Origin of the sequence: Niallia sp. MER 6, from assembly GCF_023714395.1 — a bacterium.
Taxonomy (GTDB): Bacteria; Bacillota; Bacilli; order Bacillales; family Cytobacillaceae; genus Niallia.
The window spans coordinates 286,724-344,394 of the sequence record NZ_JAMAUK010000002.1; the positions used below are offsets into that span (position 1 = coordinate 286,724).

Here is a 57,671-nt window from a genome sequence, read left to right on the forward strand (position 1 = left end):
CATACCATTATATGTCAGTTCTGCATTAACTCCTCGAGAACCGAATCCAGCAGTTGTAGCATCCTGATTATTTGCACTTGTCTTTAGTATATCACTAAAGAAACTTTGTCCCGCTGCTCCATCGTCAGAAAGAACAATCTCCTGGCCCCCAGCCACTTCACCAGAGTTTTTAGCTGTAAAAGCTATTTTTTGAGATTGAGCATCATAAAAGGCTGTTACGCCTGAATCTTTGTTTATCTTTGCAATGATACTGTCCAGCGTATCATCTGCAGTTATTTTTAATTCATATGGTTCTGATTGCAAGACTCCATCTTTATTAATAGCACTTATTTTTATCGTCTGCTCTGCGGTAATGTTTAGCTTGGCACTTGAATCAGTAATGCCTGTTTTAGTCGTACTGAACATAGTTGCAGATGTAGCTAATTTATTTACTTGGATAGATCCAGTAAAATCTACAGTAGAATTGACATTTTTAATAGAAACAGCATTCGGATCAGAGGTATTTACTGTCTTTTTTATATAAGAAGCTTGTTTACCAACTCCGTTGAATATTAACTGATCCAACTCTAATAACGCTGAGTTCATAGTACGATAATCATCTCGTTGCCACTCAGTATATGTTTTCTTTTGATTAATTTTATCTAAAGGTATCCTTTCTGCTGTCATTAATTGCTCTACTAGAGAGTCAATATCCATTCCACTTGCAAGTCCGCCTATTCTTGTTACCACTATTATCCACCTCTATTTAAGCTTTTTTGTCTACCATTAAACCAACAAATTCTGTCATTGCAGCATACATATCTAAAAACTTCTTACTAGGTATTTCACGTACAACTTCTTGTGTACTGTCATCCACAATTGTTACATAATATTCATTAAGCTTCTCATGCAATTCGAATTTAACTGAGGTATGTGAAGGATTAAGAAACTCATTCATAGCTTGGACAGTTTTGGCTATCTCTTCTTTTGAAATTTGTACTTCCATTGAATTTTCCTTGTTTGAGTTTCCCTTTAATAATTCACTTCCCTCCACTTTTTCATTTACGTTGGATACATTATTAATTGGCTGGGAAAAAATTTTTTCAATCATAAATAATCCCCTTTGCACATAGTATTATGTATTTTATATCGACATGTTTCCTGAGATTTGAAGTAAGATTATCTAAGGAATATAAATAGAAGTCATAAAATATACTTAATTATAATTACAAAACATATATATTTTTAGTGAATATACTCTTTTCATTAAAGAATTTACCTACACTTTTTACTGTATTAAATAAAAAAAGACCCTAGCAAACTAGAGTCCTCTTAGTAGAATTTAAAATCATAAAAATTTTAAAAACTCTTTATGGTGAAATTGGGCTTAAGACAATTTCGACTGTACTTTTTGTAACAATATACTTATTATTCATTCATGATTCCTTATAACTAAGCTTGTATTAAATCATCTTCAAAACTTTACAGCCTCAATTTATAACTTAGACCATTTCCTCTAGTTGTTTAACTGTTTCTAAATTCCTTTACATTGGTATGAGTTTTTTATTTTTCAATAAAATTGTATAAGCACCTATGTTATCTAAAGAATTTTCCTCTAAGAATTTATATATCTTTCTCAAGTATCCTTTATTATGACCTACATTTCTAGAAAAAGATTGAATAAATGAAACAATTTCATTATCATTTAAATTTCCATTTTGATATGCTTTAATGCCAACAAGATGTAATCTAATAAGTGCATAATGTAGTATAAGATAACCAAATTCCCTCATATAATTCCCATCAGGATTTAGTGGGAACATTGTATTAAAGGCTTGGTTTACAAGGTAGTTTTCAAATATATATTCAAACTCTTCTTCAGTTTCTAAGAATGACTCTAGAGTCACTATATAGTTTTGTATATTTTTTTCCTCTTCCTCTAAAGACGAATACTTTATTCCAGTTAAAAATTCATTATAATACTTTTCAAATTTAGGATGGTTGATGCCTTCATTTTGCCTTGCCTCGGCAATTAATTGTAAAATCTTAAATTGCATTTCTATTTTTACAGGAACCTGGCTAAATAAATCCGAAACATTACTATTTTTTAAAGTATTTCTAAACGTGGAGATTAGATTAGTTAATTCCATTTCATTTTGGAAATTACCTGTTTGTAACTTTTGAATAAATATTCCTACATATAATAAACGTTCCCATAATCGTAATTTACGCTCCTGAAGAACTTCAATTATAAGATATCGGATATCCCAAAAATTATGTTCTAAACTATTAGTTTTGTAAGCTTTTCTTTGCAGTTCACCTTGGTATATTTTATATGGTACATCCCCAATAAAACTTTCAAATTCAATTCCTTTTTTATTTAATAATGCTAATCTAGCCACTTCTGGGCATGATATTGTCCCAGATCTTTCAAGGGTATCATCTAGTTTATTAATAATTCTCGGATATACAGAACATGTATTGCAAAGAAAACTTTCACCAAGTTTTTGTTGTATTCCGCATAATCTATTTTCTGTTAAAAAGTTACACTGATTATTTTCATCTAACTTCATTTGTGCATAAAGATTCTCATTTGTTTTTGATGTATCTTTTACTCTTGTTATACCTTCTTTTAATTTAGTCTGAAATTCTCGATCTGCGACATTTTTATATTTTTTGTATGATTTTTTATCAATTGCAATTGTCCAGTTAGCACAGCATGTGTCTTCACATTCTGATCCTATACATTTGAATGCATTCAAATAAACCGGTTGAAATAATTTCCCCTTCATATATAGCTCCCTATATAAAAAGAAGGAGCTTATAAATAAGATCCTTCTTTTTTAGTTTATTAACGTAGTAATTGAAGTACGCCTTGTGGTTGTTGGTTAGCTTGCGCCAACATTGCTTGTGCAGCTTGAGAAAGAATAGAATTCTTCGTTTGATTCATCATTTCTTTTGCCATATCAACATCTCTAATACGTGATTCAGCTGCTGTTAAGTTTTCAGATGAAGTATTCAAGTTATTGATTGTGTGCTCTAGACGGTTTTGTTTTGCACCAAGTTGAGAACGCTCATCTGATACTAGCTTAATTGCATCATCGATTGTGCTAATTGCTGTTGAAGCTGTTGCTGCATCAGTTGAAATGTCTACTGCATCTATACCTAGTGCACTAGCTTGCATATCTGCGAATGTTACATCAAGTTTTTGATTTTCATTTGCTCCAATTTGGAAAGTGAATTTCCCAGTTGTTCCACCAGTTGTATCTAATAGGTTTTGTGAGTTAAATTGAGTTGTTGTAGCAATACGGTCTACTTCCTCGATCAGATCAGCGACCTCTTTTTGAAGTTGTGCTCTGTCTTCTCCAGTATTTGTATCGTTACCTGCTTGTACTGCTAGCTCACGCATACGTTGAAGGATATCATGTGTTTCATTTAGAGCTCCTTCACCTGTTTGAATCATAGAGATTGCATCTTGTGAGTTTTTAGAAGCCATATCCAAGCCACGGATTTGTCCACGCATTTTTTCAGAGATTGCTAGACCTGCTGCATCATCACCAGCACGGTTAATGCGAAGACCTGAAGATAGTTTTTCCATTGATTTAGATTGTGCATTTGTTGCACTGTTCAATTGACGGTGTGTATTTAAAGCTGCGATATTGTGGTTAATTCTCATGTTATTTTTCCTCCTTGAATTTAGGTGTTCACATCCATGTGAACATGTTTGTAAGTTTATCTTTGATTGGGAGGAGGTCGGCCGCCCTCTCCCTCTCTACTTTATATATCGTCTTTTAAGCTGAATGTTTAATACTTTTTAACGAAATCCTTTTTATTCCAATAAAGAAAAATACACTAATTTAATTAACTTATTACTCAACGAAACTTAAAAATTATATACTTATTTTATAAACACTATTTAAAATATAATTACATTAACGAAGGCTATCCAATCAATTGTAAATAGATATAAACAAAGTAAGAATTCCTAGGCCGTTGAGATTTTCAGCTGTTATCTTCTTCATAACATTTTCATAAAAGAAGTACTATAAAAAATTAGAAGTAAACTTCTGAGGAAAAATAAAACCCTATTCAAAAATTTTGAATAGGGTTCTTAGACTTCTCTGCGCTATTAACGTAGTAATTGAAGTACGCCTTGTGGTTGTTGGTTAGCTTGCGCCAACATTGCTTGTGCAGCTTGAGAAAGAATAGAATTCTTCGTTTGATTCATCATTTCTTTTGCCATATCAACATCTCTAATACGTGATTCAGCTGCTGTTAAGTTTTCAGATGAAGTATTCAAGTTATTGATTGTGTGCTCTAGACGGTTTTGTTTTGCACCAAGTTGAGAACGCTCATCTGATACTAGCTTAATTGCATCATCGATTGTGCTAATTGCTGTTGAAGCTGTTGCTGCATCAGTTGAAATGTCTACTGCATCTATACCTAGTGCACTAGCTTGCATATCTGCGAATGTTACATCAAGTTTTTGATTTTCATTTGCTCCAATTTGGAAAGTGAATTTCCCAGTTGTTCCACCAGTTGTATCTAATAGGTTTTGTGAGTTAAATTGAGTTGTTGTAGCAATACGGTCTACTTCCTCGATCAGATCAGCGACCTCTTTTTGAAGTTGTGCTCTGTCTTCTCCAGTATTTGTATCGTTACCTGCTTGTACTGCTAGCTCACGCATACGTTGAAGGATATCATGTGTTTCATTTAGAGCTCCTTCACCTGTTTGAATCATAGAGATTGCATCTTGTGAGTTTTTAGAAGCCATATCCAAGCCACGGATTTGTCCACGCATTTTTTCAGAGATTGCTAGACCTGCTGCATCATCACCAGCACGGTTAATGCGAAGACCTGAAGATAGTTTTTCCATTGATTTAGATTGTGCATTTGTTGCACTGTTCAATTGACGGTGTGTATTTAAAGCTGCGATATTGTGGTTAATTCTCATGTTATTTTTCCTCCTTGAATTTAGGTGTTCACATCCATGTGAACATGTTTGTAAGTTTATCTTTGATTGGGAGGAGGTCGGCCGCCCCTCTCCCTCTCTACTTTATATATCGTCTAAACGCTTATATGTTTAACAGTTTTTTTATTTTTTTTCTATATTTTTTAATAGTGGGAGAAGACTAGCTATATCGGCGGTCGCTTGCTTATTTTCTGCTAGGATTGCTTCGTACACTTCTTTTCTAAGTACTTGTATTTCCTTTGGAGCGCTTATCCCGATTTTTACTTGGTCACCTTTGATTGCTACAATTGTTATTTCAATATTATCACCAATCTTAATTACTTCTCCTTGTTTTCTCGACAAAACAAGCATGCTATCATCCCTTTTCCTTTGAGTTTGGATTTGCTAGAAAAATTGGGTGCCTGATACTATAATTTTGATCATTTAATATTACTTGCATTGCTTTATGGTTTTTGTTGTTAATAATTATCGGAGCTTGGAGATTTGCTGTTGTTTTGTCAAACGGTTCCTGTACGGTCAGAATACTATAGACCATCACATCTTGCTGATTACTAATTTCTAGAGCATCCACAACATAATCTTCTAGGATAAAGTCATAACTTTTATTAAAGTCAAATGGATTTTTGATTACAAAAGCCAATTCTGGGGTGTTGATAGACTGAAGTGCTCCAAAACCACCATCATCCGTTAATGATAGGATTACAAACTTTGTTTCTTCGGGAAAACCAGGTATTCCCTTATCAAAATAGAGAATGTCTTCCTTATTGAGTTGAAATACACCATGATACTTTGTCTGTATATTCATTTTATCCACCCTTTATATAGATTGTTCGTAGTTTGTTCCAACAAATTTTAAATTTTCAAAGTCTATTTTTAAGCTATTATATTGCTTTAATTTAACCTCAACCTGTGCAGGATTATAATTAATAATTGGTTTATTTTGGTTGCTTTCTATTATAGGTTTATTCCTCTTCCAATTTATGTCCACTTTTCCTGGTGTATAATCAATTTCAACACTTCCAGCCGAAGGTATCCATCCAATTCCAAACTTTTTCTCTGGACCTTCGCTATTTCTTTTTGCTTGTGCCGGAATTGGATTGCCCTTGTTTTCAATTCTCATTAATTCATCGCCATCACTTACGCGACGAGCTATCCCTTCTAACACAGCACTTTTTCCAAGCTGGGCTGCTTCTTCAATTCTTTTTCTCGCACTTTTTAAGTCTACATCTTCCCGCGCCTTTATTTGATCAATTGATAAATTTGAAGGAGTTCTTTCGATAGTTAATTCCGCTTTTGGCTGTTCAATGGATAACTCAGCTTTTGGCTGCTGAATTTCAAAAGAACCTTTTGAAGTATTTATTTCTATCATTGCATTTGTAGACTGCAATCTAATTTGGGGAAACATTGTGTTCTACCTCCTTTTTGCAAAAAAAGTCTGGTTCAGTCTTCATTATTATCCAATGAAGTATTGAAACCAGACCTCTTTATCTTAACGTAAAAAATCCATTAAACTCGTTTGCATTATTCTTGCCCCAACACTCAGTGCTGCACGATGGACACTTTCTTGGACGGTCAAATCTGTAATTGCTTTTTCCATATCAACATCTTCATTTTCAGACAATATTTTTGTAGCAACGACTGATTGTTGATCCAATCTTGATTCCACCATTTCAAGACGATTATAACGAGCTCCAAGTTCTGCTCTTTCTCCATTTAAAGAATCTAGGGAAGTATCGAGTCTACCAAGTAAAGAGTCAAGTTCACTAGAATCTCCATTTTCCAAGCTTGTTTGAATACTTTGAACTACATCAAACATTTCCTGACTAAAAACAGTGCCTGGATTAATATTAGCTCTTAGTGAAACTCCTCTTGATACTTCTACACTATAATTATTGATAGCAGGATCCATAATGTTTTCTGCAACAGTTGGTGGATTATCACTTGTCACTGGTGGATTGGATACATCTGTACCATGGAAGATATATTTGCCATTCACCTGAGTGTTTGCGATATTCACTAAATCCTGTTTAAGCTGTTCTATTTCTTTTGCAATCGATTTTCTATCATCTTCTGTATTTGTGTCATTTTTCGCCTGAAGAGTCAGCTCTCTAATACGTTGCAACCCATCATTTGCTTGCTCAATTCCAGCTTCAGAATTATCCATCCACACATATGCTTCTGATAAATTCCGCTGATATTGTTCCACTTCTGTTACACCAGAACGGTAATACATCCCCTTCATTGCAACTACTGGATCATCTGAGGGTTTCGTAATTTTTTTACCTGTACTAATTTGATCCTGGTATTTTTGCATCTTTTCATAACCGTTGGAGATATGACGTAATGAATTTCCAGATAACATTGATTGTGTAATTCTCATTTATTATTCACCTATCTTCCTCCGACACCCATGCCAATAATTTTTTCTAACATTTCATCTTGAACAGTAATCATTCGAGCAGCAGCATTATATGCTTGCTGGAATTGAATCATATTTGTCATTTCCTCATCAAGGGAAACGGAGCTTACGGATAGTCTTTTATTTTCAACTGCTTGCTGTAAAGTAGTTGAATTAGCTAGCATCCGATTTGCTTCTTGTGCATCAATTGCCATAGCACCAATAACACTTTCAAAATAATTTCTAAAATTAGACGACTCTTGATTATCGCCATAATCGTAGTTTTGGTTAATGATATCAGCAAGTTTCAATGCAACAGAGGCATCCCCTAGCGCACCTGCTGAAGGATTGCTGCCATCTGCTGTGGCAATATTATCTAAGCTGTTCGTAATATCCTGAGAAATAGTAATTCTTCCTGCAAATCCAGTTCTATCTGTAATAGCACTACCTTCCGAATCAGCAAAGAAATCAATTTCTTGGTTTTCTTTATTTTTAATTTCATTTGGACCCATTCCATCACTGTGAACCTTGTTAAATTCAGTCGCAAATGTATAAGCTAAGTTATCAAGTTCTGTCATCATATCAGAATATAATCCTTTAACATTACCATCTGAAGTTTCATAGCCATAAGATTCTACTAAACTTTTTAATTTCCCATTAGAAGTAAAATTATTAAAGTTAATATCTGTATCTCCTACTGTTATAGAAGAAACAGAATCATCTTTACCTCCGTAGTTCACTGTCACATTGTTATAACCTGTCGCTGTAACTAAATCAGCTTGTTTAGCACCTGTTTTATCAACTAAGGAAATGGTTGCACGGCCTTCTGAAATGGCACTTGCATTACCACCGGCTTTTTCGTACTTAACCTCTACAGTAACAAGACTTGAAAGTTGGTCAATCAGCCTATCTCTTTCATCATAGAGGTCATTTGGTAAGTAACCATGTGGTTCTACACTGGCAATTTGATCATTTATCCCAGAAATCTGGCTCAAGATGGAGTTAATTTCTTTCTCCGCAACTCCAACTTCTGTTTTCATATTGTTTTTTTCAGCTGTTAAGGTATCGCTAAGATAATTAAATGTCTCAGCTACAGCAATTCCTCTTTGGCGGACAACTGAACGAGCACCAGTATTTTGAGGATCAACTGCCAAATCTTGCAAGGACTTCCAGAACTGATCCATTGTAGAAGCTAAGCCCGAATCAGTTGGTTCATTCATAACTTGCTCAAGCTTTGATAGTGCATTTGACTTTGACTCCCAGTAGCCCAATTGACTTGACTGGCTTCTATATTGGTCATCAAGAAAGCTTTCTCTAACTCGCTGAACTGAACCTGCTTGTACACCTGTACCCATCTGTCCTGGTATCTGTGGACGGTTCATGCCTGCTGCTGGGTACGGTGTTTCTTGTTCAAAATTCACTCGTTGGCGTGTATATCCTAGCGTATTTGCATTCGCAATGTTATGACCAGTTGTATATAATGCGCTTTGCTGCGTATTTAGTGCTCTACGTGCCGTTTCTAACCCCATAAAAGTGGAAGCCATATTTATATCTCCTTTTTCTAAACTTCAGAATTAAAAAGTCTCGGACTATTTTTAACGGATGGTTTTTTACCAGGCTGTGAATAATTATATTGTTTTCCTGTTGGGCGAATCATGCTAAGTGATACATTCAATAACTGCATGGACTGATAAATCAATTGCTGATTTAGATAATTTACCTCCTTAAGCTTCACTAGCTTTTCTTCTAGTTTCTGTCTTAGGTCAGTAAGGTTACTCTGTTCATTTGGGTTATATAGTGGAAGGATATCCTGAAGCTTCGGCTCCGGAATATCCGGCACTATTCTTTCAATCACTTCAATTCTGTTAGCATCTAACTTATCAATAGCATTTAAGAGTATCTGTTCTTCCTTCATGATTTCTTTGAGTGATACCATGTCTCCCTTTTTTAATACCTCTGTTTTTCTTAGAGCCAGCTCCAGTAGATCATTGTGCAATTTATCTAAGCCTTCTAATGATTGTATTAATAAGTTTTGATCCATGGAATCCCTCCTCCTAAGTATTAGTTAGCTTGATTATTCTTCGTATAGAAATTGACAATGCTGTTTGCAATATCCTCTGAACGAACTTCATATGTGCCATTTTGAATTTGTTTTTTTAACGCTTCAATTTTTTCAGTTCTTGCTTGTGACACTTGAGTCACTTGCTGAAGTTCTTTAGCAGCAGAGGAGATTTCAATTTTGTCTGTCCCCTTAACTGCTTCTGTTTTTACTTGATCTATTTTACTTACTTGTTTTTTATATGGATTAATTCCTTGTGTTCCGTAATTATTAATTTTCATGTTTATTCCTCGCTTTCTTTTTTTCCGTACAGAAAAGCTCTACCTCTAGTATCGGATGATTAGCGTTTTATTTAAACATTTCCTTCGCTTTTTCTTAAAATGCGCCAAAAAGACTAATTTAAAACAGGAACACCAAGAGTATTTTCCTATATTGATGAATAAGTCGTGAGGATTGGTCTAGGAGATTCTACAGAGAAGGTAACGAAGTATGCATCTGGGCTGTCACGTACAGCCCAAGAGCTAAGGTTTATCTATTATTTACCAGTAAAGTAAGTGGCTGATTTTGCCTGTTTTTTTCGTTCCTCTTCTGCTTCCATGCTTTTAATATCTCCTTGCAAGTTCGACAGACAGCTCGTGCAAAGCTTTCCTTCTCTGATTTGTGTGCCGCATTTTGCACATGGATAACCTAAGTTAGGAAATTGGGACAGCTTAATGCGTCCTTTTTTAATCCATTTATATATTAACGATTTTTCGACTCCTGTATTTGCCACAACTTGTTCCATCGGTGCTGTTCTGTTTTGCTTTTTGCGAATGAATTGATACACTTTTTCATAATCCGCTTCTTCTTGCTTATAGCACTTAGGGCAAATATCCCTAAGATTATTTACTACATAAATGTCCCCACATTTAGGGCAGTTCGCTAATTCAGCCATTTTCTCTTTTCCTCCCATAGTAATTGTCATCTCGCAACAGTGAACGAAATGACAGTATTGGCTCCTGCATTTTTCAACACTTTAGCCGCCTGCCTTACCGTTGCACCTGTAGTATATATATCGTCAACGAGCAGCACATGTTGAGCATGGCAGCCCTCAATATTTGCCGCAGAAAACACAGCAGTATTTTCCAATCTTTCCTGTCTGCTGATTTTCGACTGTTTATCACCATGAACGCGAGATAATAGCTGCTTGTAGCCTAAATGAGTATATGCAAGAATTGCCTCTGATTGATTAAAGCCTCGCTCATACAGTCTTTCCTCACTTAACGGTATAGGTGATACCACTCTTCCTCTTGCAGTTTTTTTGGGAAAGTATGCAGCGAACGCTCTTGCTACTTTATGATCTCCTCTGTATTTAAAAAGGGCAATGATTTCTTTTAAAAAGTCATTATACACAAAAATAGAGGTATTGCCATCCAGCACTCCTTTCCATTGAGGATCTTGTTCCCACTTATAGCAATCAAGACACAAGCTGCCCCTTATATATTCTGAATCAATGCGAGAGAAAGGCCGACTGCAAATAGAACACCGACTTCCTGTAATGAACTCTAATTTACTTTTGCATTCTTCACAAAGCAATTCGCTTTTTTGCTCAGCAAATAAACTAGTCCAGTTTAAGACAGGTCTTAGGGAAGTTAAACAAAATGTACAATGCACTTTATTCCTCCTCACCTAAGCAGAAGCATGCCTGTTTGGGCAGCTTCCTTATTACTGTTTTCGATTTGATTCTTTGCCTCGACCATACTCCATGTTTTCCCATGATGAAAAAACACCACATCTCCGTCTGGATGCTCGCTGCTTCTTCCAGCTCTCCCGGCAATTTGAATAAGAGCACTATCAGTGAACACATCATTTTCTGCACCTAATACAGCAACATCTATATTTGGAAAAGTAACACCTCTTTCCAATATAGTCGTAGTAATCAGCAGATTTATTTCCTTGTTTCGCATTTTTTTCACCTTGTCTATTCTGTGCGGATCGGCAGCAAAAACTGATTCCACCTTGCTGTCCAACTGTCCCAAAATAGTCTTTGCTTTTTCTAATTGCGCTATCTTCGGCAAAAATAAGAGAACTTGTTTGCCTTTGCTTAGCCGCTCCTTTAACCATACAAGCAGCCTTTGGGGCAGCTTGCCTTGATTTAGGAGCTTTTCCCAATTGCCGCACCATATAAAGCGAGGAACAGGCAATGGGTGTCTGTGATAACGTGCCGGGATTTTTACATACGCTATCTTTTTATGTTTGCATTTACGCTGCCAGCTTTTATTAGGAGTTGCTGTTAAATACACCAATGTTGATTTACTTTTTCTCGCTTTATTTATGGCATGCTGCAATGTTTCATCAGCAGAGTATGGAAATGCGTCCATTTCATCAAGAATAATGAGGTCAAAAGCTTGCTCAAAGCGATATAACTGATGCGTTGTGCTGATAAACAGTGAGCTGTGCTTCAGCTTGTTGCCGCTGTCACCATACAAAGGGATTACGTTGATTGTTGGAAAGGCTCGCTGCAGCCTCGGTGTCAGTTCAAGGACGACATCTGTTCTTGGAGTGGCAATACACACTCTTTTTTGTGTGCTGAGGGCTTTTTCTATTCCTTTAAATAAAACTTCCGTTTTCCCTGCACCACAAACTGCCCACACAAGAATTTCACTGTTTCGTTCGACAGCTTCCACTATTTTGCTGGAGGCATGCTGCTGTCCTGGAGAAAGGCTACCCTGCCATTCTAATGTGCAAGGAGTTATAACGGTTGCTGGACCTGTCCAGCTAATCAGCGGGCTACATTCAGATATTCTGCCCATCATCACACAATTGCGGCAATAAGCACAGGCCCTCTTGCACCGGGCACATTGGTAGGAAGCAAAAAACTCTTGGCGCTTATTTCCGCATCGTGCGCAAATGAGCTTATTGCTATTTCTTCTAATGCCAGGATGATAGGCACAATAGCCTTTCAGGTAGTGTTCTTGGATTTCTTCTAATGAAATGGAAATTTCCTCAAAAAGCAGTTTTTTACCTTCTAAGGTTGCTTGGAGATTTTTACTGTAGCAAAAATTAGTGTCTAGTGGATGAGGAGTTTGGAGAGGAAGGTCTGTAATACGCATTAAATCAGGCCGAGGAGCGAGGACAGGAATGAGCTCGTTCTGTGTGGAAATGCTAAAAAGCATTATGTGCGCCTCCTTATTCATTTTATTTTACTTATTCATTATTCTTTATGCATGCTTTAATTCCTCCTAACAAAATAAAAATCCTGTCTCTATTAATAGACAGGATCTTGAACGTTTTATAGTTTTTTCATCCAGCCAAGGCCCATGGACCCTTCGCCAAGATGAGTGCCGATAACTGCACCGAAGTAGCTGATGGAAAACTCAATATTAGGGTATGTTTCTGAAAGCTCCCTTTTCCATTCAATCGCTTCCTCTTCTCGGTTTGCATGGATGATGACTGCCTGGTACTCTTCGCCATTAGTTGCTTCTGCAAGAAGATCGACAATGCGCTTCATCGCTTTTTTTCTTGTGCGAATCTTTTCGAAAGGAACAATGACCTTGTCTTCGAAATGCAATAGCGGTTTTACTTGAAGCAGGCTGCCAATCAATGCTTGTGCACTGGACAAGCGTCCGCCGCGCTGCAAATGAGCTAAATCATCCACCATGAAATAAGCATGGCTTGTCTTTTTAAGCTCTTCAAGTATAGGAATAATTTCTGTAGCAGTTTTGCCAGCCTTGGAAAGCTTGGCAGCTTCTATTGCATAGAAACCTTGAACCATGCAGCTGATTTCTGTATCAAATGCAAAAACATTGATGTTATCAACCATAGTGCCAGCAGTTATTGCACCTTGGTAAGTCCCGCTGATGCCGCTTGATAGATGGATGCTGATTACTTCATCGTAATCATGTGAAAGGCGCTCAAATAGTTCAGCAAACTTCCCAATCGACGGCTGAGAGGTAGTCGGAAGCGGTTTTGTTTTTACTTCTTCGTAAAATTGACCAGCCTCCAAATCTACCTCTTCTTCGTAAATTTCATTTCCGAACACAACCGTTAACGGAATCATATGTATATCATATTTGTCTTTTACTTCTTTTGTTATATAAGCAGTACTATCTGTTACAATAGCTGTTTTCATTTTTGTGTAATACCTTCCTTATCTATACAATTGTATGATGTATATTTTAACTAAAAAATAAAATATTTGCATCAAATATAGGCTAATTTTATTATTGTAGACAAAAAAGGTAGTTTATAGCAGACGTTTATCATATATAGAAAGACATTATGTCAGTATTTCAATTCTCTGCGATTCAATTCTTCAAAAAGTATGGCGATAAATTCGACTTCCAAATCAAGTGAGATTGCCAGGCGATATGCTTTTACCAGCTCAGCATTTGAAAGAATATTTACTCCGCTCATCTCAAGCACTCCTATCCCTTTATTTATGAACATTCTGCACTATCTAACCGCTGTTGCACATAGGGATTTTATCCTAATTCCGTCGACTTTTTTACAAAAATATGAATTTTTCTGCTTCTTTGGACAAAAATCGACATTTTCGCAAAAAAAAAAGCTTCCCAATAGAGGGAAACTCTTTTAGCGCACTTCTACCCAGCCGTTTTTGATCGCTACGACAACTGCTTGTGTCCGGTCGTTTACGTTCATTTTTTGCAGGATATTGCTGACATGGTTTTTTACCGTTTTTTCACTGATAAATAATGCTTCACCTATACCTCTGTTGCTCTTACCGTCTGCAAGAAGCTGCAATACTTCACACTCACGGCGTGTTAACAGATGTAGCGGTCTTCTTATTTCAACTGTTTGAACATAATGCTCTCCGCCGCCTGACTCTTCCATTGCCAATCTGCGGTATTCATTTACAAGGTTATGCGTAACTTTCGGATGCAAGTATGACCCGCCGTCCGCCACTACTTTAACTGCTTCTACAAGTGCATCTGCATCCATCTCTTTTAATAGATAGCCGCTTGCTCCTGTTTTTAGTGCATGTGTTACATAGTTTTCATCATCATGAATGGAAAGGATAATGACTTTTGTTTCTGGAAACTTCTCCAAAAGCTGTCTTGTCGCTTCCACACCATTTGTTGTCGGCATGTTAATATCCATGATTGTTACATCAGGCTGATATTCTTCTACAAGCTGGATCGCTTGTGAACCGTCATCGCCTTCTGCGACAACTTCAAAGCTTGATTCGAAATCCAAGATACGTTTAACACCTTCCCTGAACAATTGATGATCATCTATAATAACTATTTTCGTTGTAGCCAATTGCTTCGCCTCCCCTATTCTCACACTATCAATTTAAGTAGTTTTTATTGGAACATTAATCATAACAAGTGTTCCTGATCCAATTTTAGAGTCAATTGATAATTCCCCTTCAAGCAGCTCTACTCTCTCTCTCATCCCAATTAACCCAAAGGATTCTTGCTTTTTAACCGTCTTATCAAACCCTTTGCCGTCATCCTTGATGACTACGATTACTTGATCGCGTCTCATCTCTATTTTTACAAGGATTGTCTTTGCTTCTGCATGCTTCAACGCATTCTGAACGGATTCTTGAATAAGCCGGAACAATGCTACTTCATATTTGCCTGGCAGCCTTATTTCCTTGCCTATTGTTGAAAAGCTGATACTAGCTGTTTGATAATACTCTTCTGTTGTCTTTAAATATTTTTTTAATGTAGGAACAAGACCTAAATCATCCAAAGCCATCGGGCGAAGGTCATAGATGATTCGTCTCACTTCATACAGAGCACTGCGGACCATCAGCTTAAGATTTTTAATCTCTTCAAATGCTTCTTGTGCACCATGTTCCTTATATATTCTTTCAATTAGATCAGAGCGCATCATAACGTTTGCCATCATTTGAGCGGGACCGTCATGAATTTCCCTTGAAAGCCGCTTTCGCTCCTCTTCCTGGGCTCCGATTATTTTTAGGCCAAAGTCCTGCTTTTGTTTTGCATCCTCAAGGACTTCCCCTACCTGCTTCAAATCACTGATTAAGTATTTCATTACAACGGTAATTTGGGTGACAAGATGATCGGCCCTTTCAATTGTCTCGTCAAGCCCAATGAGCCTTCTCTCAATATCGTCGCGCCTTTCACGATATTGTTTTTCCAGATGTCTGTTCATGCTGAGGTCCATTTGCAGGCTGTGCGCCTTTTCATACGCCTCACGCACTTCAAGCTCGGAGTACTCATTGAAATGCTTGCTTACTTCTGACAAGCGTTTCCTTGCAAAGCGGGATTGCGCCTCGAGCTTATCTCCTTCTTCAATTGTTTGCAGGACTAGATTTCTTATTTCTTTTAGCTCTTCTGTCAGCTTCTCATAATCCTTTCGACACTGTTCTCCAATGCGAAATATTTCATCCTTGCTGGAGCTGACAGTCTCAACCATTTTTTCTAATATGAAATCTAGTGTTTTCGTATCAAATTTCCTTATTATCATATTATATAATTCCTCCAAAAAGGCTGAAAACCCTTCCTGTATCAAATCTTATTTTAGCGTGAAAGTAGAAAATATGTATAATTTCATGGTTAAATATTATAAAATCGTTATTTCGACATATATATTACCCAATAAGAGTGATACTAATTACCTATTTAAGAAAATTTTAAGGATTTTATTTTATCATATACAAATGTCCTTTGCCCTATTCTGCCATCTTGCGTCAATACAGCCAATCCGTGGCAGTTCTGTATTTACGTTTAAATCACGTTAAATCCGCTTTTTTTGCAAGGGACTTTTTGGGCATGGAGTTTTACTTATTATAACATGGAGATATCGGACTAATATTAAAATTCTGTTACAAACACATCAACAATTGAAGAATGAAGAATGTCGAATTATAATGAAATAAGGCTATAAAATATTATATTCTTATTCGTTCGTTATAACAAACATTTTATGAGTTTTTTATTAGAAAGGAGCGATTTGAATGCTTCCTTGCTACCATACTGTAAAAGGCTATGGAGAACATGAGATCATCATACAGAAATCGCGCTTCATCGCACATGTCTGCAGAGCTACTAGTGAAGAAGAAGCACAAGCGTTTATTATAGATATTAAAAAAAAGCATAAAGATGCAACCCATAACTGTTCAGCTTATTTAATCGGTGAAAATGACCAAATTCAAAAGGCAAATGACGATGGAGAGCCAAGCGGTACAGCCGGAGTCCCGATTTTAGAAGTGCTGAAAAAAAGGAAGCTGAAAGATACAGCAGTTGTCGTAACACGCTACTTTGGGGGAATTAAGCTTGGTGCCGGCGGTCTTATCCGTGCATACGGAAAATCAGCCTCTGAAGGCATCACAGCAACTGGTGTTGTAGAGAGAAAATTAATGACAGTAATAGGTGTTACTATCGACTATACTTTCCTCGGAAAAATAGAAAATGAATTAAGATCCTCCCCTTATCAATTGAAGGAAATCCACTATTTAGAGGCAGTAGAGATTGATGTGTATGTTGAAACAGAAAATATTGAATCATACAAGGATTGGATGACAGAATTAACGAATGGCCAGGGCATACTAACAGAAAAAGAAGCTGTCTATCTCGAATCCCTCATATGAATATTTTCCCTTTTCTTATTAATTTATTCCTTAATAAGAAATAAAACACTAGTTATTAATATGAGATGAGATAGTAAGATAAGAATAATGGCTATAAATAGTTTCTAAAATCAACACTTTAAAGGAGAAACCAATGGCATCAAATAGAGAATCTTATGTAAACCATAATAAAAAGAAGCGAAAGAGAAAGAAAATCCTAACCTTCATTCTAGTACCATTACTGGTGATTGCCGCAAGTGGCATTGGCTATGGCGCATTCCTCTATACAAAGGCAAAATCAGTGGTAGAAGACTCCTACCAGCCGATTGACAGAGAATCTTCTCTCCGTGATGCGGCAGTAGACCCTGATATAGATGATATATCGATTCTGTTTATCGGTGTCGATGACAGTGAAAAACGTTCGTCATCATCTGGAACGACGAGATCCCGTTCAGATGCATTAATGCTTGCAACATTGAATGAAAAAGAAAAATCAGTCAAGCTATTGAGCATTCCCCGTGATTCCTATGTTTATATCCCTGAAAGAGGCTATAACGACAAAATCACACATGCCCATTACTTTGGCGGTGTAACATCGACCATTGAAACAGTAGAGAACTTATTGGATGTACCTGTAGATTATTACGCAAAAATGAACTTTGATGCTTTCATGGATGTTGTTGAAGCACTTGGCGGCATTGAAGTTGACGTTCCTGTAACATTTACAGAGCAAAACTCGAAAGACCAAAAAGGTGAAAATGCTATTCATTTAGAAAAAGGCTTACAGACTCTTAATGGTGAAGAAGCGTTAGCACTAGCTAGAACACGAAAAATCGACAATGACATTGAACGCGGGAAACGCCAGCAATTGATTATGAAGGCAATTATGGATAAAGCTGTTTCCGCTCAAGCTATTACAAAGTATTCCAAGCTAATGGAGGCTGTCGGCGATAACATGACAACAGACCTTTCATTCAGCAATATTCAGTCCCTTCTGGCATATGCGACAGCTGAAAACGGCCTGCAAGTGGAAAGCTTGACTTTAACTGGCTCTGACGGCAACGTAGATGGTGCTTATGTGTACCAGTTAGACCCAACAGCATTGGAAGAAACGAAAGCAATCCTGCAGGAGCATCTAGGAATTAAAGATGACATAAACAGCAGTGATGACACAACAATGGATACTACTGGTTCTTCTGATACTTCTACAGACAGCACTACTGGAACGACGGATTCGACATATAATGAATCCACAACAGATACAACGACAACTAATTAAATGTCATAAAAAGGACGATGGGACAAGCCTCCCATCGTCTTTTTTATTGTTTTCCCTATAAAATGGCTAGTTTTTGTAAATACTATTGATGCCATAAAAACTATCACGAACGAGGGAGACATGATGATTAAATCAATTTGGTCATTAATTAACTATGCTCTCGAAAGGCCGCTGTGGTCGGAACATGATTCATTGCTAATGGATGATGAAGAAGATTATATGCTGGTCCTTGAGACCGTTACAGATGATGATCTGTAAAAGGTAAATACAACAAAAGTTTACCTTATGAACTGCATTTCCAATTGTTAGACACTGTCTAACAATTGGAGGTGTGGTTTTTTTATGTCTAAATATACAAGTGATATAAAATTAAATATTATCCACGGCTATAACCCGAAAGTAATCTCTCAAAATGAATATACAAAACAAATTGGTATTGCCAGAGCACGGTTCCAATAGTGGTTAAAATTATATGAATTACATGGAGAAGAAGGTCCATAAACACCTGTACAAACTGTTCTGTAAGTTTTTAAACTAGAAGTACTAAACTATATGGTTCGTTCTGGTGCGTCACTAATGGATACTGCAGCTCTCTTTAAAATCTCTAGTTATACAATGGTATATAATTGGCAGAGAAAAATGTAGGTTGACGGTATAGAAGCCCTTAAACTGAAAGAAAAGGGGGGTCCATCCGTGAAAAAGAAATCATTAAATAAACCAAAACAAACACCAGCTAAAGGATCAGTAGAGGCACCTGAGGCATGTATTACAACTAGTAATGGAAAATGAGTATTTAAATAAGTTGAATGCCTTATTACAAAACAAGAAAAAATCACCAAAAAAAGACAAAGCACTAGTAATCTACAATTTAGGTATATAAACTCGGTGAAGGAACTCGTAAAGCTCGCTAATATTCCACGTAGCACATATTATGATTTAGTAAAAAATCAATCGACCAAATCCAGATAGTGACTTGAAAGCGGAGGTAAAGACCATCTATGAGGAACATGAAGGTCTTTACGGTTATCGTCGTATACGTGATGGGCTAACGAATCGTTGGCAAAAAGTGAATCATTAAAAGGTTCAACGTATCATGAAAGAACTTGGTTTAGAATGTTTAGTACGGATAAAAATATATAAATCTTATAAAGGTATTGTAGGGAAAATTGCAGCGAACCATTTATATCGTCAATTAACAGCCGATGCACCGAATCAGGAGTGGGTACGGATATTACGAAGTTTAAATTATATGGCGAGAAGCTCTATTTATCACCTGTACTAGATTTATTTAAGGGAGAAGTATTACTTATACAATCGGCTTTAGACCAACCTATTCACTTGTTTCGGAGATGTTAGAGAAAGCACTTGAACGTTTACCAGAAGAGCATATACTACTGATGCATTCAGATAAAGACTGGCATTATCAGATGAAACAATATAGTCACACCCTTCAAAAAAAAAGAATTAAACAAAACAAATTATATCTCGTAAAGGAAACTGTTACAATAATTCAGTGATTAAGAATTTCTTCGGAATTATGAAACAAGAAATTCCTTAACTATAAGGAATTTGAAAATGTAGAATAGCTTAAACCAGAACTTGAAAAATATATGGAATATTATATTACCAGATGGATGAAGGCAAAAAGAAAATGAGTACGGTACAATACCGAACTCATTTTTGAAAAAGCTGCCTGATGAAATAACCTTGTATAACTTTTAGGAATCTATTCTAACGATCTTTATCAGCTGCATATCGTATATCATTAATGAATTTAAGGATAGGTTTATAATTCTTTCCGACAAGACCTATCTTTTCGACAAATAACTCTATAATCAGCAGAACTGTCGCAATAAGGAGAATAGCTCCCCATACCTTCGCCTGTGAGAAGATGACGGCAACCAATCCGAAGAATGTTGCCATTGCATAGATAACGATAACCGTTTGTCTATGTGTAAAACCGATATTAAGCAGACAATGATGCAGGTGGGATTTATCAGGTGCGGATAAAGGCTGCTTGTTAATAAGCCTGCGAATGATGGCAAAAAATGTATCTGAAATCGGCACACCTAAGATAATCACTGGAATGACGAAAGAAATCAATGTAACGTTCTTAAAGCCAAGTAAGGACATAACAGCGATAATATAGCCGAGGAATAATGCACCTGTATCACCCATAAAGATTTTTGCCGGATAAAAATTAAAGAACAAAAAACCTAATGTACTTGCAAGCACAATCGACGAAATTGCAATAACATAGCCGTTGCCCATAATCATCGCCATCCCTGTGATAGTGAACAAGGCGATGGAGGAAACACCTGCAGCTAGTCCATCCAAACCATCAATTAAATTAATCGCATTCGTAATTCCAACAATCCAAAGGATAGTAATTGGTATATCGAGCAAACCAAACTCAATTTGGCCTCCGAACGGCAGGTTGATAAATTCAACCTGCACACCGCCCCACACAACAACAACTACCGCTGCCAATGTTTGTGTTAGAAATTTAATCTTGGCAGACAGATTATAAATATCATCTAATATTCCTGTGATGATAATGATAGTGCTCCCGATTAAAACTGGAAAATGATAGTCCTTATTCGGATTAATGATTAAAGCTCCGATAATAAAGCTGATATATATGGCTAAACCGCCCATTCGGGGCATAATTTTTTGATGAACTTTACGTTGTTCTGGTTTATCAACTGCTCCTAATTTAAATGCCAGCTTTTTCACTAAAGGAGTAAGTATGATGGATCCAAAAAAACATGTGACAAGCATTATATAAATCATAAGATCCTCCCCGATGCCCAGATAAGAATCTTTTATGGCATCCGTCTTTTCCCTGTATATAACACAACAATCATTATAGCATATTCTCTTTTAACTTAAACTTAAATTTTTCGTCCATTTTACAATAATAATACAATATTTAAATATTTTTTGGTACTTTAATTTACTTATCTATAGTATAGACGAACTTTCCAAAAAAAAGTTTCAAACAATATTTTTTAAATTACTTTTTTCTTATGATTGTCCTTTTTGAAGTATATATGTAAATTATCGTAAATAGTTACATTTGGATGCTGGGAAATTTTCATATATCGTTTTACTACAACTACTAAAAAAGACATAAATTATAAACTTAGAATTACCGCCTTCTTAACATATACAAACAAACATGAGTTATTTAAGTTACAAAACTGATTAAAAAAGAAGGCTATGTTAATGGTTAGGGTTGACTTTTCGTGAGGTGTTTTTTGTTTGTGAAATGTTACAAGTAAACTAATGTGGCAGGTTTTTCGAATAATAAAATACAAAATTATACATATTTAGAATCTTTTTTAGCAATTAAACGTATAAAATAAAAACACTGAATATGGGGTGATGGAATGATGAAATTGATGTTTATGCATGCAACAATAAGCATTCCTATTTGTTTATATTTTGAAAAGGGAGCTACAGGTATTTTACTTTCGTTATTCTTTATCCTTCTTGCAGCATTTTTTAGCAAACCAAGATTTAATAAAAAGGGGCATTGAACAATGAGTGATTTTGAGTATGTTATAATGTAATTAAAAGGAAATAAAGGTGGTTATATTTATGTTAACAGCAATAGTAGTAACTGTTTCAATTTTATCTTTAGCTTGGATTGTCGGCAAGAATCAAAAATTAAATAAAAATTGAGTGTTTAATAAGCCACATAGTATTGGCAACAATATCTAGGAAGAGTTTATCCAAGTAGGATTAACTCTTTTTTGTTTAAGTACTAATAGGGGTATAAATCTAAGGAGGATTAATACGTTTTTGTTTTTGCTTCAGCACTAACGTGGTAGCATTCCTGTAATAAATGAACTGATTGTAAACTAATGTACTTAAACAATAGGGGCCATTTGTATTTTAAATCAACCTTTACCTTTATCATAGCCAAAAAGAAAAAGGGGGGATTAGTCTGTATGATACAGACTAATCCCCCCTTAAATAGTTATAAAAAACATTAAAGATAACACTTATTCCTTAATGATATCAATCCATTGTTTTTCAAAGTTTTTATAACTGAAACGTTCTTTCACTTCCAATGATTTTCCTGCAAGAATGTTCCGATGTTCCTGGTCTTTAAAGATCTTAATAATCCTTTGTGCAAGCTTACGCTGTTTGCCTCGAGGTACTACATACCCATCGATTCCATCCCGGATAATGTCTTTTGGTCCATACTTACAATCGTATGAGACAACAGGTGTTCCAGCGGCCATACTTTCTGTAATAATCATCCCAAAACCTTCATAATCTGAAGTAAGAATAGAGCATGCTGCCTTCTTATATGTAAGGGTTGGATTAGAAGTAAATGCCTTCAATTTAACATTTTCCTTCAGACCAAGTGATTCAATTAAGCCTTCTAATTTAGTTTTTTGTGGTCCGAAACCATATATATGCAATTTTGCATCTGGAATTTTTCTGACAACATACTTGAATGATTTAATTGCTTCATCCAATCTTTTTTGTGTTTCAAATCTTGCTAAACAAACCGCCAAATGGGGGTCGTATGTAACCTGGCTTTCTTCCTCTTTTGCTTCAGGTACAGCATGAGGAATTACACGATAAGACGGCAAATCACCGTATGCAGCACTAACATCACTTTTTTGATCATGAGTAAGGAATACTACACGATCAAATTTTGCTATGCCTTTAAAGAAAGTAGCCCATGTTTTTTTAATTTCTGCTTTATTGTTATAAGGCATTGCAAAGTGATTATTATGAAGAACAGCGACCTTTTTTATGCCTTTTGTCTTCAAATCTAATACTAATCCATCTGAGAACCGTGAATCAGAAAACACTACAGGGTTAGTTATTGTTAAAAGCTTATCATCCACCCACTTAGTGTACAATTTATACAGACTGCTGTATTCTTTATATTGTTCTCCGTAAAGAAGGGTTCTGCCTTCTTTTTTAGTTTTCTCATCCATCCACACGGATACATAAGATTCTCCATTTCTTGCAAAATAACTTTTAAGTCTCGGAATGTTTGAATTTAAATCCATAAACTGGGAACAAACTAAAAAACCTTCTTTGTCATACTCATCTCTTTGTGTCCTGTTTCGAGCTTCATTCATATAATCAACAAAAAGCAGCTTGCCGTCACTATCAAACCTCTTATACTTTACGTATTTGCCATTTTTATAATAGCGATATGACGGTAGTTCTTGATCCTTATCAATAAACTCATAAAATCCTTCTTCTTTTACTTCACTGGATTCAGGACCAACCTTTAATTCTCCTTCTACATTAGAAGTAGCATCATCAAAAAAGTTTAGAACCTTTACACGTTGGTCCAGCTTACCAGAATTATATAATTCCTCGATAATTTCTTTATAATCAGCCTGAAATGCCAAGGTTAAGAAAATAACTTCTTCAAAATGCTTAATGAGTGTATTTGCTCTTGTCAATACTGCCTTAGTTAGTCCCCCTCTAACTACGTTCAACGATTTAAATACGAATACAGGTGTTTGTTTATTCATAATAACCTTCTCCAATTCACAAATATTTTATCTTTTAGAATGTAAAAGAATAAGTTAATTGTGGTTCTAATATTTTGTCTAAAAAACATCTACTTAAGCATATTCCAGATTGCCCTGGTCTTTAAAGCCCTGTTCCCGAAATGCCTTTTTTTGTTCTGGAGTCATTTTTTTATATTCGGCTAAGAATTCCTCATAAGCAGGAATTACTTCCTTAATATCACCCATCATTCTAAGCTGCCCATTTTCAAGCCATACACCTTTCTGGCAAAACTGTTTCATTTGACCAATTGAGTGGCTGACAAAAAACATCGTTTTTCCTCGTTGTTTAAATTCATCCATTTTAGCCAGACATTTTTCGGCGAATGCTTTATCTCCAACTGATAAAGCTTCATCTATAATTAAAACATCTGGGTTCGTATTTACTGAGATTCCAAATCCTAATCTCGATTTCATCCCACTAGAATATGATTTTACAGGTTGATCGATAAACTTTCCAAGTTCAGCAAACTCGATAATTTCAGGTTCTAATTCCTTAATTTCTTGCTTAGTAAAGCCCAACATTAAGCACTTTAATTCAATGTTTTCCCTGCCAGTCAGCTGATTGTTTAAACCTGCTGCTACCGCTATTAATGAGGCTTGGCCATCTATGATTACTTCTCCAGATGTTTCAGGAACAATACCTGCTATTATATTTGATAAAGTGGATTTGCCAGAGCCATTAACCCCAACAAATCCGATGACATCCCCATGGTCAGCCTCAAAACTAACATTTCTTAGTGCATAAAAAGGCTCACCGTAATTTTTGGGAAGGAACATATCCATCAGTTTTTCTTTATTGCTGCTGTATAGTTTATATCTTTTGCTTAAGTTTTTTACTACAACAGATTTATTCATGTAATCACACCCATTATAAGAAATCTATAAAATGCTTGCGGAACCTTACATGCAAATAGGACCCAAGTAACAGCAGGATTATTAAAACTACCCAAAAATAAAATGTTAGCCCAGCATGTTCGACAAGGAACCACCCTTCACCTAAAAGGGAATAACGGAATCCTTCTATTAGATAATAAAAAGGATTAAGCTTCATGATAAAATTAAAAGTCTCTCCAAAGTTCCTTAACGGCCATAAAATTGGTGTAATGAAAAGCAGCACTCTCATCAATGATTGAATCAACATTTGAAAATCTCTTACAATAGTTGATATTGTAGATGTAACTAATGATAACGCAAATAAAAATAGAATTGTTGCCACCAAAAAGTAAGGAATTTGAAGATAGTAGATACTAATTGGTATCCCCATAAATTGAAATAATATGATTGTTACAAGCATAAGCATTAACTGCGGTAAAAGCTTGGATAATATGACGTATGATGGAATCACACTTAACGGAAAATTCATCCGGGATACCATCCTCAATCTAGAATATATTGATTTGGAACCATGCGTAATTGACGGATATATGAAAAACCATATTGTTATTCCGGCAAGCATCCATGGAAAGAAATCATATTTTCCCCCTCCCGGAATCTGTACTTGGTCCCTTTCCTGAACAAAACCGAAAAGGAACCAATAAATAGAAATTTGGATTGCAGGGTTTAACAGCTCCCACAGGCTTCCTAAGTAGTTATTATAGTTAGCGCTTTTCAGTTCATATGCAGCCAACCTAGTAATTAGATGGAAATTATCATATTGCTCTTTTAACACTTTAAACATCGAAACCATATTACCTAACCCTTCTCTCATACGCCGTAAATTGGAACTGACTGGGCTTATCTAGTGCCACTAGCAGTACAAACTACTTGAGGAACACTTCTTCAACCACTCTCTTAGAAGCATCGCCATCCTCCAAATAACAAAACGTGTTGTAAAACTCTTCAAATTTTTCGTTAAGAGGTTCTTTTTCCGCTAATTTAATATAGTGAATCACTTCATCGGTAGTTTTAGCCAGCGGACCAGGCGCTTTTTTCTCAAAGTCAAAATAAAATCCTCTCAGCTTGTCCCGATATGTTTCAATATCGTATACGTAAAAAATCATCGGTCTTTTTAAGTTTCCGTAATCAAAGAAAACGGAAGAATAATCAGTTATCAATAAATCAGAAATAAGGTACAATTCCCTAATATCCTCATAGTTTGAGAAATCATATGCAAAACCTACATATGGCGTAAGGTCGAAATTCTCTGCCACTAAATAGTGCATCCTTAACACGACAATATAATCATCCCCAAGTTCTTCTCTTAATTGGTCTAGATCCAGTTCTAAGTCGAATTTATATTTTCCTTTTCCATAGAACTGATCATCTCTCCATGTCGGTGCATACAGGACGATTTTTTTATCAAGCGGTAAAGCGAATCTCTCTTTTAAAGCAAGTATATTTTCTTCTCTGTTATCATTAATTAAAGCATCATTACGAGGATATCCTGATTCAATCATCTTGCGGTCAAATTCAAATGCTCTGGCGAAAATTTCACTGGAATAAGCATTTGGTGAAACAAGATAATCCCAGTTGCTAGATTCCTTAAGAAAGTTTCTTTTATACTTTTCTTTATTAGTGCCAGGCATATGAACTTCTTCCATATCTGCAGCAAGTCGTTTAAGTGGTGTGCCGTGCCATGTTTGCAAGTAGGTTGTATTTTTAGGCTTTGGAATCCAGAGCGGCAAACGGCTGTTACTTACCCAATATTGAGATCGAGACATTCGAAACAGCCATTTAACAGAGAATCTTGGCACTATATTCAATCCACGATCTTCAAAGTTCTGTATAAATCTTTTATCAACACTCCAGTACAGCTTGAATTCTGGATGATTTTGTTTTAAGTATTCGTATATAGCCCTTGGACTGTCACTATACTGCTTACCTAAGAAGCTTTCAAAAATAACAGTTTTTTTCTGAGCCGGCAGCATGCCTAGTAAAGCAAATGCTAATTTAAAGAGTTTCTTTGCTTTGCTGCTTCTTTTTATGCGCACCAGGTTTCCCTTTACTTTTGCTTTAAACTCTTGTTTAGCATTATAGTCAGCTACTTTTACAGACAGAAAATTCTTTTTTGCAGTAGATTTCAACAATACCCGTTTCTTTCCATATATTGACGCAAGTTTGGTTCTCTGTCTTTTATATTTAGGATTAAAGGTCACAAACTTGAGTCGAGGACTTAAGACCTTAACCTTTTCCCCATTTTCCTCAAAAGTAAGCTCTAAGTAAAATCGGTAATAAATAGCTTCCACATTAGTTAAATACTGGTTTAAATCTATTTCCCCTTCGAAACCTATTGTTTCGTAATTATGTGTGCTTCCACCATACATTTCTTGCAAATCATTTCTATGTTTATTTGCAAGCGGAACGGTGTACAACTCTTCATTGACATTATTTGTGATAATCAACCTTTTTTCGATAGGCTCAGTCCGGATATTTTGCGCAGGCATAAACCCATAACCGCTAATATGTACAAGACTGCCACTTGTCAAATGTGCTTCTTCTATATTGGCAATTATCCGTTTTACAACTGTTTTAAAAGAAACATTTCCCTTATTAGTTGTATAGGCATAAAACATTGTCCCAATATCATCATATAAAAAGTAGTTAAGCTCTAAGGCTGCTTTATTGCTTTTTATTCGATATTTTTTTTCAGATAGGGTCTCTTCATCCTCTACTAGCAAATACAGGTCCCATGTTCCTTCTTCACTTATTACCTGCTTGTTCTCTGTTAAGCTAATAGTCGACTCATAAATTCCAGTTTCTTCATTTATCTCAACAGTATGTACAGCACTTGCTGTCAGAACTTCTGAGCCTCTTTTTATAAGACCCAGCCTAAACTGTTTTTCCTCTAACAATTCATGATTAAAACAAAACTTTATATATAGTTTATCGTTATCAATAACAACCTTGTTTGCCTGCTTATGGACAAATCCCGATTCACTCATTCAATGATACTCCTCTCAAACATTCAGTACATAATAACGGTACTTTACAATCTATCAAACATTATATAGGTTACGTGTTTGGATTTCAAACTTAATTAAAATACTAGAGGTAATTCGTATTTAGAACTCGTCCTTTACAACAAGGTTAGAGTTTAAGCATATTTACAAACTTCCTTATGATTAAAAAGTGAAAATCCAGCACAATAAACTTTGAGCTGGATTTTACTAAGTTTTTTATTTGTATCTTGGTATTTCAAGGTACATGCGATAAGAATCAAGCATGTCATATAGGGATTTCATCCTGCTGACCTGTTTGCTTGCCCAACCGATATCTGTAGCGTATTGATGGGTACCAGGTTTGCTAGTGTTCCATCTCATTTTATAAAGAGTATCCTGTTTGTATGTTGAGTTGTTGATATAGTTTTTGCCTATGAACTCTGCTCCTCCGATAATTGCTTTTTCTGGGGTGGTCCAACCTTTCTTATACGCATGTTCAGATCCACTCTTAAGCGCAGATGAGTCATATGCTCCAATTCCATACATATTGTAAACTGTTTTTGGTGTCACTGCTTTTCCGTCAACATTAGATACCTTTACTCCTGTCGCTAGTTTTGATGTACCATTTCCAGTTTCTAATAATGCATGGGATATTAAGTATATCTCATTGACACCATATTTCTTGCCTGCTTCAACAAAGGATTCAGCTTTTCCAGTCAATATTCCTTTACCCTTCAGAATTTTATCATTCACTTCTTTTTCACTTATGCTTGCACTCGTTGACAACAGCAAGAATTGCAGTTTTTGCTTGTCATCTTTTATAAAATTATTTGGATCTAAATAATATTTGACATCTGATGGACCAGCGTTTACCCATGTGTGGTAGGCCAACTTGTACCTTGCTGGCATCTCAGATGTTGCCGCAGCTATCTCGTCATAATATTTATAGAAATCTACCTCATACCAATACTTGCCACTGCTGTCTTTTGCTTTTTTTGAAAGTATAGTGACCTTGTCACCTTTGGAGAATGTCCCAATCACCCAGTCATTGACACTAGTTCCTCCTCGTACATTCGTTTTATTATTAGCAATCAGCCCGTAATTACTATAACTGCTTATATAAGAAAAGTAATCTTCCCTTATGTACGCCTTATATTTTTTGTCTGTTTGTGCCTTTAAACTTACTTGCTTGTTTACTGTATCATTTAAAGAGTAAGGCAAATAATTATACGTCGTGAAGACCGCCTTTGATTTTTTCATCTCGAATTTAATGGAAGCATTTCCTGTATTTTCATAATACTTTAAGACAAAAGTATGATTTCCTTTAGGCAGATAATGGCCTATAACTTCTCTTTTGCCTCCTGAACTGCTTTTCCATGAATCTATCACTTTTTCACCATCAATCTCTAACACAACACCATCATCTGCAGTTACAGTGAAATTATAGTTGGTGTTTTCAGAGATATTAATAGTCTTTTTATAAATGGCTGAGAATTTATCCGTTCCTAATGCTTGATCAGGTGTGCCCTTTTTCCAGTTAAAGTTAATATCTGTAATTTTATTAAGTGAATTTTCCCCGCCGATTATAACTGGTTTTTCCTTGTCGGTAAGGGCAGCAGTAGGATTTTCATTTGCACCAATAATTCTTGGATAATATTCAGCATACCAACCTGAACTATCCACTAAACTCCCATCTTTATATGGAACAAGTGAAAATTGGAACTTAGCCGTGCTTTTGTTATCATAATACCTCACTTCAATCCAATGGATATTTCCGTTTTTAGTATTAGGAATTGAAACCTTAGTTGCCTTTTCTCTATAACTTCCATTTTGCCATTGGTCAATCACTAATTGCCCATCTATATAGACCCTGACACCATCATCTGATAGTCCGCGAATCACATACTCTCCTGCATCCAATCTTTTAGCAGTGATATACCTTGCTGAGAATCCATCTTTATTAACACCTGAGGCGGGAGCATTCTTCCCGAAATCCTGAGTTAATGTCATGCTGTTTGAATTATTAACAGCTTTAGCTGTAACAGGGACACCTGAAAGATTTTTATTATTATAATAGTAGGCAATCCAATTTCCTAATGGCTGTACATCTGCAAATACATAAGCATTGCTGCTGTTATCATAGTAATCTGCCTGAATAATGTGCTGGTTTGCATTTAAGTTTGTGATTAATCCTTTATCATAAGAGCCGCTGGAATTCTTCCAACGATTTATAATTGTATTTCCATCAACCTTTACACGAATACCGTCATCTGCGTATGTTGAAACAAAATAATCCTTATTGCCCGCAATTTTCTTCAAGAAAGAAGCGGAGAATCCGTTTGCCGGAATCCCTGCCATTGGGGCATTTTTCTTCCAAACATTTTGAACGGTACTTGTTGTTCCTTTAACTTTTCCACTGCCAGATACGTTCTTATTTGGATAGAAGATATTCAGCCAGCTGTTTGTCGTTAATGATTGGCTTAATGATTTTATATCAAAGTTCAGTTTTGATTTGCCGCCTTTCTCCAAATACTGAACCTTAATCCAATGTACATCCTTTTCAGATGCATCAGAGACATTATTAAGATCACTAATATTGAATTTAACTGTATCCTTTGAAGAATTGCCGCTTCCCCATCTATCCAATACTAACTTATCATCAATATAAACCCTTATTCCATCATCTGCAATGGAATTAATCATATATTCCCCTGCAGTCAATTTCATTGCAGTGATAAATTGAGCAGAATAATTATTCTTTGGAACACCTGAAATTGGGGCATTATATCCTACATCAAAACTAAATGCACCATTTTGGTTACCTTTAATTATCTGCTTGTTTACCGGATATCCCTTTAAATTATTATTAGCATAATAGTAGCCAATCCACTGGCCGAAAGGCAGCGCATCAGCACTTACAAATGCCTTGCCTGATTTTTCAAGGTAATTAACTTGCAATATATTTTCTGCAGACTGCAGACCAGTAACCACCGCTTTACTTTCCTTCCCTGACGAAGAGGACCAGCGGTTAAACAAGGACTGTCCATTCACTGATGCACTAATGCCATCATCCGCAATTGTGTGTACAAAGTAATTCCCTTTTTCTAAAAGCTTATAGTAGGAAGCTGAGAAGTTATTGCTGTTCGTCTTAGCATTTGGTGCTGCAGTTCCCCAATTATAGAAGATATTGTTTATTTTTGTTGAGCTGCTGTTTCCACCAAATATATTCCCAGTTCCAGTTAAATTAGTACTGTTATAATAAGCACTCAACCAGTTACCTGTTGAAAGCTCTCCCTTAAATGGTTTAATAGAAAAGTCTAAGTAGCTCTTTCCCGTTTTTTCAACATATTCAATTCGGAAACTGTGAACACGTCCTTGAGCACCGTCTGAGATATTGACAAGAATTTTATCTTCTCCTATTTTTGTCTTATTCAAGACTTTCTTGTCATCTATGTAAAGTTCAGCACCATCATCTGAACCCATACTAATAATGTATTGTCCAGCTGGAAGGTCTTTATAGGTAAATAGCTTTATAGAGAAGTTATCTTTCCCAATATTTTTTGCATTAGGCTTGTTAGTGCCATAATTAAAGGACAGGTCTTTACCTCCCGTTGGAGAAAAAATGAATGCATCCTCCGGGCTACCTTTCCGTTCTTTATTATTATAAAAATAGCCAATCCAGGTATTAAAAGGTATCGCATCGGCAAAAAGAACAGCGTTGCCTCCACCTTCATAATACTCTGTTCTAGCAAGATGTGTTCCACTTTGCAAGTTTGTTATTACTTTTGATAGATATTGTCCTGATGATTGATTCCAGTTGTCAATATACAGATTATTATCAAGATACATCCTGATTCCATCATCTGCATAAGCGTGGAGAAAGTAATTTCGATTGTTATTTGATACTGTTATATTTTTTTCAAACTTCGCAGAAAAATCGTTAACCCCTATTCCATTCACTGGGCTGGTCTTTTTCCAATTGAAACGCAGGTTAGCAGTATTGGAAACAATCGGATTACCAGCCATTGTCTTATTATTATAAAAATTCCCCGACCAATCGGTTCCCTCTGCCTCCTTCTGCTCAGGATTTATTAATAATAATCCTAAGACCAAAAACAAAAATAAAGGAAGAAACCTTTTTCTAAAAAATACACTTTCTATCGTCATACACCTCTTTTTATTAGTTTCATATAATTACATTATCTATGATAATTCGACATTTGTTAAGACCTTTAGAGGCGAAACAATAGGTATAATTTCTTATTTTCATAGAATAAATACACTTTTGGTAATTTTTACACTATATAGTTAAAACTTTTTATGGATACCATTAAGCAAAATCAGTTAATAGTTTAAGCCTATAAACAATGAGTGTTACCAGCAAAATTTACAATCTCATATATTTAAAAGGAACCAGCACTGTTATTATAGTGCTGGCATCTTTATCATTTATAGATCGGAACTTCAAAATACATCTCGTAGGAATCAAGCAAATCATATAATAATTTCATTCTATTTACTTGTTTGCTTGCCCAGCCTACATCTGTAGCATATTGGTGAACTCCTGGATTGTCGGAATTCCATCTCATCTTATAGAGCGTGTCTTGTTTGTATGTGGCATTATTTATATAATTTTTGCCGATAAACTCTGCTCCGCCGACGATTGCTTTTTCCGGCGTTGTCCAGCCTTGTTTGTAAGCATATTCTGATCCGCTCTTAGTCGGTGAATCATCGTATGCTGCGATTCCATACATATTATAAACAGTTTTTGGTGTTACTGCTTTGCCGTCCACGCTCGAAACGGTTACGCCTGTAGCAAGCTCAGAGGTTCCGTTTCCTGTTTCAAGCATAGCATGAGAAATCAAATATATTTCATTGATTCCATACTGCTTGCCAGCATCTATGAAGGAACTCGCCTTTCCGACGAAAATTCCTTTGCCATTCAGAATTTTTTCGTTTACTTCGGTCTCATTTAAGTTCGCACTTTCAGACAGCTTCAGGAATTGAAGCTTCTGCTTTTCATCATTCATAAAGTTCTCTGGATTTAAATAGTATTTAATGTCCACAGGGCCTGCGTTGACCCATGTGTGATAGGACACCCTATATTGTGCAGGCACATCAGATGTGGCTGCAGCAGTTTCATCATAATATTTATAGAAATCTACTTCATACCAGTCCATCCCGGAATCGTCCGCTACCTTTGACAAAATAGTCACTTTATCACCAGTTGTAAATTTGCCGATTACCCAATCAGTCAGGCTTGGACCTCCTCGGACATTCCAGCTGCCGCTTGTAATAAGTCCGTAATTACTATAGCTGCTAATATAAGAGAACGCATCTTCTCTCATATATGCTTTATACTTTTTATCTGTTTGAGCATATTTGCTCGCCTGAATTGTAACCGCATCATCTAATGAATAAGATAAATAGTCATATGCTGTAAATACAGCTTTTGCTTTCTTCATTTCAAACTTCACTGAGGCATTTCCAGTGTTCTCGTAATATTTAAGAACAAATTTATGCTCACCCTTTGCAAGGCTGTAGCCCGAAACTTCCCGCTTGCCAGCACTGCTTTGCCATGAATCTATTACTTTTTCACCATCTATCTCTAAGATGACACCATCATCAGCAAGGATTGTGAAATTATATAAACCGTCTTCTTCAATATAAATATTTTTCCTGTAAACAGCCGAAAACTTATCTGCACTCAAGCCGGATGGCGATCCTGAACCCCAGTCAAAGTAAACATCTGTTACCTTTGCAATTGAATCCTTGCCCCCGACAATGACTGGTTTTACACTGTCTGTCAATGTATAGACAGGAATCTCATCCTCACCGATAATCTTCGGATAATACTCTGCATACCAGCCAGAATCATGAACTAAATTATCTTCTGAGTACGGCACAAAGGATAGCTGGAATTTCGCAGCACTCTTATTGTCGTAATACCGCACCTCAATCCAGTGGATATTGCCGTCCTTCGTATCGGCAATCTTAACTTTTGTAGCCTTCTCACGGTAAGATCCGTTACTCCACTGATCAATGACTAATTGACCATCAACAAAAATCTGAACCCCATCATCAGACAGCCCGCGGATGATATATTCTCCTGCTTCGATTCGTTTTGCTGTCACATACTTTGCTGAGAAGCCATCTGCTTTCACTGTTGATGCAGGTGCATTTATTCCAAAATCTTGGGTAAGTGCTAAACTGTTGCTGTTATTTACAACCTTTGAATTCACCGGAGCTCCTGCCAATGTCATATTATTATAATAGTACGCAATCCAGTTGCCTAATGGCTGTACATCTGCAAAAGCATAGGCACTGCTGCCATTATCATAGTAATCTGTCTGGATTAGATGATCGCCAGAGCTTAAACCTGTGATCAATCCGTTATTATACACGCCGCCTGAATTTTTCCAGCGGTCGATAATAGCTTGATTGTCTACTTTGACACGAATGCCGTCATCTGCAAACGTTGAAACAAAATAATCCTGATTTCCTGTGATTTTTTTCAGGAAGGATGCAGAAAAACCATCTGCGGGAATTCCAGCAAGTGGCGCACTCTTATTCCATTTATATTGAATAAGCTTGACCGTTTGCTTTGCATTCTTTCCGCCGACAACTATACCATTTCCAGATAGACTCTTTGTTGGATAAAATATATTCAGCCAATCACTTGAAGTAACAGTTTGCTCCAATGGTTTGATATCAAAGCTTAGCTTTGACTTCCCGCTTTTCTCCAAGTATTGAACTTTAATCCAATGAACATCCCTTTTAGCGGCATCTGATACTTCCAGATCACTAATGCTGATTTTCATTGCATTTTCTGCTGAGCTGCTGCCCCACTTGTCTAACACCAGCTTATCATCTACATAAACACGGATTCCGTCATCTGCCATTGCACGAATAACATAATCTCCTGCTGACAGCTTCATCGCAGTAATGAACTGTGCTGTATAATTGTCAGCTGGAACGCCGGATGCAGGACTTCCAGTGCCAACATCAAAGCTGAAAGCACCATTTCCGTCTCCCTTTATACTTTTCTTGTTCGCAGGCACTCCTTTTAATCCAGTGTTTGCATAATAATAACCAAGCCACTGTCCAAACGGAAGGGCATCTGCACTCACAAAAGCATTGCTTGTTTTTTCCAAATAATTAATTTGCAAAACATTATTAGATGATTGCAGATTTGTTATTGCTGCTTTATTCTCTTTACCTGAAGATGAAGTCCAGCGATTGAATAAAGACTGTCCATTGACTGCTGCACTAATGCCATCGTCTGCAATTGTATGAACAAAGTAATTACCTGCATTCAGCAGCTTATAATAAGAAGCAGAAAAATTATCTTTACTAGTTTTCGAGTTTGGAGCATTAGTTTTCCAGTTGAAAAACACATTGCTGATTCCTCCATACACATTTCCTGTTCCAGCTGCAGTTGTTCCGTTAAAATAGGCACCTAACCACGAGTTGGCAGTTAACTCTTCCTTAACAGGTTTAATGGAGAAATCTAAATAGCTTTTGCCCGTTTTTTCCACATATTCAATTCTGATTGCATGCGCGCTTCCTTGGGCAGAATCAGCCACATTAATTAGGATTTTTTCTTCTCCCGGACTTTTCTTTTCAAGGATTTTTTTATTATCTATAAAAACTTGGATTTCATCATCAGATTTTGTGCTGATCACATACTGCCCTGCGGCAAGGTTTTTATAGGTGTACAGCTTCATCGAAAAATTATTTGCACCAATATTTTTTGCACCTGGTGCATTATAGCCATAATTAAATGCGAGGTCTGACTCTGAAGATGTGAAATGAAAGGCATCTTCAGGTGCACCTTTTTTAGTTGTATTATTGTAGAAATAGCCGACCCAACTGTCAAAAGGCAGCACATCAGCAAACAGGATAGACTTTCCTCCTGCCTCCACATACTCTGCAGTTACATTATGGGCTCCTGCTGTCATATTTTTCATAGGTGTAGAAAAGGTTTGGCCAGAGGTGCTCCAACCATCTATATATAATTTATTATCCAGATACATCCTGACACCATCATCAGCAAATGCTTGCAGAAAATAATCCTTCTGACTATCTTGGACATTAATGGTCTGTGTAAATGATGCGGAAAAATTATTCGTCCCAACACCAGTCATCGGCTTATCATAGCCCCAGTTCAGATGAAGATTTTGAAACTGTGCAGCTATGCCTTCTCCTGACAGGCTGGAATTATTATAGAAATTCCCTGACCAGGCTGCTTCTGCTGCCTTTTTTTGTTCAGGGCAAATAAACCAAAGACCAACAATAGAAAAAAACAACAAAACATAAGTCTTCTTGCCTAGTAACTTTTCTATAATCATACACCTCATCATTTTAGTAGTTTTATATACTTATATTATCTATGAAAAGAGGGTGTATGTTAATAGCATCTAGTATGAAAATCACAGGTAAATAATCCTAATACTGGCAATAAAAAAAAGAGGGTTTTCACCCTCTTTTATAAAGCTTCTTATTTATTGTTTACAGGCTCATCCTGCAATTTTTCAACTAAGTCTTTTAAGTACACTTCCAACTTGTCTTTAATATCATCACGTTTTAAAGCAAGCTCGATTGTTGTCTGAATGAAACCTAACTGCTCACCGACATCATAACGATTTCCTTCAAATTCGTAAGCGAACACTCGTTGGATTTGGTTAAGCTTTTCGATCGCATCTGTCAGCTGGATTTCTCCGCCTGCACCTACTTCTTGCTCTTCAAGGAATCGAAAAATTTCCGGAGTGAAAATATAGCGGCCAATAATCGCTAAATTAGATGGAGCAGTACCTTGCTTTGGCTTCTCTACGAACTTTTTCACTTGGTGTCTTCTTCCAGAGTCGTCAATCGGATCAACAATACCATATCGGTGTGTCTCTGAATCAGGAACAACTTGAACACCGATTACGGATGATAATGTTTGGTCATATTGGGACATAAGCTGACCTAAACATGGATATTCACTATCGACAATATCATCGCCTAACAAGACTGCAAATGGTTCATCACCGATGAAGTTTCTCGCACACCATACAGCATGACCTAAACCTTTCGGCTCTTTTTGACGAATATAGTGAATATCAACATTAGATGATTCTTTCACTTTTTTAAGAAGGTCGAACTTCTCTTTCGCAACTAGGTTTTCTTCTAATTCCCAAGCGTTATCAAAATGGTCCTCAATCGCTCTTTTCCCTTTTCCAGTAACAATGATGATGTCTTCAATTCCAGAAGCAATTGCTTCTTCAACAATATATTGGATAGTCGGTTTGTCTACGATTGGTAGCATTTCCTTTGGCATCGCTTTTGTAGCTGGTAAAAATCTAGTTCCAAGACCTGCAGCTGGTATTATCGCTTTTCTTACTTTAGACATTTATTTACCTCCAAATTATTCCTATCTTACCTCTATTTTATATGCAATACTATTTATTGTCCACCGATTACAGCAGGGCAAAAGTTTCTATTTTGTTTCAATTATTAATTAGTATACAGAAAAATGTTTGTTCTGATACATATGTACAAATACATCTGATTGGAGTACTTCTATGTTACTAGGCATAATTGCTGATTCAGAAACGAATATTAATATAATAATTTGTTGAAATTTGTATTCAAACCCGCGTATTTCTGCTATCTTAAAAGTAGTTTTATCAATATTTGTCAAGATATGGAGGTATAGCCAATATGAGGTCGGAAAAACCTAAAAAGAAGAAACGAAAGTGGCTGCGAATCACTGGCATTATACTGCTGATCCTTTTAATAGGTATCGGTGCTTATGTATATACGGTTTATAATTCCCTATCAAATGCCGTGAACTCAATGCACGAGCCTGTTGACAGGGAAACAACAAAACGAACAGAAACGTTAAGTTTAGAGCAGCAGGAGCCTTTTTCAGTATTGATGCTCGGCGTCGATGAACGCGACGGAGACAGCGGTAGATCAGATACGATGATTGTCATGACCGTTAATCCAGAGAAGAAATCTGTAAAAATGCTCAGCATCCCTCGCGATACACGGACAGAAATTGTCGGACACGGAACAACAGATAAAATCAATCACGCTTATGCATTTGGCGGTGTTGCCATGTCTATGGATACTGTTGAGAACTTCCTGGACATCCCAATTGATTATTATATGCAAATCAATATGGAAGGTTTTAAAGATATTGTAGATTCTGTTGGCGGAGTTACTGTTAATAACGACCTTGATTTCACGTATGAGGGTGTTCATTTCCCTGAAGGACAGGTTACCCTTGACGGTGAAAAAGCACTTAAATTCTCTCGTATGCGTTATGAAGACCCTCGCGGAGACTTCGGACGCCAGCTGAGACAGCGCATGATCATCCAAGCAGTGTTGAAGGAAGGGGCAAGTTTAAACTCGCTTACTAACTTCGATGATATCTTTGCTGCGTTAAGCAAAAACATTAAGACAAACCTTACATTTGATGAAATGGTAGATATCCAAAAGAATTATAAACAAGCTGCCGGCAACATCGAGCAATTAACGATTAATGGCACAGGCCAGACAATTGACGGCGTTTGGTATTTAATTGTGGATGATGCAGAAAAAACTAACATCCAGACGGAACTAAAAGACCATTTAAAAGTAAATTAACCTTAGAAGGAGATAAGCATATGCTGCTTATCTCCTTCCCTTTGCCTTTATGACACTGTTTGACAGAAAATATGTTTAGATGACATTTTTTTCAGCAATTTTTCAATTTTATGAAAGCAGCTGGCGATTAATATAGAAATACTTGTCATAATGGGGGAAAGGTTTTAAAATAAGGTAATTGGGAAACAATAAATCATAAATTTAAGGTAATTATGAGAAAACGCTTGGACAAAAATCCATGCACATTGACTAACACTGCTAAATAAAATAACAGAATGACTAGCCGTTATTATAAGAAGCACAAGGAACTTCACATTTAGGAGGATACAAATGAAAAAAGTAATCACTTATGGCACCTTCGATTTATTGCACTGGGGTCATATTAATATTTTGAAAAGAGCAAAAGAACTTGGGGATCATTTAACAGTTGCCCTGTCCAGCGATGAATTTAATGCAATTAAAGATAAAAAAGCATACCATAGCTATGAAAACAGAAAAATGATTTTGGAAGCAATCCGTTATGTGGATGAAGTTATCCCTGAACATGATTGGGATCAAAAGGTTAGAGACGTTGTTGACCATAACATCGATGTATTCGTAATGGGTGATGACTGGGAAGGGAAATTCGACTTCTTGAAAGATTATTGCGAAGTTGTTTACCTGCCTAGAACTGTCGGTATCTCTACTTCTAAAATCAAGAAGGACCTATTCAAGGTAAAGTAATATGGTAAGGGAATTTGCGATTTCCTTGTATTTAACGCTATTTTCTTTGTTGTTTCGGATTAGCAGCCTATTCCCGCAACAAAAGAAAATAGTTTTTTGTGTGTCTTTCCCTGAAAACAGCATGCATATATATGAAGAACTTAAGAAAACTGCTGACGACAAACGCTGTATTTTTCTGGCAGCAACAGCACAAACGAAAGAAATGCTCGAGGAAAAACAAATTGGTCAAGTGCTTGAATTTACACCACGAAAGCCTAAAGCCTTTTTGGCAGGAATTCGGCATCTTGCGACAGCAAAAGTAGTTATTCTTGATAATTATTTCGGCTTCCTCTCAAGCATTACATTCAAGCCAAATGTTAAGGTGCTTCAAATTTGGCATGCTGCCGGTGCCATCAAAACCTTCGGATTGAAGGATTCGAGTATTCAAAATCGGACAAGCAAAGCTAATCAGCGATTTAAGGATGTATACAGCCAGTTTCAATATGTAATTACCGGCTCACATGAGATGGATCATATTTTTCATGAAGCATTCTCAATTCAAGAACGGCAAATAATGCATACCGGAATACCTCGCACAGATATCTTTTTTGACGAAACACGCAAAAAGGAAACAATAACAAAAATATATAGCGAGTACCCTCAGTTTGAAAATAAAAGAATTCTATTATATGCTCCAACCTTCAGAGGCGAAAATAACGGCATTACAAATTCAAACCTCGACATAAAGCAATTGAAAAACAGGCTTGGTGAGGACACTGTCATCTTAATTAGACTTCACCCATCTATTAAAGAAAAGGCACACTTGCCTGAAATGGATGCTGCTGTCTATGATGTTTCAGAATATCCTTATATTAATGAACTGCTTCTCATTACCGACCTGCTCATTACGGATTACTCTTCTATCCCATTCGAGTACTCTTTCTTGAGAAGACCAATGATATTCTTCCCATATGATCTCGAAGAATATGCAAAGGACAGAGGTTTTTGGACAGACTATAACAAACTCGTACCAGGTCCTGTCGCCTATACGACAGCAGAGCTCGCAGACATCCTGACAAAAAATGAGTATGACTTAAATCGCATAGATACATTCCATAAACGCTGGAACGAATATTCCACAGGACAGTCCAGCGAAAAAGTCGCTGCATTAATAATAGAATGGCTAAACGACTGAAGCTGTCTTCAGTCGTTTTTTTCTATATATAGTAGAAAATATTAATTGGAGCTATCAAAAATTAACATCCTCCTTCTAAACGCCCCCCTGAAAATGTCTACAGCAAAAACCGACTAAAGCGCCCTTTAGTCGGTTTTTTGACGAAATAATGCAGAACATGCTGGAATAAGGAAATTCCCCGAAATTTCTCGGGAAATAAAATGTCAGCATTTGTTGATATTTTTGTTGTTTCTTATTTGTCCGAATGCGGTATAAGTAGTATATGAAAACAAACTTCCAATAGGAAAGGATGATACTAAATGAAAATAAAAGCAGGAAGCTGGAGACTATTAACTACTCAGGACAAGCAGTTCATCTTGCACACATTAAGTATTCTTTCTAAATTTAAGGGCGGAAAATAAAAAGGGCGAAAGCTGTCACTTTTCATAAATTTCGATTGGCAGCCCATCTGGATCTGCAAAAAATGTAAATTTTTTATCTGTAAATTCATCTACACGAATATCTTCTACTTCAATAGATTGACTTTGTAAATAGGAAACTGTTTCAGCAATGTCATCCACTTCAAATGCGATATGACGCAAGCCTGCTGCTTCCGGAAAACTCGGCCTTTTCTTCGGATTGGGAAAAGAGAATAGCTCTAGCTGATAAACATCGTTAACCATAAGGTCGAGTTTATATGAATTACGCTCTTCCCGAAAGACTTCTCTAATTGGTTTGAATTTTAAAATATCCACATAAAATGATTTAGAAATTTGATAATCACTGCAAATAATTGCTATATGATGCACTTTGTTGACTTTCATATTATCGCTCCTTTTTCCATATGTTTCATTCTGTAAAAAAAGCGAAGAAATGCAAGCTGCATTCCTCCGCCAAAGCAAACATCATGCTTTTTTATGCCAGTCCCAAGCACTTTCGGTAATAGTCTCTAAGCCTCTTTCTGCCTTCCAGCCAAGATCTTCATAGATTTTGCTTGATGAGGCAATGAGTCTTGCAGGGTCTCCTGCTCGTCTTTCAGCCAAAACAACATTAGCTTGTTTGCCTGTCACCTTTTCACATGTTTCAATGACTTCTTTAACGGAATAGCCAACACCATTTCCCAGATTATATGTTTCCGCCTGTTTGCTGCCATCTAAAAGAGCCTCCACTGCTTTAATATGGGCAGCTGCTAAATCTGTTACATGGATATAGTCACGGATACATGTGCCATCTTCTGTCGGATAATCTGTTCCAAAAACAGAAATAGACTCTCTTTGTCCTAATAAATGCTGCAGGATAATCGGAATCAAATGTGTTTCCGGATCATGCTGTTCACCGATAGCTCCTGACTCATGGGCACCTGCTGCATTAAAGTAGCGAAGAACCACATAGTTCAATCCGTATGCTGCATGAAAATCAGCTAAGATTTGTTCTACCATCAGCTTTGATTTTCCATAAGGATTGATTGGGGATGTTTTAGAGCTTTCTAAAATAATTTCATCTTCTGGAATACCGTATGTAGCTGCTGTTGATGAAAAAATGAAATTTTTAACATTATATTTAAGCATTGTCTTCAACAATGTTAAAGTATTGGCAACATTATTTTCATAGTATTTATATGGGTCTTGCACCGATTCGCCGACTAAGCTGAACGCAGCAAAATGCATAACTGCTTTAATTGGATATTTAGAAAAAATCGGCTCCAAATCTTCTTCTTTTCCTAAATCTCCTTTAATGAATACTGCTCTTTCATCCACAGATTCCTGATGGCCTGTCGCCAGGTTATCGAGTACGATGACTTCTTCCTTTTCAACTAGTTCCTTTACTAGATGACTGCCGATATAGCCGGCTCCGCCTACTACTAGAATCATATTAAATCTCCTTTATATACATAATTTTTCTCACAATCTATTAATACCCGTATATTGTCATTTTATCACATGACTATTTAGAAAAAAATTTTCATTGGCAAATTTTCCTTATTTCATACTTTGTACAGGTGTGAATTTCCCTAGAAAAAAAGGAAGGATGTCATCATCCCCCCTTTTTCGTCAGCCAGCTGCCGGCATTTTTCTTTTTCTGTTTTTTAAAACATAATAAAAAAATTCCACATGACCGACTAAGTTACGCTTCCATAATCTCTTCGGCTCTTTCAGCATTCGATAAAGCCATTCAAGACGCAGCTTGCGAAAAAAAGCCGGGGCTCTTGTAACATTGCCTGACGAAAAGTCTAAAAATGCCCCGACTGCAAATGCCAGCGTGCAATTTAACCTTTCCCTGTTTTCAGCAATCCATTTTTCCTGTATAGGCATTCCTAATCCTACTAGAAGGATGTCTGTTTGCTTGTCATTAATATCCGCAATAACATCAGCTACACTGCCGGAATCAAAATAGCCGTGCTGTTCTCCAACAAAGTTCAAATGAGGGAACTGCTGCTGTAATCTATGCAGAGCCGCCTCAGCAACACCAGGCTTTGCTCCGAGTAAATATACATTATATTGTCTATCTTTATGACTTTTAAGCTTATTAAACAAAGCCGGAATAAAGTCTGTGCCGTTCAAGTTCTCCTTAAAAGAAAAGCCAAACATTTTAGCGCCAATTTCGATCCCGATTCCGTCATTCAGCAAAAATTCACTGCTGTTAAGAAGGTTTAAGTATTCGTTATCCTTCTGGGCTAAGTTATAACAATGATCGTTCAGGAAAAATACATTTGCTTTATCATATGCCTCTAATTTATCTGTCATTGCGGCAATCGCTTCATTTGTATGAAGAACATTCACCTCAATGTTTCCCATCCACTTCTTGTCCATCTCGTAATGTCTCCTGCCTTGCATAGTGTAGCTTCATTATATAAAAATTTAAGGCATGTTACAATTATCCCCATGGTTCTTTGCTGAAACTAGTCATTTTGTTGGATTTTGTCGAAACTTTACCTCACTAAAAACTTTTAATATGTGAATAAAAAGTGATAAAATATACATGTGTTTTTAAAAGACTTTTCAAACTAGCAATATGCTTGAACTTAAGACAGCAACAAAACAAATTATCCAAGATAAAGGCAAACCATCTGAAAAGATGGGACGCAAAGCTACAGATCTAAGGCAGCTCATACTGCTATGATGGCTGGGTCACCTTATGAGAATATAAGGAGGTTTTATTACGGTGTTAAATTTGTTACCAGTAAAAGAACTAGAAACGATAGATCCAGCAGAGCTAGATAGCGAGTGGGTTGAATTGGTGCTTGAAGCCAAACGCTTAGGACTTACTAGCAAACAAGTAAGTGCTTTTCTTTCCAATCAAAAACCAGATTTAAAATAGTATACACTACTTTTCTGAACAATCTTTTAAAAACACCTCTTATGGATATGCAACATGCATGGCACAGTTTATGTACATAAAGACAAACATTCCATAGAATGAAATGTTTGCCGTAAAGAACGTTATCTGTGCTTCTTATCCATATTGCTCCACATTTGCCTTATTACCCTTCGTTTTCTCTATCCTGTCATGTAAAAACTTATAAACCTCATCTTTAATTTCTTCATTCTGAAGTGCAAAATCAATGGTCGTTTTTACAAAGCCAAGCTTTTCACCGACATCATATCTGTCTCCTTCAAAATCATAAGCAAAGACGCGCTGTATTTGATTCAGCTGCTGAATAGCGTCAGTCAACTGAATTTCTCCGCCTGCACCTGTTTTTTGGTTCTCTAAAAACATAAAAATTTCCGGTGTCAGGATATATCTGCCTAAAATCGCCAAATTCGATGGCGCAGTCCCTTTTTCCGGCTTCTCAACGAAATTCTTCACTTGATATCTTCTGCCTGCTTTCTCTCCAGGATCAACAATGCCATATCGGTCTGTTTCTTCTTCTGGAACTTGCTGAACTCCAATGATGGAGGACTGAGTTTCCTCAAATTGATTAATCAGCTGCTTTAAGCATGGAACATCACTCTGCACAATGTCGTCTCCAAGGAGCACGGCAAAAGGTTCATCCCCAATGAAATTCCTTGCACACCAAACTGCATGCCCCAACCCTTTAGGCTCCTTTTGACGGATATAATGGATATCAGCCAAATTAGAGGCAAAGCGGACTTTATTCAGCAAATCATCTTTGCCTTTTGCTTCAAGATTCCATTCCAAATCATTGGCACTGTCAAAATGATCCTCGATTGATCTTTTTCCTTTACCAGTGACAATAATAATGTCCTCAATTCCAGAAGCGACCGCTTCCTCTACTATGTACTGGATCGTCGGCTTGTCTACGATAGGAAGCATTTCCTTTGGCATTGCTTTTGTAGCAGGCAAAAATCTAGTTCCAAGTCCTGCTGCTGGTATGATAGCCTTCCTAATTTTCTTCATGGTGTATTCCCTCCTAATTATTATAGGATTCTTTTCCCTTGTTTCTATCAGGATAAACTATCATTTCTACTATTAGATATAGGGATTCTTCCGGTGGCTTTTTCTGCTTTGTTCACTTAAGCCTTGGGAGATTAAATAGAACGAAAATAGAAATAGCATAAAAGCTAGTAAAGGATAGATAAGAATCCACTGTGTATAAGATAGAAACGCACGAGACTGCCCAATCAGCCCAGACCATTCATTTGTCATAGAGATATAAGTAGAGAAATCAGGCTGAAACACAGTTCCACCAAAAAACAAATTAAATATCGCCAACTGTCCCATTAAATGCAGCACCTGAATGGTTTCATTCAAATACAGAATGATAAAATCCCCTTTTAAAATAGGCAGGATATGTTTTTTTAAAATATGGCTTTTGTTCCCGCCAAGTGTGACGGAAGCCATAATAAAAAGATTTTCTTTTATTTCGGCTGTTTTTGAATAAACAACATTATACACACCTGGCACCCCAAGTGCTACCATTAGCACTCCTTGTATCATAATAAGAGAGAATGTTGACAGACTTGGGTTTATATTGATTCCGAGCATAATGAAATAAATGAGGATAACAGGCGGAATACTTGTTAATAGTGTTATTCGTCCATGCTTGCTTCTTTTTCTTCCGTTTGCAGCCAATCCGCCAAATACACCAGCAATTCCTCCTGCAAAAAGCCGGACTGCAGCAACAATTAACACCGTAAACACTGTATATTTAGCACCATGAAGAATAAGGGATAATATATCCTTCCCCCATTTATCTGTTCCAAATAAATATTGCTCTGATGGTTCTAATGGCGGAGCAACAAATTCTTTGCCATTATCTGTCTCCATGTATCCTACCTTCACCTTATAATCAGCAGGATATGGAGCAATATAAGAACCGAACAAACCAATCAGCACAAACACTGCTAATAGGAACAGACCTGTGACAAGCTTTACATTCCATTTCTTAGTCATACTTCAAGATCCTTTCCATAAAAATAATAAGCATGTACAGCAGGAAAAAAACTGCTCCATATAACAAGAACAAAGCTACCAGGCAAAATATGACCAAATTATACTGATAGCCAAAATAAGCTTGTGTCTGAAAGAACAAGGCCGTTATTCCGTTCAGATTAAAGATATATTCTACAATGAATAAATTGCTGATCATAATTGCCAAAATTTTATGCAAATCTGCTTTTAAATAAGGGGTCACATTCGCTGTAACATGGTACAAGTAAATATCCTTTTTCTTAACCCCTTTAGCAATCGCTGTAAGAATATAATCCTGTGTCAGCACATCCTTTGTTTTTTCATTTAACGCTTTAACGGCATACAACAGCGGAATAATAATCAAAGTGATAATTGGCAGCAGAACTGCTGTATCATTCGAATCAAAGGAAGCCACTTTAGCAAGCTTAATGCCAAAGTTTTTATATACAATGGTTACGAACAGCTGCAGCAGCAATATAAGGATAAAATCAGGCAATATACCTAGCAGGCTGATTACCTTGCCAAAAAAGCGTTCGTTCACCTTCCAAAACCATATTCCGAGCAGAAAAGTCAGTGCAAGCACACTGATACCGGCAATTATTAAATAATAAAAAGAATCGGCAAAACTGTCCCCGATAACAGTAAAGATAAAAACAGACCGATCTCCTTGGGTAAAATAATAGGAATCTCCGCTAAACAATCCTATGAAAAAAACTTTTATGATGGCAAAAACTCCAGAAACATTAAATACAATTTCTCCACTGTTCCCACTGAACAAAACAAGAGGAAATGCAGCAAGCACAAGCAAGAAAATGAGGCTGAGCAATTGGGCAAAGGTTGCCTTCCATATTCTCATAAAATTCCTCCCGTTCTGTTAATTACTATTTTTATATATAATTCGATTCACTAAATACCAACCATACTAATCTACCATATAATTCTAGTGCTTATCAATAAAGATTTTTACAATTTAGAATAAACGAACAGATTTACTTTAGCATTATATCTGTATAACAGAAAAGAGCGTCTCTTTTTGGACGCTCTTTAAATTTGGGGTTGGTATGGGGATTTGATTGATTCTCTTTAAGAAGGTTTTTGTTTAAAACGACCTTTAAACGGGAGGGAGAAATCTACTTCTTTTTTGGGAATATATGCTTTTTAGAGTGTAGGCAAGGAGCGTTGTGTTTTGGAGAATTCCTCTTGTATTACATATTCTAATTGGCGAATCCGAACATTTTGCTGTTCCATTTTTTTTAGTGTTTTAGCTTGCATGGAAATTAAAGCGGACAGCAAGTCGGACATATTTTCACTGCTGTTCATCCATTTGCCACCTCCTTTTTCGCTTCATTGTCTTGGCATCATGTTGGAATGAGCTGCTCTTGATTTTTCGGTTCCAAAAACCGAACATATTCTGCAACCACTTCCGTCACATAAACTCTTTTTCCTTCTTCATTTTCATAGTTTCTCGTCTGGATTCTCCCGATTAAGGCTATCATAAAGCCTTTGCGGCAGTAATGGACGATATTTTCTGCTGCTTTGTTCCAGAAAATGCACGGAATGAAATCTGCTTCGTACTCACCTGCTTGATTGCGATAGTTTCGCTGAACTGCAAGCAAAATATTAGTGACAGAAGTACCTCCTTGTGTTAGCTTCAGTTCAGGATCACGGGTCAATCTCCCTACTAATGTGACCTGATTTATCAATGGATCACCCCTTTCTTCCTAGCAAGCTTATCATACTAAAAGAGGAGAATATTGAAAAATCAGTAAGCCTAATAGGAATAGAAGTTAGCAGTTAGAAAACTCATGTTTCCTTTTAGAAAAATTAACATTATCAAAGGTTTTTATGGGCAAATTTTATCTTTCGGTAATTTATATAAAAAAACGGATAAAGCATAAATGCTTTATCCGCTTCTTCTATTATTGTTCGTAAGATGCGATTACTGCTTGGACTTTATCCATAACGCCAGCTTTCAGCTGAGCCAGCTTCCCTTGGCTTTCTTCAAGAGAAGAGCTGGTAACACTGAAATAGAATTTAGCTTTTGGTTCCGTTCCTGATGGACGCAGGCAGAACCATGAGCCGTCTTCTAAATAGTATTTAATAACATTGGATTTTGGAAGATCGATTAGGATTTCCTTCACATTCTCCGTACGTTTGCTTGTCTGATAATCTTCGATTGCAACAACTTGCAGCCCGCTCACTTCAGAAATAGGATCTTGACGGAATGTATCCATAATGTAAGAGATTTGCTCCGCGCCATCTTTTCCTTTAAGAGTTAGAGATTCAAGTCCTTCTTGGTAGAAGCCGTATTTTTCAAAGATTGCAAGCAAGCCTTCAAACAATGTCATGCCTTTTGCTTTGTAATACGCCGCAACTTCTGCCGCAAAGATTGCTGACTGCACAGCATCTTTATCGCGTACGAAATCACCAATCAAGTAACCATAGCTTTCCTCATATCCAAATAGGAAAGTATGCTGATTAGTTTGTTCAAATTCTTTGATTTTTTCTCCAATGAATTTGAAGCCAGTCAATGTATCTAATGTTGGAATACCATATGCTTCTGCAATTGTTCTTCCAATTTCAGATGTTACGATTGTTTTAATAACAATACCGTTTTCAGGCAGAATACCTTTTGCTTTTTTCTCTGACAGCAAGTACTCAAGCATTAACGCTCCTAATTGGTTACCAGTAAGAACTGTATATTCTCCTGTTAAGTCCTTCACAGCAACACCAAGGCGGTCTGCATCTGGATCTGTTCCTAAAAGAATATCTGCATCAATTTCTTTTCCATAACGGATAGCAATTTCAAATGCAGCATGCTCTTCCGGGTTTGGAGATTTTACTGTAGAGAAGTTTGCATCTGGCAGCTCTTGCTCCTTAACAACTGTTACATTGCCGAAGCCAAATGCATGTAGTCCTGCGCGCACAGGCTTATTCGCCGTACCGTGCAGCGGTGTGAAGACGATTTTCAAATCTTCCGCTTCTGGAAGCTTGTTAAGCTGAATAGTTTTCAGCTGTTCCACATAAGCTGCATCAACGTCAGCTCCGATATATGTCAATAAGCCTTGTTCTAATAGCTCAGACTCTTCGAGCACTTCGATTGTAAGCTCATCTTCTACTGCGTTTACATATTTAATAATCACATCTGCGGCTTCCGGAGGCAGCTGCCCACCATCTTCCCCATATGCTTTAAAGCCATTATATTCAGGCGGATTATGGCTTGCAGTGATAACGACACCAGCAAATGTATTAAGGTGGCGCACTGCAAATGATAGCTCAGGTGTTGGGCGGAGCTCTTCGAATACATAGGATTTGATACCAAGCTTGCCCACTACTTTTGCAACTTCCAACGCAAATTCTGGTGATTGGTGACGGGAGTCATATGCTACTGCCACACCGCGCTCCATCGCCTCTTTGCCTTGTTCTAGTATGTATTTTCCCAATCCTTGGGCAGCTTTACGCACTGTATAGATGTTCATGCGGTTGATGCCGGGGCCAAGTTCGCCGCGCATTCCGCCAGTGCCAAATTCTAAATGCTTGTAAAAGCTATCCTCGAGCAGTTTTTCAGATTTTTGCAATTCCAGCAATTGCGCTTTTAAATTTGGCTCTAAATCTTCAAAACTAGCCCATTTTGCTACTATATCTTGATAAACCATATTGCCAGATTCCCACCTTTAATTAATATTTTTACCTGTCTTAACATTACCTAAAATATGTATTTATGTAAAGGGCAATCCGGGGCAGAAGCCATCGTTTTCCCTTTACTAATTTAGGTATTTACTCCTTAGTTTTCGTCCATATTTCAATCAGCGGTCCTCGCTTACCAAATATGGGATCTTCTTCGGGAAATGGAGCGTTTTCTATTTCTGCAATAGCAGCACGGTAATCCTCCTCCGTATCCCTTCTTGTATTATAATCCTGTCCGTTAGGATATGCACCAATGACTTGCAAATCCGGAGTCCCGGACAGCTTCTTATGGCCAGTTCCAGCAGGTAGCAGCAGAACATCACCTGCATGAAGAACAAGCTTGCTCCCTTGTTCCCCGCCAATTTGCACCAAAGCAGAACCCTTCATTATCCCAAGCACCTCATGGGCATTACTGTGATAATGATGGTATGAGAAAACTCCATCCACCCAGCTGTTTCTCCAGTTATGAGATTGGAATATCTTCCCTATATTATGTTCACTATTTTTTAACACCCGCTTATAATGCAGGACTGGAAATGTAGGATGATTAGGAATAAAGCCATTTGGCTCAAAGTAGTAGAGCGTGATATCTCGAGTCATCTTAGCCCACTCCCCCTCTCTACCTTCCCTATACCCTCTTTAAGCAAAAATCACTCCTACTAAAGCATTAAAAAAGTTTTTTGTATTTTCATCAATATACTTTAAATTCCATTTTTCTTGCCGATATAGAAAGAACCCACATAAGAAAAGGAACAGCGCCTTTTGGTCTAATTTTATCCCTTTACATACGGTGCTTTGTTTTCGTTTCTACAACTTATTTTTCTTAAAGGAGAAGGACAGGTAATGAACATCAGCATTAAACAAAAACTTATCGGAAGCTTTATTATCATTTCCCTCATTTTTACCATTGCTTCCTATTACTCTTACAGCAGCTCCAAAAAAACAGAAGATTCTTTTGAATATCTTATTAACACTGTTGCTGAGCTGCGCACTATCAGTGATGAAATCAAAACTAATACAGCGCAGCAAGTAGCAAGCTACAGAGGCTTTATGCTTTATGAAACACCAGAATTTAAAAGCCAGCTAAATGGAGCAAACAGCAATATTAAAAATCTTGTTGAAAAAGGCAAAAAGCTCGCAACACTTAAAGAAACAAAAGACAGACTCGATGAAATCCAAAAACTGAATGAGGAATTCTTCCAAAATGCAAACTCTGTTATGAACAGCCTGTCAAGCCCGTCCACCAATAAAGAGGCAGCTATTGCTGAAGGCTTAGAAACAATTACACCTCTTTCAAATAATATGTTAGACAGAACCACCTCCTTAATAACATGGCTAAATAACGAGATTATGGAACCAAAAATAGCTGAAGCTCAACAAGATGCGCAAAACCGTTCCCTTATCATCTTGATTGTCAGCATTGCAGCAACTGTCATTGCTATTGCTGCAGGTGTGTTCCAGTCGCTCTTTATTACAAAACCAATCAGCAAGCTGCAAAGAAAAATGCAGCAAGTCGCAGACGGAGATTTAAACACAGAACCGCTGTTGCTTAAAAATAAAGATGAAATTTATCACTTGAATGAATCATTTACACAAATGCAAGACAGCTTAAAAGACATGATTACGAAAATTGCCAGCAATGCAGACCATGTTGCTTCAAGTGCAGAACAGCTGAATGCAAGTGCCGACCAGTCAACACGGGCAGCGGAAAACATCACATCCTCCATTCAGCAGATTGCTAGCAGCACAGACATTACAATTGCTAAAACAAACGATAACTCCAGCTCTCTGTCTGGCATCCTTAATGGTATTCTTAAAATTGAGAAGGATACAGATGTTGTCTCAGAGCTTTCCAAAACAGCTTCTAGCAATGCAGAAAAGGGCTCAAATTCTATCAGCAGCTCCTTGGCTCAAATGGAATCCATCTTTCAGTCTGTAAATCGTTCCAATAGTGTTATCGCTTCTCTTTCTGAAAGGTCTAAGGAAATCGGTTCGATTATTGATATTATCAGCAATATTGCTGAACAGACAAACCTGCTTGCATTGAATGCGGCTATTGAAGCTGCCAGAGCCGGAGAGAACGGCAAAGGCTTTGCTGTTGTTGCAGATGAAGTGCGCAAGCTTGCAGAACAATCACAAGTATCAGCAAAGGATATTTCCAGACTGTTGAGCGGCATTCAAAAGGATACTGCTGAATCGGTTGAACTATTAAATGATGCGAAGTCACAAGCGGAAAATGGTGTGAAAATCTCAACAGAAACTGCTGCTACATTTGGTGAGATTTTGAACAGCACAAAAATGGTTACACCTAAAATCAGCGCGGTGGCAGAAACGATTCAGCGCATCGCTTCTTATGTAAAAGAAGTAACAGCCTCTGCTGATGAAATCGCCACATTATCAAAAGTAAATGGCAATAATACAGAGGAAGTTGCTTCATCGACTGAGGAGCAATTAGCTTCAATGGAAGAAATCAAGGCTTCCGCACAAGTATTAGCTGGCATGGCTGAAGAACTGATGACAGTTGTGAACCAATTCAAAATCTAAAATCTGAAACTATTTTAACCCACAAAGGATATTTCCTTTGTGGGTTTTTCGTGCTTATTTTTATTGTATGCTTGAACATTTCAAAAAAGACTACGCCTGTCCTACTGGCACCTTTACATCTAAGCTTTTCAGAATTTCTTCAGAGCTAGTTACAGTACCAAAAAACTGGTGTATTGTCTTTAATGACATATCATACGCTTCACGGGTGAAAGCGCCTGTACAATCAGACAATAGAAGCACATCATAATCAAGCATAAAGCCGTCTCTGGCAGTTGATTCCACACATATATTTGTGCTGACACCTGCCATAAGCAATGTTTCAATTTCCATGGCGCGGAGGACAGAATCAAATCTTGTGTTGATAAAAGCACTATAACGATGCTTCACCACAATAACATCCTCTTTTTCGTCTGGAGTTAATTGGAAGAATTCAGCACCCCATGTGTCTTTGCGGCAAAGATCTGTTTGGCTTTTACCCTTTAATCGCTTTACCCAAGTCTTTGAGTCTGTACTGTCCTCATGAATTGTCTGAATGTAGATTACCGGCACGTTCTTTTCCTTGCATGCACGTATCATTCTATGAAGATTTGGCATCATCTGTTCCGCCATTGAGACGTCCAAGCCTTGCTTTGCCAAGCTTCCTTCTTTATGACAGTAGTCGTTTTGCACATCGACAATAACAAGTGCACTTCGAGCTGGATTCCATTCTACACCCATCCATATTCACCCTTTCCTAAGTCATTTAAGCATTGCTCCTTCTTAGTATTTGTTAAAGGCTAAACTGTATCCACAAAAAAACAACTGCTTGAAGGAGTGAATACCTTAAAGCAGTTGTTTGTAATCAGCCTGAAACTTAAATATTTAATTCAAGAGACAAGTATTTATACTCTAAATAGTCCTCAATTCCATACTTACCGCCTTCACGGCCAACACCAGATTCCTTAACGCCGCCAAACGGTGCTTGTGCAACTGTTGGCAGCGGATCATTAATGCCAATGATGCCATACTCCAACGATTCAGACACGCGGAAGATTCGCGAAACGTCATTAGTGTAAAAATAAGCAGCAAGGCCATAGACTGTATTATTGGCTAATGCTACTGCTTCCTCTTCTGTTTCGAAATCAAAGAGTGGAGCAACCGGCCCAAACGTTTCTTCCGAAGCAATTTTCATATCATGTGTGGCATGTGCTAGGATAGTCGGTTCATAGAAGAAACCATTTTTGAATTGGTCTCCTTCCGGTTTTTTCCCGCCTGTAAGCAGCTTCGCTCCTTTTTTGATAGAATCCTCAACATGCTCAGCTGTTTTTTTAACCGCATTTTCATTGATGAGCGGCCCGATTGTGATGCCGTCCTCAAGCCCATTTCCAACAACCAGTGCTGTCATTTTCTCTGTCAGTATTTGAGCGAATTTTTCACTGATGCTCTTCTGTACATAAACACGGTTTGTACATACACAGGTTTGGCCTGCATTGCGGAATTTACTTGCAATCACACCGTCTGCTGCCTTCTCCAAATCTGCATCTTCAAAGATAAGGAATGGAGCATGACCGCCAAGTTCCATCGAGATTTTTTTCATTGTATCTGCCGCGCGCTTCGCAAGCTCTTTACCTACCTTAGTTGAACCAGTAAATGTTATCTTGCGAACATCTGGGCTTTCCATCATCGCATCTCCAATTTCCTTCGGCATGCCGTGAACAAGATTTAATACGCCTTTCGGCAAACCAGCATCATGAAAAGCCTTCATGACTTCAATGGCAGTCAGCGGCGTGGACTCTGCCGGTTTAATTACTACCGTACAGCCTGCTGCAAGAGCTGGGGCAACCTTTCTTAGTATCATCGCTATCGGAAAATTCCAAGGAGTAATAGCGCCAACGACACCAATTGGCTGCCTTAATACAAGAATCCTCTTCGTTGGAGAGCTGGAAGGAACTGTGTCGCCATATATGCGTTTTCCTTCCTCTGCATACCAATCAAGGTATTCTGCTGCAAGCTGCACTTCTCCTCTGCTTTCTGCAAGAGGTTTTCCCATCTCTGTTGTAATGGTGTTTGCTAATGAATCAACACGGTCACGAAGTAAATCAGCCGCTTTTTTCAAATATACATACCTGTCTTTTGCTGTCAGCTTCGACCACGCACTAAGCGCCTCTTTAGCAGCGCCAATAGCTATTTGTGCATCTTCCTTTCCGCCTTTTGCTGTTTCTTTAATCAGCTCTCCTGTGGCCGGATTATGAACAGGATATGTTTCACCGCCTAGCGCTTCACACCATTCTCCATTTATATACAACATATATAATCCTCCTTTTTGGATGCGGGCAATTTAAGTTGTTGGATTACCAAAACATTGTGCTAAAGTACACATATTTACGTTCCTTAAAGCACACCTCTTTTCATCTTAAAAACTCGATGAGGTTTTAAATCCAAAAAACTGTTACCCGATGCATGTATTTTCATTAAATTCGGTTTATGTGTTTTATAAGATACAATCCTATTTTAACAGATTGCACAGGCTATCCCCTGCCTAGAAGCTCACAGCAGGATTGGATAATAACACCAATGATACTTCAGTCTGCCTTATATTGCCCTTTAACGGGGAGTTCAGTCTTCAAATTAATATGCTTGGAAGGTATAAAAAAAGAGCGGTTTCCCGCTCTTATTCCAAGTTACCAGCAAGCATATCGTGAACCTTTTGCTTTTCCTCATCAGAAACAAGCAAGTAATACGTTCCAGTGGAAGTATCACCTGTTCCAGCAACTTCATACTGTTCTATATTATTTCTTGCATTGCGATAGTTCTTTTGAATATCCATCATTTCGTCAAAAGTCATGTTTGTTTTCACATTGCTGCCAAGCACATTTAAGATATCATCGAACTTAGAGACAGAAGAAATGCTTGCTGCCTTGTCAATGATAGCTGTCAGCACCTTCCGCTGGCGTTCATTTCTGCCGAAATCTCCGTTTGGATCAAGATGGCGCATACGTACAAATCCAAGTGCCTTCGCACCATCCAATTGGATGTTGCCTTCTGCATAATGATAACCTTTTTTATAGTAGCCTTCATCAATCCAGTCCAGTTCATTATTGACTGTAATTCCACCGACTGCATCAACAAGATCACTTAAAGCTTCCATATTTACTTGTGCATAATAATCAATATCAATGCCAGTGAAATTCTCTACCGTATCAAGAGCCATCTTCACACCGCCGTAGGCATAAGCTGCATTGATTTTTGTTGTTTTATCTGCACCGATAATTTCTGTTTTTGTGTCCCTTGGGATGCTAACTATCTGCATTTTTTTCGCTTGCGGGTTGACTGTCAATACCATAAGCGTATCAGAGCGCCCTACATCCCCTTCTCTTTCGTCCACACCCATTAATGCAATCGAAATTGGCTTACTGTTGGACAAATTTTCTTCCCTTTTCTTTGCCGCAGATTGCTCCTCATCATCGATTGGCTGGTACATCTTATCTGCCGTTTTTTCCACATAATGATAAAGATAAGCCGCATATCCGCCAATTCCTAACACAAGCACGGCAAGGATACAGCCGATTGTTATCAGAATTTTTTTCTTCATATCATTCTCTCTTTCTTAGTCAAAATATGTTTGATAATAGCAAATAAACATTAAAAGAACATGAAAAACAGGCGATTCACATAAAAAAAGCTTCCATAAGAGGAAGCTTTTTCCTTACCAAGAAGCTACACAGCCATCTGTTCTCGACTCTGTTCCGCCTGCAAGAACACCGTTTTTCTGACGAACAATAATCTGGCCTCTTCCGAACGAACCAGAATCAAGAGCCCATTGCACTTCGTGGCCTTTTCTTGCTAATGCGTGAGCAATATGCTCAGGGAAGGACGGCTCAATATGAACGACCTTTTTCTCCACCCACTGCCAGCGTGGAGCATCCAATGCAGATTGCGGATTTAGAGAGAAGTCAATCAAGTTCATCGCTACTTGCAGATGACCTTGAGGCTGCATGAAGCCACCCATTACACCAAATGGGCCGACCGCTTCATTATCCTTTGTGATAAATCCAGGAATAATTGTATGATATGTTTTTTTGCCAGGAACGAGCGCATTATCATGCTCAGGATCAAGACTGAAGCCATGGCCTCTGTTCTGCAGGGCTATGCCTGTTTCGGGCACAACTACACCAGACCCAAATCCCATATAGTTGCTTTGAATAAAGGAAACCATATTGCCTTCTTCATCTGCTGCTGCTAAATAGACTGTTCCTCCTTTTGGCGGATTACCTGGCATTGGCTCAATGGCCGTTTCACCAATAAGGCTGCGTCTAGCCTTGGCATATTCATCAGACAGAAGCTCTGCAGTTTTAACACTCATTTTATCTTCCTCAGTGATATATTTAAGACCATCTGTGAAAGCAAGCTTCATTGCTTCAATTTGAAGATGATATGTTTCAACTGCATCCTTTGCAGAGAACTGATCCTCCTTCAGCGTGTTAAGCGCCATCAAGGCAATCAGTCCTTGGCCGTTAGGTGGTATTTCCCAAACATCATAACCTTTATAGTGGACAGAAATCGGGTCGACCCATTCAGGAGCATAAGCTGCCAAGTCTTCCTTCCTAATATAGCCGCCGTATTTTTTAGAAAATGCATCAATTTTATCAGCAATTTCCCCTTTGTAGAAAGCCTCGCCATTCGTCTCGGCGATAGCGCGCAGTGTTTTGCCGTGATACTCAGACTTCCATATATCGCCGATTTTTGGCGGTGTGCCATTTGGGGCAAAGGTTTCAAACCAATTTTGAAAAACATCATCTGTACAGGCTTTAGAAAATGCTTGATGTGCTTTCTCCCAAAAGTGGCCTAATGTCGCCGATACAGGATAGCCTTCTTCTGCATAAGCAATCGCCGGTTTTAGCACCTCTGTTAATGGCAGCTTACCGAACTTCTTAGATAATTCAACCCAAGCTGCAGGTGCGCCAGGCACCGTTACTGGAGTTAAGCCATACTTAGGCATCTTTTCATGACCTGCCTCTTTCACAGCATCAATCGAGATTGCACTTGGAGCAGGGCCGCTGGCATTTAAGCCATGAAGCTTATTATTAATCCAAACAATTGCAAAGGCGTCCCCGCCAATGCCGTTTGAAGTAGGTTCAACGACAGTTAAGGCTGCTGCAGTAGCTATTGCCGCATCTACTGCATTCCCGCCTTTTTTTAGAATATCAATTCCTGCTTGTGCAGCAAGGGGCTGGGATGTTGCAACCATTCCTTTCTTCGCAAAAATGGTGTTTCTTTTTGATGGATATGGATTGTAAAGCGGATCGTGATTTAGCATAGTGCCTCCTGTTATGTATGTATTGGGCAGGGTTACCCTTTTATAATGAAAATTTACAATTTTCTATTATTTTAACATAAGAAATCATTTAGCTATACAGCAAATTAAAAAAAGCAGCAATTCTTGATGAATTGCTGCCTCATATTAACAGAAAACTGCCTGCGGCAAGGATAGCTATCAAAACTAGCAAAAATCCGTATTTGCCAAATAATAGCGAGACCTTGCTTGAGCGTTTCCTCTTTACTTCCTTTAGAAGCTTCTTAAAAGACTGTGATCTTATTGCCTTTAACTTACGCTGATAGTCTTTATCCTTCCAGATTGAATTACGGTCTCCGGCTAGATAGCCTTTGAGTGCCCGAACATAGCCAATATCCTGCATTCCATATTTCTTGTATGACCATCTAATATACTCGAGCATCTGCACACCAGTACCATAAATAGCAAGAAAAGCAAACAGCTTGTCATGTTCTACCTTCCCGTCACGTCTTTGGAAGAAAAGGACAAGTCTTTCAAATGGTTCAAACAGACCTGCTTCTTTCATCATATTTTTTCCAGCTTGCTTTGCATCATCTACAAGATAACCATCAACAAGCTCTG

50 protein-coding genes, 1 pseudogene and 1 riboswitch (2 of these 52 running past the window's edge) are annotated in these 57,671 nt (G+C 37.4%); of the genes and pseudogenes, 9 read left to right on the forward strand and 42 right to left on the reverse strand.

From position 1 onward, the window contains the following. The 19 genes from M3600_RS03945 to M3600_RS04035 all read right to left on the reverse strand — a co-directional run. A protein-coding gene (locus tag M3600_RS03945) for a flagellar hook-associated protein 2 (RefSeq protein WP_251644767.1) crosses the window boundary here: on the reverse strand, positions 1 to 729 show its 5' portion. 777 nt of this gene lie to the left of the window's left edge; 729 of the gene's 1,506 nt are visible here — the first part of the coding sequence; its start codon is at positions 727 to 729; its stop codon lies beyond the left edge, outside the window. A 16-nt stretch (positions 730 to 745) separates the two neighbouring features. Further along, positions 746 to 1,090, reverse strand: a complete 345-nt coding sequence (gene flaG, locus M3600_RS03950; protein ID WP_251644768.1) for a flagellar protein FlaG — start codon at positions 1,088 to 1,090, stop codon at positions 746 to 748. 433 nt (positions 1,091 to 1,523) lie between these two features. Next, positions 1,524 to 2,771, reverse strand: coding sequence for a flagellin lysine-N-methylase (fliB, locus tag M3600_RS03955; RefSeq protein WP_251644769.1), 1,248 nt, complete (start codon positions 2,769 to 2,771; stop codon positions 1,524 to 1,526). Positions 2,772 to 2,830: 59 nt separating this feature from the next. After that, positions 2,831 to 3,655 (reverse strand): flagellin Hag, encoded by an 825-nt coding sequence (gene hag / locus M3600_RS03960; RefSeq protein ID WP_251644770.1) that lies wholly within the window; start codon positions 3,653 to 3,655, stop codon positions 2,831 to 2,833. A 453-nt stretch (positions 3,656 to 4,108) separates the two neighbouring features. Next, on the reverse strand, positions 4,109 to 4,933 hold the full coding sequence (hag, locus tag M3600_RS03965; RefSeq protein WP_251644770.1) for a flagellin Hag: 825 nt from the start codon (positions 4,931 to 4,933) through the stop codon (positions 4,109 to 4,111). 141 nt (positions 4,934 to 5,074) lie between these two features. After that, complete coding sequence (gene csrA, locus M3600_RS03970) at positions 5,075 to 5,302, reverse strand: carbon storage regulator CsrA (RefSeq protein WP_251644771.1); 228 nt, start codon at positions 5,300 to 5,302, stop codon at positions 5,075 to 5,077. Between the two features lie 4 nt (positions 5,303 to 5,306). After that, the gene (gene fliW / locus M3600_RS03975) at positions 5,307 to 5,756 is read right to left on the reverse strand and encodes a flagellar assembly protein FliW (protein ID WP_251644772.1); all 450 of its coding nucleotides are present in this window, start codon (positions 5,754 to 5,756) and stop codon (positions 5,307 to 5,309) included. A 12-nt stretch (positions 5,757 to 5,768) separates the two neighbouring features. Further along, a complete protein-coding gene (locus M3600_RS03980; protein WP_251644773.1) occupies positions 5,769 to 6,356 on the reverse strand; it encodes a DUF6470 family protein in 588 nt (195 codons plus the stop codon). 84 nt (positions 6,357 to 6,440) lie between these two features. After that, on the reverse strand, positions 6,441 to 7,331 hold the full coding sequence (gene flgL, locus M3600_RS03985) for a flagellar hook-associated protein FlgL (RefSeq protein WP_251644774.1): 891 nt from the start codon (positions 7,329 to 7,331) through the stop codon (positions 6,441 to 6,443). An 11-nt stretch (positions 7,332 to 7,342) separates the two neighbouring features. Beyond that, positions 7,343 to 8,893: a flagellar hook-associated protein FlgK gene (gene flgK / locus M3600_RS03990; RefSeq protein WP_251644775.1), complete on the reverse strand. Its 1,551-nt coding sequence runs from the start codon at positions 8,891 to 8,893 to the stop codon at positions 7,343 to 7,345. Between the two features lie 17 nt (positions 8,894 to 8,910). Beyond that, entirely contained in the window at positions 8,911 to 9,390 is a 480-nt protein-coding gene (locus M3600_RS03995; RefSeq protein WP_251644776.1) for a flagellar protein FlgN, read from the reverse strand. A 20-nt stretch (positions 9,391 to 9,410) separates the two neighbouring features. Then, positions 9,411 to 9,689 (reverse strand): flagellar biosynthesis anti-sigma factor FlgM, encoded by a 279-nt coding sequence (gene flgM, locus M3600_RS04000; protein WP_233315672.1) that lies wholly within the window; start codon positions 9,687 to 9,689, stop codon positions 9,411 to 9,413. Between the two features lie 254 nt (positions 9,690 to 9,943). Continuing rightward, entirely contained in the window at positions 9,944 to 10,342 is a 399-nt protein-coding gene (locus tag M3600_RS04005; RefSeq protein ID WP_233315673.1) for a TIGR03826 family flagellar region protein, read from the reverse strand. Between the two features lie 26 nt (positions 10,343 to 10,368). Next, entirely contained in the window at positions 10,369 to 11,061 is a 693-nt protein-coding gene (locus M3600_RS29160) for a ComF family protein (RefSeq protein ID WP_251644777.1), read from the reverse strand. An 11-nt stretch (positions 11,062 to 11,072) separates the two neighbouring features. Further along, positions 11,073 to 12,563: an ATP-dependent helicase ComFA gene (locus M3600_RS04015; protein WP_285854697.1), complete on the reverse strand. Its 1,491-nt coding sequence runs from the start codon at positions 12,561 to 12,563 to the stop codon at positions 11,073 to 11,075. Between the two features lie 116 nt (positions 12,564 to 12,679). After that, positions 12,680 to 13,519 (reverse strand): DegV family protein, encoded by an 840-nt coding sequence (locus M3600_RS04020; protein ID WP_251644778.1) that lies wholly within the window; start codon positions 13,517 to 13,519, stop codon positions 12,680 to 12,682. 152 nt (positions 13,520 to 13,671) lie between these two features. Continuing rightward, positions 13,672 to 13,803 carry a sporulation histidine kinase inhibitor Sda gene (gene sda, locus M3600_RS04025; RefSeq protein WP_233315676.1) on the reverse strand — a complete coding sequence of 44 codons (132 nt, stop codon included), beginning with the start codon at positions 13,801 to 13,803 and terminating at the stop codon, positions 13,672 to 13,674. A gap of 177 nt (positions 13,804 to 13,980) precedes the next feature. Then, a complete protein-coding gene (locus M3600_RS04030; protein WP_233315677.1) occupies positions 13,981 to 14,670 on the reverse strand; it encodes a response regulator in 690 nt (229 codons plus the stop codon). Positions 14,671 to 14,703: 33 nt separating this feature from the next. Beyond that, positions 14,704 to 15,849, reverse strand: coding sequence for a sensor histidine kinase (locus M3600_RS04035; protein WP_233315678.1), 1,146 nt, complete (start codon positions 15,847 to 15,849; stop codon positions 14,704 to 14,706). A 490-nt stretch (positions 15,850 to 16,339) separates the two neighbouring features. On the opposite strand from M3600_RS04035, the gene M3600_RS04040 reads away from it, so the two are divergent. The 4 genes and pseudogenes from M3600_RS04040 to M3600_RS04055 all read left to right on the forward strand — a co-directional run bounded on the left by M3600_RS04040 (position 16,340) and on the right by M3600_RS04055 (position 19,914). After that, on the forward strand, positions 16,340 to 16,972 hold the full coding sequence (locus tag M3600_RS04040) for a YigZ family protein (RefSeq protein ID WP_233315679.1): 633 nt from the start codon (positions 16,340 to 16,342) through the stop codon (positions 16,970 to 16,972). Between the two features lie 133 nt (positions 16,973 to 17,105). Beyond that, positions 17,106 to 18,230 carry an LCP family protein gene (locus tag M3600_RS04045; RefSeq protein ID WP_251644779.1) on the forward strand — a complete coding sequence of 375 codons (1,125 nt, stop codon included), beginning with the start codon at positions 17,106 to 17,108 and terminating at the stop codon, positions 18,228 to 18,230. A gap of 120 nt (positions 18,231 to 18,350) precedes the next feature. Next, positions 18,351 to 18,488, forward strand: a complete 138-nt coding sequence (locus M3600_RS04050; protein ID WP_251644780.1) for a hypothetical protein — start codon at positions 18,351 to 18,353, stop codon at positions 18,486 to 18,488. Between the two features lie 84 nt (positions 18,489 to 18,572). Further along, positions 18,573 to 19,914 (forward strand): annotated as a pseudogene (locus tag M3600_RS04055) (IS3 family transposase). Positions 19,915 to 19,961: 47 nt separating this feature from the next. On the opposite strand, the gene M3600_RS04060 reads toward M3600_RS04055, so the two are convergent. From M3600_RS04060 to galU (M3600_RS04105), 8 genes are all read right to left on the reverse strand, one after another. Beyond that, positions 19,962 to 21,023: a glycosyltransferase family 4 protein gene (locus tag M3600_RS04060; protein ID WP_251644781.1), complete on the reverse strand. Its 1,062-nt coding sequence runs from the start codon at positions 21,021 to 21,023 to the stop codon at positions 19,962 to 19,964. A gap of 1,217 nt (positions 21,024 to 22,240) precedes the next feature. Further along, positions 22,241 to 23,746, reverse strand: a complete 1,506-nt coding sequence (locus tag M3600_RS04065) for a glycosyltransferase (RefSeq protein WP_251644782.1) — start codon at positions 23,744 to 23,746, stop codon at positions 22,241 to 22,243. Between the two features lie 93 nt (positions 23,747 to 23,839). Beyond that, positions 23,840 to 24,640 carry a teichoic acids export ABC transporter ATP-binding subunit TagH gene (gene tagH, locus M3600_RS04070; protein WP_251644783.1) on the reverse strand — a complete coding sequence of 267 codons (801 nt, stop codon included), beginning with the start codon at positions 24,638 to 24,640 and terminating at the stop codon, positions 23,840 to 23,842. A 13-nt stretch (positions 24,641 to 24,653) separates the two neighbouring features. After that, positions 24,654 to 25,472, reverse strand: coding sequence for an ABC transporter permease (locus tag M3600_RS04075; protein ID WP_251644784.1), 819 nt, complete (start codon positions 25,470 to 25,472; stop codon positions 24,654 to 24,656). Positions 25,473 to 25,545: 73 nt separating this feature from the next. Further along, positions 25,546 to 27,666 carry a CDP-glycerol glycerophosphotransferase family protein gene (locus tag M3600_RS04080; RefSeq protein ID WP_251644785.1) on the reverse strand — a complete coding sequence of 707 codons (2,121 nt, stop codon included), beginning with the start codon at positions 27,664 to 27,666 and terminating at the stop codon, positions 25,546 to 25,548. A 234-nt stretch (positions 27,667 to 27,900) separates the two neighbouring features. After that, complete coding sequence (locus M3600_RS04090) at positions 27,901 to 31,830, reverse strand: PA14 domain-containing protein (protein WP_311315881.1); 3,930 nt, start codon at positions 31,828 to 31,830, stop codon at positions 27,901 to 27,903. A 278-nt stretch (positions 31,831 to 32,108) separates the two neighbouring features. After that, positions 32,109 to 36,014 (reverse strand): PA14 domain-containing protein, encoded by a 3,906-nt coding sequence (locus tag M3600_RS04100; protein WP_285854699.1) that lies wholly within the window; start codon positions 36,012 to 36,014, stop codon positions 32,109 to 32,111. Positions 36,015 to 36,163: 149 nt separating this feature from the next. Beyond that, positions 36,164 to 37,057, reverse strand: a complete 894-nt coding sequence (galU, locus tag M3600_RS04105; RefSeq protein ID WP_251644786.1) for a UTP--glucose-1-phosphate uridylyltransferase GalU — start codon at positions 37,055 to 37,057, stop codon at positions 36,164 to 36,166. A gap of 311 nt (positions 37,058 to 37,368) precedes the next feature. Between galU (M3600_RS04105) and tagU the strand changes: the two genes are divergently transcribed. The 3 genes from tagU to M3600_RS04120 all read left to right on the forward strand — a co-directional run bounded on the left by tagU (position 37,369) and on the right by M3600_RS04120 (position 40,195). Then, the gene (gene tagU / locus M3600_RS04110; RefSeq protein ID WP_233315686.1) at positions 37,369 to 38,298 is read left to right on the forward strand and encodes a polyisoprenyl-teichoic acid--peptidoglycan teichoic acid transferase TagU; all 930 of its coding nucleotides are present in this window, start codon (positions 37,369 to 37,371) and stop codon (positions 38,296 to 38,298) included. A gap of 330 nt (positions 38,299 to 38,628) precedes the next feature. Next, entirely contained in the window at positions 38,629 to 39,021 is a 393-nt protein-coding gene (tagD, locus tag M3600_RS04115) for a glycerol-3-phosphate cytidylyltransferase (RefSeq protein ID WP_233315687.1), read from the forward strand. Position 39,022: 1 nt separating this feature from the next. Continuing rightward, the gene (locus tag M3600_RS04120; protein ID WP_251644787.1) at positions 39,023 to 40,195 is read left to right on the forward strand and encodes a CDP-glycerol glycerophosphotransferase family protein; all 1,173 of its coding nucleotides are present in this window, start codon (positions 39,023 to 39,025) and stop codon (positions 40,193 to 40,195) included. A 416-nt stretch (positions 40,196 to 40,611) separates the two neighbouring features. Here the strand turns inward: M3600_RS04120 and gloA2 are convergent, their stop codons facing one another. The 3 genes from gloA2 to M3600_RS04135 form a co-directional block, all read right to left on the reverse strand. Further along, on the reverse strand, positions 40,612 to 40,998 hold the full coding sequence (gene gloA2, locus M3600_RS04125) for an SMU1112c/YaeR family gloxylase I-like metalloprotein (RefSeq protein ID WP_233315689.1): 387 nt from the start codon (positions 40,996 to 40,998) through the stop codon (positions 40,612 to 40,614). Positions 40,999 to 41,079: 81 nt separating this feature from the next. Further along, positions 41,080 to 42,045, reverse strand: a complete 966-nt coding sequence (galE, locus tag M3600_RS04130) for a UDP-glucose 4-epimerase GalE (protein ID WP_251644788.1) — start codon at positions 42,043 to 42,045, stop codon at positions 41,080 to 41,082. A 180-nt stretch (positions 42,046 to 42,225) separates the two neighbouring features. After that, positions 42,226 to 42,984 carry a WecB/TagA/CpsF family glycosyltransferase gene (locus M3600_RS04135; RefSeq protein WP_251644789.1) on the reverse strand — a complete coding sequence of 253 codons (759 nt, stop codon included), beginning with the start codon at positions 42,982 to 42,984 and terminating at the stop codon, positions 42,226 to 42,228. Positions 42,985 to 43,221: 237 nt separating this feature from the next. Then, a riboswitch (cyclic di-GMP riboswitch) is annotated at positions 43,222 to 43,310 on the forward strand. 26 nt (positions 43,311 to 43,336) lie between these two features. Here M3600_RS04135 and M3600_RS04140 point away from each other — a divergent pair. Then, complete coding sequence (locus M3600_RS04140; protein ID WP_233315692.1) at positions 43,337 to 43,492, forward strand: anti-repressor SinI family protein; 156 nt, start codon at positions 43,337 to 43,339, stop codon at positions 43,490 to 43,492. Between the two features lie 135 nt (positions 43,493 to 43,627). Here M3600_RS04140 and galU (M3600_RS04145) read toward each other — a convergent pair whose 3' ends face one another. The 7 genes from galU (M3600_RS04145) to M3600_RS04175 form a co-directional block, all read right to left on the reverse strand. Next, entirely contained in the window at positions 43,628 to 44,533 is a 906-nt protein-coding gene (galU, locus tag M3600_RS04145; RefSeq protein WP_233315693.1) for a UTP--glucose-1-phosphate uridylyltransferase GalU, read from the reverse strand. A gap of 72 nt (positions 44,534 to 44,605) precedes the next feature. Further along, the gene (locus M3600_RS04150) at positions 44,606 to 45,529 is read right to left on the reverse strand and encodes an ABC transporter permease (RefSeq protein ID WP_251644790.1); all 924 of its coding nucleotides are present in this window, start codon (positions 45,527 to 45,529) and stop codon (positions 44,606 to 44,608) included. Then, positions 45,522 to 46,403 (reverse strand): ABC transporter permease subunit, encoded by an 882-nt coding sequence (locus tag M3600_RS04155; protein ID WP_233315695.1) that lies wholly within the window; start codon positions 46,401 to 46,403, stop codon positions 45,522 to 45,524. The genes M3600_RS04150 and M3600_RS04155 overlap by 8 nt, the downstream gene beginning before the upstream one ends. A gap of 302 nt (positions 46,404 to 46,705) precedes the next feature. After that, positions 46,706 to 46,867 carry a hypothetical protein gene (locus M3600_RS04160; RefSeq protein WP_233315696.1) on the reverse strand — a complete coding sequence of 54 codons (162 nt, stop codon included), beginning with the start codon at positions 46,865 to 46,867 and terminating at the stop codon, positions 46,706 to 46,708. A 38-nt stretch (positions 46,868 to 46,905) separates the two neighbouring features. Further along, positions 46,906 to 47,250, reverse strand: coding sequence for a single-stranded DNA-binding protein (locus tag M3600_RS04165; protein WP_233315697.1), 345 nt, complete (start codon positions 47,248 to 47,250; stop codon positions 46,906 to 46,908). A 216-nt stretch (positions 47,251 to 47,466) separates the two neighbouring features. Next, positions 47,467 to 49,203: a phospho-sugar mutase gene (locus M3600_RS04170; protein ID WP_233315698.1), complete on the reverse strand. Its 1,737-nt coding sequence runs from the start codon at positions 49,201 to 49,203 to the stop codon at positions 47,467 to 47,469. Positions 49,204 to 49,324: 121 nt separating this feature from the next. Next, positions 49,325 to 49,834, reverse strand: coding sequence for a cupin domain-containing protein (locus M3600_RS04175; RefSeq protein WP_237941936.1), 510 nt, complete (start codon positions 49,832 to 49,834; stop codon positions 49,325 to 49,327). Between the two features lie 243 nt (positions 49,835 to 50,077). On the opposite strand from M3600_RS04175, the gene M3600_RS04180 reads away from it, so the two are divergent. Next, positions 50,078 to 51,778, forward strand: coding sequence for a methyl-accepting chemotaxis protein (locus M3600_RS04180; RefSeq protein WP_233315700.1), 1,701 nt, complete (start codon positions 50,078 to 50,080; stop codon positions 51,776 to 51,778). 90 nt (positions 51,779 to 51,868) lie between these two features. Here M3600_RS04180 and M3600_RS04185 read toward each other — a convergent pair whose 3' ends face one another. From M3600_RS04185 to M3600_RS04205, 5 genes are all read right to left on the reverse strand, one after another. Next, the gene (locus tag M3600_RS04185; RefSeq protein WP_233315701.1) at positions 51,869 to 52,495 is read right to left on the reverse strand and encodes a cysteine hydrolase family protein; all 627 of its coding nucleotides are present in this window, start codon (positions 52,493 to 52,495) and stop codon (positions 51,869 to 51,871) included. Between the two features lie 136 nt (positions 52,496 to 52,631). Beyond that, positions 52,632 to 54,062: an NAD-dependent succinate-semialdehyde dehydrogenase gene (locus tag M3600_RS04190; RefSeq protein ID WP_396953782.1), complete on the reverse strand. Its 1,431-nt coding sequence runs from the start codon at positions 54,060 to 54,062 to the stop codon at positions 52,632 to 52,634. Positions 54,063 to 54,428: 366 nt separating this feature from the next. After that, positions 54,429 to 55,349, reverse strand: a complete 921-nt coding sequence (locus tag M3600_RS04195; protein ID WP_233315703.1) for an LCP family glycopolymer transferase — start codon at positions 55,347 to 55,349, stop codon at positions 54,429 to 54,431. A gap of 114 nt (positions 55,350 to 55,463) precedes the next feature. Continuing rightward, positions 55,464 to 57,074 carry a gamma-glutamyltransferase family protein gene (locus M3600_RS04200; RefSeq protein ID WP_233315704.1) on the reverse strand — a complete coding sequence of 537 codons (1,611 nt, stop codon included), beginning with the start codon at positions 57,072 to 57,074 and terminating at the stop codon, positions 55,464 to 55,466. 139 nt (positions 57,075 to 57,213) lie between these two features. Beyond that, positions 57,214 to 57,671, reverse strand: partial view of a GAP1-M domain-containing protein gene (locus M3600_RS04205; RefSeq protein WP_251644791.1) — the 3' portion only. The gene runs 1,750 nt beyond the window's last position; 458 of the gene's 2,208 nt are visible here — the last part of the coding sequence; its start codon lies beyond the right edge, outside the window; the stop codon is at positions 57,214 to 57,216.

Bases quoted from the DNA above. Each gene is read 5' to 3' on its own strand.
- flaG (WP_251644768.1), bottom strand. From the start codon at position 1,090: ATGATTGAAAAAATTTTTTCCCAGCCAATTAATAATGTATCCAACGTA.
- fliB (WP_251644769.1), bottom strand. From the start codon at position 2,771: ATGAAGGGGAAATTATTTCAACCGGTTTATTTGAATGCATTCAAATGT.
- hag (WP_251644770.1), bottom strand. From the start codon at position 3,655: ATGAGAATTAACCACAATATCGCAGCTTTAAATACACACCGTCAATTG.
- hag (WP_251644770.1), bottom strand. From the start codon at position 4,933: ATGAGAATTAACCACAATATCGCAGCTTTAAATACACACCGTCAATTG.
- csrA (WP_251644771.1), bottom strand. From the start codon at position 5,302: ATGCTTGTTTTGTCGAGAAAACAAGGAGAAGTAATTAAGATTGGTGAT.
- fliW (WP_251644772.1), bottom strand. From the start codon at position 5,756: ATGAATATACAGACAAAGTATCATGGTGTATTTCAACTCAATAAGGAA.
- M3600_RS03980 (WP_251644773.1), bottom strand. From the start codon at position 6,356: ATGTTTCCCCAAATTAGATTGCAGTCTACAAATGCAATGATAGAAATA.
- flgL (WP_251644774.1), bottom strand. From the start codon at position 7,331: ATGAGAATTACACAATCAATGTTATCTGGAAATTCATTACGTCATATC.
- flgK (WP_251644775.1), bottom strand. From the start codon at position 8,893: ATGGCTTCCACTTTTATGGGGTTAGAAACGGCACGTAGAGCACTAAAT.
- M3600_RS03995 (WP_251644776.1), bottom strand. From the start codon at position 9,390: ATGGATCAAAACTTATTAATACAATCATTAGAAGGCTTAGATAAATTG.
- flgM (WP_233315672.1), bottom strand. From the start codon at position 9,689: ATGAAAATTAATAATTACGGAACACAAGGAATTAATCCATATAAAAAA.
- M3600_RS04005 (WP_233315673.1), bottom strand. From the start codon at position 10,342: ATGGCTGAATTAGCGAACTGCCCTAAATGTGGGGACATTTATGTAGTA.
- M3600_RS04015 (WP_285854697.1), bottom strand. From the start codon at position 12,563: ATGCTTTTTAGCATTTCCACACAGAACGAGCTCATTCCTGTCCTCGCT.
- M3600_RS04020 (WP_251644778.1), bottom strand. From the start codon at position 13,519: ATGAAAACAGCTATTGTAACAGATAGTACTGCTTATATAACAAAAGAA.
- sda (WP_233315676.1), bottom strand. From the start codon at position 13,803: ATGAGCGGAGTAAATATTCTTTCAAATGCTGAGCTGGTAAAAGCATAT.
- M3600_RS04035 (WP_233315678.1), bottom strand. From the start codon at position 15,849: ATGATAATAAGGAAATTTGATACGAAAACACTAGATTTCATATTAGAA.
- M3600_RS04040 (WP_233315679.1), top strand. From the start codon at position 16,340: ATGCTTCCTTGCTACCATACTGTAAAAGGCTATGGAGAACATGAGATC.
- M3600_RS04045 (WP_251644779.1), top strand. From the start codon at position 17,106: ATGGCATCAAATAGAGAATCTTATGTAAACCATAATAAAAAGAAGCGA.
- M3600_RS04050 (WP_251644780.1), top strand. From the start codon at position 18,351: ATGATGATTAAATCAATTTGGTCATTAATTAACTATGCTCTCGAAAGG.
- M3600_RS04060 (WP_251644781.1), bottom strand. From the start codon at position 21,023: ATGATTTATATAATGCTTGTCACATGTTTTTTTGGATCCATCATACTT.
- M3600_RS04065 (WP_251644782.1), bottom strand. From the start codon at position 23,746: ATGAATAAACAAACACCTGTATTCGTATTTAAATCGTTGAACGTAGTT.
- tagH (WP_251644783.1), bottom strand. From the start codon at position 24,640: ATGAATAAATCTGTTGTAGTAAAAAACTTAAGCAAAAGATATAAACTA.
- M3600_RS04075 (WP_251644784.1), bottom strand. From the start codon at position 25,472: ATGGTTTCGATGTTTAAAGTGTTAAAAGAGCAATATGATAATTTCCAT.
- M3600_RS04080 (WP_251644785.1), bottom strand. From the start codon at position 27,666: ATGAGTGAATCGGGATTTGTCCATAAGCAGGCAAACAAGGTTGTTATT.
- M3600_RS04090 (WP_311315881.1), bottom strand. From the start codon at position 31,830: ATGACGATAGAAAGTGTATTTTTTAGAAAAAGGTTTCTTCCTTTATTT.
- M3600_RS04100 (WP_285854699.1), bottom strand. From the start codon at position 36,014: ATGATTATAGAAAAGTTACTAGGCAAGAAGACTTATGTTTTGTTGTTT.
- galU (WP_251644786.1), bottom strand. From the start codon at position 37,057: ATGTCTAAAGTAAGAAAAGCGATAATACCAGCTGCAGGTCTTGGAACT.
- tagU (WP_233315686.1), top strand. From the start codon at position 37,369: ATGAGGTCGGAAAAACCTAAAAAGAAGAAACGAAAGTGGCTGCGAATC.
- tagD (WP_233315687.1), top strand. From the start codon at position 38,629: ATGAAAAAAGTAATCACTTATGGCACCTTCGATTTATTGCACTGGGGT.
- M3600_RS04120 (WP_251644787.1), top strand. From the start codon at position 39,023: ATGGTAAGGGAATTTGCGATTTCCTTGTATTTAACGCTATTTTCTTTG.
- gloA2 (WP_233315689.1), bottom strand. From the start codon at position 40,998: ATGAAAGTCAACAAAGTGCATCATATAGCAATTATTTGCAGTGATTAT.
- galE (WP_251644788.1), bottom strand. From the start codon at position 42,045: ATGATTCTAGTAGTAGGCGGAGCCGGCTATATCGGCAGTCATCTAGTA.
- M3600_RS04135 (WP_251644789.1), bottom strand. From the start codon at position 42,984: ATGGACAAGAAGTGGATGGGAAACATTGAGGTGAATGTTCTTCATACA.
- galU (WP_233315693.1), bottom strand. From the start codon at position 44,533: ATGAAGAAAATTAGGAAGGCTATCATACCAGCAGCAGGACTTGGAACT.
- M3600_RS04150 (WP_251644790.1), bottom strand. From the start codon at position 45,529: ATGACTAAGAAATGGAATGTAAAGCTTGTCACAGGTCTGTTCCTATTA.
- M3600_RS04155 (WP_233315695.1), bottom strand. From the start codon at position 46,403: ATGAGAATATGGAAGGCAACCTTTGCCCAATTGCTCAGCCTCATTTTC.
- M3600_RS04160 (WP_233315696.1), bottom strand. From the start codon at position 46,867: ATGAACAGCAGTGAAAATATGTCCGACTTGCTGTCCGCTTTAATTTCC.
- M3600_RS04170 (WP_233315698.1), bottom strand. From the start codon at position 49,203: ATGGTTTATCAAGATATAGTAGCAAAATGGGCTAGTTTTGAAGATTTA.
- M3600_RS04175 (WP_237941936.1), bottom strand. From the start codon at position 49,834: ATGACTCGAGATATCACGCTCTACTACTTTGAGCCAAATGGCTTTATT.
- M3600_RS04180 (WP_233315700.1), top strand. From the start codon at position 50,078: ATGAACATCAGCATTAAACAAAAACTTATCGGAAGCTTTATTATCATT.
- M3600_RS04185 (WP_233315701.1), bottom strand. From the start codon at position 52,495: ATGGGTGTAGAATGGAATCCAGCTCGAAGTGCACTTGTTATTGTCGAT.
- M3600_RS04195 (WP_233315703.1), bottom strand. From the start codon at position 55,349: ATGAAGAAAAAAATTCTGATAACAATCGGCTGTATCCTTGCCGTGCTT.
- M3600_RS04200 (WP_233315704.1), bottom strand. From the start codon at position 57,074: ATGCTAAATCACGATCCGCTTTACAATCCATATCCATCAAAAAGAAAC.